Consider the following 55,485-nt stretch of genomic DNA (forward strand, 5'->3'; position numbering starts at 1 on the left):
TGTAGCGGAGCATGTCAATCCACTCTTCCGATTCAAAAAGGGGCCGTCGTCCAGTGAAGCACGACCGGACGGCGGTCAGGCATCCGCCCCCGCGGGGTCACCGCAGCGGGAGCAGCATGATGACGTCGTCGCGGTCGTCGCCCGGGGCGACCCGGATGGCTCCGGGGATCCGGCCGACCTCCTTGTAGCCGCAGGAGCCGTAGAAGCGCTCCAGGCCCAGTCCGCCGCGGCAGGACAGGCGGATCGCGTCGATGCCCTCGAAACCGCGGGCCGCGTCGGCGGCGGCCGCCAGCAGGTCGCGGCCGTAGCCCCGGCCCTGGTGGCGGGGGTGCACCATCACCGTGTAGAGCCAGACCCAGTGCCTCTGCAGCCGGTGGGTGTTGAAGGAGAAGAAGGCCGCCGCCACGACCTCGCCGGCGTCGTCCTGCCCGACGAGCAGCCGGTGGCGGCCCTCGGCCATCGCCGCGAGGTGCTTGACCAGCTCCGGCCGGACCGTCTCGCGGTCCACCGGCGCCACGAAGCCGATGGCTCCACCCGCGTTGGAGGCGTCCGTCCACAGGTCGAGAATGCCGTCGCGCAGGACCGGGCCGACGGCGGGATCGAGCGTGAAAGTAAGGGACACATCGGGATGGTAGCCCTTACGGAGAGCGCTGCGAAAGGAGTCGTGCCGCTGTTCTCAGATCCCGGACGAAGCCCCGGTAGGCGCCCTCGCGGTCGTCCGCGCGCAGGACCGCCGACGGATGGACGGTCGGCACCAGCCGCTGCGGCCGGGCCGTGGATCTCCTCCTCCGGCACCGTGCCCCGCACCTGACCGACCCGGAAGGAGGACCCGAGGAGCGCCTTCCCGGCCGTGGCCCCCAGCACCACGATCAGCTTCGGTTCGACGATCGCCTGCTCGGCTGCGAGCCACGGCCCGCAGGCGGCGGCCTCGCGAAGACCGGGCGCTTTGTGGATCCGGCGCTTGCGGGGCTCGGCCTGTGTGAACTTGAAGCGCTTGACGGCGTTGGTGACGTACGCCTCGCCGGGATCGATCCCGGCCTCCGCCAGCGCCCGGTCGAGCAGCTTGCCGGCGGGCCCGACGAACGGTTCGCCCTGCCGGTCCTCCTGGTCGCCGGGCTGTTCGCCGACGAGCATGAGTTCGGCGTCGGCCGGGCCCGCCCCGAACACGGTCTGCGTGGCGTCCCGGTGCAGCGGGCACCCCCGGCAGCGGGCCGCCGCCTCGCGCAGCGCGGTCAGCCCGCCGTGGCCGGGAACGAACGGTTCGGCGGTGTAGCGGTCCTCGGGGGCCTTCGTGACGGCCATGGGTCCTTGAGTACCCCGCCCCTCACCGGCCGAGTCGCGCGAGGGCGGCTCGGCCCGCCTTCAGACCCGCATGGGCTGCGGCGCATCACGGCGGGCCGGGTCCGGTCCGTCGTACTCGCGGATGATCTCGTAGCGCGTGTTGCGCTCCACCGGCCGGAAGCCCGCGTCGCGGATCAGGTCCAGCAGGTCCTCGCGGGTGAGCTTGTTCGGCGTGCCGTAGTTGTCGGCGTCGTGCGTGATCTTGTACTCGACGACCGAGCCGTCCATGTCGTCCGCGCCGTGCTGGAGCGCGAGCTGTGCGGTCTGGACGCCGTGCATGACCCAGAAGACCTTCACGTGCGGGACGTTGTCGAAGAGCAGACGCGAGACCGCGAAGGTCTTGAGGGCCTCGGCGCCGGTCGCCATCTGGGTGCGCGCCTGGAGCCGGTTGCGGACCTTGCCGTCCTTCATGTCCACGAAGTCGTGCTGGTAGCGCAGCGGGATGAAGACCTGGAAGCCGTTGGTCTCGTCCTGCAGCTCGCGCAGCCGCAGGACGTGGTCGACGCGGTGGCGGGGCTCCTCGATGTGGCCGTAGAGCATGGTGGCCGGGGTCTTCAGCCCCTTCTCGTGCGCCAGGCGGTGGATGCGGGACCAGTCCTCCCAGTGGGTGCGGTGGTCCACGATGTGCTGACGCACCTCCCAGTCGAAGATCTCCGCGCCGCCGCCGGTCAGCGACTCCAGGCCCGCGTCGATCAGCTCGTCCAGGATCTCCGAGGCCGTGAGCCCGCTGATGGTCTCGAAGTGGTGGATCTCCGTCGCCGTGAACGCCTTGAGCGAGACGTTCGGCAGGGCCGCCTTCAGCTCCCGCAGCGAGCGCGGGTAGTAGCGCCACGGCAGGTTGGGGTGCAGGCCGTTGACGATGTGCAGCTCGGTGAGGTTCTCGCCCTCCATCGCCTTGGCGAGCTTCACCGCCTCCTCGATGCGCATGGTGTACGCGTCCTTCTCCCCCGGCTTGCGCTGGAAGGAGCAGTACGCGCAGGACGCCGTGCACACGTTCGTCATGTTGAGGTGACGGTTGACGTTGAAGTGCACGACGTCGCCGTTCTTGCGGGTGCGCACCTCGTGCGCGAGTCCGCCCAGCCACGCCAGGTCGTCCGACTCGTACAGCGCGACGCCGTCCTCACGGGTCAGCCGCTCACCGGTCCTGACCTTCTCCTCCAGCTCGCGCTTGAGCCCGACGTCCATGCCCACACCTTTCACCGACGACCTGCCGACGGCTTCCCGACGGCTCTCCTGACCACCCGACCAACCGTACGTCCCCGCGGCTACACCTCTTCCGGCAGCTCCCCGACGCGGTTCTCCCACTTGGTGGAGAGCACGATGGTGGTCCGGGTCCGGGAGACGCCCTTGGTGCCGCTGAGCCGGCGGATGATCTTCTCCAGGCCGTCGACGTCCGTCGCCCGCACCTTGAGCATGAACGAGTCGTCGCCGGCGATGAACCAGCAGTCCTCGATCTCGCTGAGGTCCTTCAGCCGGGCCGCCACGTCCTCGTGGTCGGCGGCGTCGGAGAGGGAGATGCCGATGAGGGCGATGACGCCGAGACCGAGCTGGGCGGCGTTCACCGTGGCGCGGTAGCCGGTGATGACGCCGGCCGCCTCCAGCCGGTTGATGCGGTCGGTGACGCTGGGTCCCGACAGACCGACGAGGCGTCCCAGCTCCGCGTAGGAGGCCCGGCCGTTCTCCCTCAGGGCCTGGATGAGCTGCCTGTCCACCGCGTCCATGCGAATCGAAGCCTTCCGGTCAGAGTTCCTGAAGAGATGAGAGGTACTGCGGCGTGCGACGCGCGACGTGCGACGCGCTCTGACGGCGATCAGGTCCCCCGGGTCCCGGACGCGCCGCCCAGCTCGCCGTCCCACCGGCGGTAGAGCCCGTGCGCGACCCCCGCCGAGTCGAGAACGCGCCCGGCGACGAAGTCGACCAGGTCCTGGATGTGGGTGGCTCCCGCGTAGAACGCGGGGGACGCGGGCACGACGCTCGCCCCGGCGTCGTCCAGCGCGACCAGATGGCGCAGGGTCTGGCCGCTCAGAGGGGTCTCCCGGACTGCCACGACCAGCGGCCGCCGTTCCTTGAGGGTGACGCTCGCGGCCCGCTGGAGCAGGTCCTTCGAGAGCCCCAGGGCGACGCCGGCGACACAGGCGGTCGAGGCGGGCACGATCAGCATCCCGCGCACGGGATACGACCCCGACGACGGACCGGCGGCGAGATCCCCCGCGCCCCAGTGCCGCACCCGGTCGCCGCTGACGTCGACGTCGAACGTGCCCGGTTTGCCGTCCGCCCCGCGCCCGAGCCATTCCCGCAGGTCGTCCCGCCAGTGCGCGTCCCGGAAGGAGATCCCCGTCTCGTCGAGCAGCGTGAGCCGCGAGGCCCGGCTGACCACCAGGTCGACGCTCTCGCCCCCGGCGAGCAGGGCCCGCAGCACGGCGGCGGCATAGGGCGTACCGGACGCCCCGGACACCCCCACGATCCAAGGCACGCGCTGCGTTTCTCCTGCGTTCACACCTTGAGCGTACCGGTGGGCACGGAGGTCTTCAGGACCGGACCACGGCCTGTCCCTACACCGTGAGCCCACGCACCAGCAGGTCGACGAGCGCGCAGACGAACAGGCTGATGCCGATGAACCCGTTCGTCGAGAAGAAAGCCCTGTTCAGGCGGGACAGGTCGTGCGGGCGCACGATGGAGTGCTCGTACACGAACGCGCCCGCGACGATCAGGAGGCCCAGCCAGAAGAACGCTCCGGCGCCGGTGGCCAGCGCGTACCAGACGAGCAGCGCGGTCGTCACGGCGTGGCAGACGCGCGCGCCGCGGATCGCCGCCGGGATCCCGAACCGGGCCGGGACCGACAGGACGCCCGTCTCCCGGTCGGTGTCGACGTCCTGGCAGGCGTAGATCAGGTCGAAGCCGCCGATCCAGACGCCCACCGCGAGACCCAGTATCACCGCGTCCCAGGACCACTCGCCGGTGATCGCCAGCCAGCCGCCGATCGGGCCCATCGCCTGGGCCAGGCCCAGGATGGCCTGCGGGAAGTTCGTGAACCGCTTGCCGTAGGGGTAGACCACCATCGGGATCACCGCGACGGGGGCCAGCGCCAGGCAGAGCGGGTTGAGCAACGCCGCCGAGCCGAGGAAGACGGCGACGGCGATCAGCGCGCCGGTCCAGGCGTGCCGCACGGACATCGCGCCCGTCACCAGCTCGCGCTGCGCGGTGCGCGGGTTGCGGGCGTCGATCTCGCGGTCGATGATCCGGTTGACCGCCATGGCGAAGGTGCGCAGGCCCACCATGCAGACGGTGACCAGCAGCAGTCTGCCCCAGTGGATGTTCCCGTCCAGCTCGAACATCGCGGTCAGCGCCGCGATGTAGGCGAAGGGCAGCGCGAACACCGAGTGCTCGATCATGACCAGGCGCAGGAAGGCCTTGGTGCGTCCCGGCTGCTGCGGGAGCGCTGCGGAAGCGGAGCTCACAGCCCGTACTCCTTCCAGCGGCGGTCGACCTTCGCCGCCGTGTCGGGGTCGGACAGCACCATCTCCGGCCAGCCGCCGTCCCGCGTGTACCCCTCCTCGGGCCACTTCCGCGTCGCGTCGATGCCCGCCTTGCCGCCCCAGAACTGCTGGTAGGAGGCGTGGTCGAGGTGGTCGACGGGGCCTTCGACGATCGACAGGTCGCGGGCGTAGTCGGTGTTGCCGAGCGCCCGCCACGCGACCTCGTGCAGGTCGTGGACGTCGCAGTCGGAGTCGACGACCACGATCAGCTTGGTCAGCGACATCATGTGCGCCCCCCAGACCGCGTGCATGACCTTCTGCGCGTGCTTGGGGTACTTCTTGTCGATCGAGACGATGGCGCAGTTGTGGAAGCCGCCGGCCTCGGGCAGGTGGTAGTCCACGATGTCCGGGACGATGATCTTCAACAGCGGCAGGAAGAACCGCTCCGTGGCCCGCCCCAGGGGTCCGTCCTCCGTCGGCGGCCTGCCGACCACGATGGACTGGAGCAGCGGCCGCTTCCGCATCGTCACGCAGTCGATCGTCAGCGCGGGGAACGGTTCCTGCGGGGTGTAGAAGCCGGTGTGGTCGCCGAAGGGGCCCTCCGGGAGCATCTCGCCCGGCTCCAGCCAGCCCTCGATGACGACCTCCGCCTGCGCGGGCACCTGCAACGGCACCGTCTTGCAGTCGACCATCTCGATCCGCTTGCCCGCGAGGAACCCGGCGAACAGGTACTCGTCGATGTCGCCGGGCAGCGGCGCGGTGGAGGCGTAGGTGACGGCGGGCGGGCAGCCGAAGGCGATCGCGACGGGGAGCTTCTCGCCCTTGCGCGCGGCCACCTGGTAGTGGTTGCGGCTGTCCTTGTGGATCTGCCAGTGCATGCCGATCGTGCGCTTGTCGTGGCGCTGGAGGCGGTACAGGCCGAGGTTGCGGATGCCGCTCTCGGGGTCCTTGGTGTGGGTGAGCCCCAGGTTGAAGAAGGAGCCGCCGTCCTGGGGCCAGGTGAAGAGCGCCGGCAGGGCGTCGAGGTCGACGTCGTCGCCGTGCAGGACGACCTCCTGGACGGGGGCGTCCTGGGCCTTCACCTTCTTCGGCGGCACGTGCGTCATCGAGCCGAGCTTGCCGAACGCCTCGCGCACGCCGACGAAGCCCTGCGGCAGCTCGGGCCGCAGCAGGCCGCCGATCTTGTCGCTGATCTCCGCGTACGACGTGAGCCCGAGGGCCTTCAGCAGTCGCCGGTCGGTACCGAAGACGTTCATCGCGAGGGGCATCGACGAACCCTTCACGTTCTCGAAGAGCAACGCGGGGCCGCCGGACTTCTGGACCCGGTCGACGATCTCCCCGACCTCCAGATACGGATCGACCTCGGCCTTGACGCGCTTGAGGTCGCCGTCGCGTTCCAGTGCCCTGAGCAGGGAACGAAGATCGTCGTAAGCCATGTGTCCCAGTATCGCCGAGGGCCCGCGCTCCCCTGACGCCCGCCCCTGCCTTTCTGCCGGGGGCCGGGGTCGTCCCCCGGAACGGCACGGCGGCCACCCGCTACCCTGACCCCGTCACCGGGGCCGCCCCACGCCCCCTCGCCGCGTTCTGGGAGAGCCCGCCACCATGCTCAGGTATCTGCCGTTCCTGCTGGTCCTGGCGCTGTGGATCTACGCCTTCATCGACTGCCTGAACACCCCCGAGGAGGAGGTGCGCGGGCTGCCGAAGGTGGTCTGGGTGATCATCATCCTGCTCTTCGGCGAGGTGCTCGTCGGCCCGGTCGCCTGGCTGGTCGCCGGAAAGGTGCGGCACGCGCCCGTGGGCGGGGCGACGTCGGCCGGATCGCCGCGCGCCCGGCAGACCGAGTGGGTGGCGCCGGACGACAACCCCGAGTTCCTGAAGTCCCTGAAGGACGAGACGGCCAGGAACGAGGAGAAGCTCCTCAAGGACTGGGAGGCCGACCTGCGCCGCCGCGAGGACGAGCTGAAGCGCCGCGAGTCGGGCGAGGAGCCTACGGAAGGCTGACGGCGTCCACGAACGCGGCCCAGGCGCTTCGCGCGACCACGATCACCGGGCCGTCGGCCGCCTTGCTGTCACGGACGGGGACGACGGAGACGAATCCGGGGGCGACTTCGAGGCAGTTGCCGCCGTTGTCGCCGCTGTAGCTGCTCTTGATCCAGGTCGTCGCGGCGAGTATCCCGCCGCTCATGCCGACACGCCCTCCACGAACGCGGCCCAGGCGCTCCGCGCGACGACGATCACCGGGCCGTCGGCCACCTTGCTGTCACGGACGGGGACGACGGCGGGGCAATCGGGGCTGACTTCGATGCAATCGCCGCCGTTTGCTCCGCTGTAGCTGCTCTTGATCCAGGTGATCGCGCTCGGTTCGGGCTGGCTCATGATGCTCGTACCCTTCCATCACGTCGCTGATCAGAGCGGCGGACTCGGGGGCTGACAGTGAGTCGGCCCTGAGCACATCATAGGTCTGGCTGTGGGACAGGAAAGCGGCTGGATCATCGTTGAAGTGGCCTCGGTCCAGGGACTCGGAGTAGACCCACTCGTGTCCGTCGGGAAGCCTGATCAACGACAGCGAGGTGTCGGGCCGGTCGATCTCCGGGCGGCCCAACGGGACGACCTGAATGCGAATGTTGGCGAGGGCTCCCACTCTCAGGAGATGCGCGCACTGCTCCCGCATGACCTCACGCCCTCCCACGACGTGGCGCAGGCAGGTCTCGTCCAGCACCGCGAAGTAGTACGGTCCGCCCTCGGCGTAGAAGCGCTGCTGGCGGCTGAGCCGGGCCCGGACACGGTCCTCCACGTCGTGGGCCTGCGGAAGACGGCGTGCGAACAATGCCGCCGCGTAGTCAGGGGTTTGCAGCAGGCCCGGCATGACGTGCGTCTGATACACCCGCAGGGAGACCGCCTCCGCGTCCATCCTCGCCCTGCGCTCGAACCAATCCGGATGCTCCACCTGCGGATACCAGTCGACGCGCCCCCACAGACGGCCCAACGCCCCGCCCGTGCACAGCACTTCGTCGCACTTCTTCGCGAACGGCTCCTGGGGGACCCGTGTTCCCGCCTCCACGCGGGCCACCAGCGAGCGATCGCAGGGGATCGCCCGCGCCAGGGCCTCCTGCGTCAGCAGCGCCCCCTCGCGGAAGTGGCGCAGCAGCTCGCCGAACAGGGCGGCGTTGGTCGTCACGGTCGTCGTCCCCCTCTGTGACAGGCGGCCACTGGCACGCGCCGGACATTGATACGCACCGTGCCAGCACGCGACGCTCGACACACCCAGAGTCACGAAGTCGGTACGGAGAGGGCACGGACGGGCATGACCGAAAGCACCGAGAACCAGTTCGAAACGGGAACGGTCGTCTACGACCCGGTCTCGGACACCGTCGGCGAGTACCAGGGCCCGGCGGGGCCGTACGCGCTGCTGCGTCCGCTCGGCGGCGGCCGGGAGTGGGAGGCCCGCCCGGAGTCGCTGCGTCCCGCCACCCCCGGCGAGCGCCTCAGCGCGGCCGTCCGCGTCGCCAACTCCCGCTCGTTCCAGGGCACGCCGGAGCCCCTCTCCCCCGCGCCCGTCCGGGACTGCGCGGCCTGCGCCGATCTGGCCGCCCTGCGCGACGACGCCCGCGCCCGGCACGACGGCAGCGCAGAGACCGACGCGGACGTCCTGCTGCGACGTCACCAACGCCGCTACCACGCAGCGCTGTTGGGGCTGGCGCAGTACGCGCTCGTGCCGGACGTCTCGGCCGGGGCGGAGTACGAGACGTCGTGCACCGAGTGCCGGGCCGGGTCGGGGGCACGCCAGCGCCCGGCCGACGTGGAGGAGTGGCAGCACGCCCACACGCGGGACACCGGGCACGCCCGCTACCGCCGTACCGTCGCCGACTACGCGGTGCTCGCCGCGCGGTGACCGGGTCCGCGCGACCCCGCCCGGCGTCGGTCGCGAAAACCCGTTGGCGGACCATGGCGGCCCCTGCTAGCTTCCCGGAGGCCGTGCGAGAGAACGAGGAGGTGGTACCCGTGAACACAGCAGCGACACGGGTGCTCTCCTCCGGGGTCACGGTCGGGCGATAGGTCGTCCGGGAGCGCCGTTCCACAGCCCTCCCGAAAGGCACGATCATGCACTTCACGTCTGAACAGCGTCTCGACGACGGCGTCCTCGAACGCGAATTCACCCTCGGCGACATCCCCGGCATCCTCTGGACGCCCCCGTCCGCACCGGCATCCGCGCCCGCTTCCGCGCCGGTGCCGCTGATCCTGCTCGGCCACCCCGGCGGACTGGACCGGATGCGCCCCCGGCTGGCCGCACGGGCCCGGCACTCGGCGGCGGAGGGGTTCGCCTCGGCCACCGTCGAACTCCCCGGGAGCGGCGCCCGGCCCCGTCTCCCCGCCGTCGAGCAGGCCCGCGCCGACCTGCGGCGGGCGGTGGAGGCCGGCGAGCCGGTCTCCGACGACATCGTCGACCGGCTCGTCCTCCCGCTGGTCGACAAGGCGGTCCCGGAATGGCGGGCCGCCCTGGACGCCCTCCTGGCGCTGCCGGGGATCGACGGCCCGGTCGGCTACTCGGGAGGGGTGATCTCCGTCGGCGTCCGGCTGGCGGTGGTCGAGCCGCGCATCTCGGCCGCGGCTCTGTTCGCCGGGAGTTACGTGCCCCGGGTCATGTTCGAGGAGGCCAGGCGGGTCACCGTACCGCTGCACGTCCTGTTGCAGTGGGACGACGAGGGGAACGACCGGCAGGCCGCCCTGGACCTGTTCGACGCCTTCGGCTCCGAGGAGAAGGCGCTGAACGCCAACATGGGCGGCCACACCGGCGTCCCGCAGCACGCGGGCGAGGCGGCGGCCCGGTTCTTCACCCGGCACCTGAAGTCCTGACGTGACACCGGACCGCCTGGCGGGCAACAGACGCCAGGCGGGGCCGGCAGGGCGCCGCACCGAAGACGCCGGGACCGGTACGCCCCTGGGGCAAGGGGCCGGAGCTCTTGCGGACCGTCGGCGACGAGCCGACGGATGACCGGCGACGGCCCGGCCCAGGGGGTCATCCCGCCGTCATCCCGCCGTCATCCGTCATGCGCGCGAGCTCCTCGGCCGCGGCGACGGGGTAGCCCGCCTCCGCCAGTTCCTCCAGGCCTCCGGCCAGCGCCGCCAGCGGGCGGCACAGGTCGTCGTGGGCCGCTTCGCTCCCCCGCGAAAGGGCCAGATGCAGGGCGGTGATCCCGGTCTGCGCCCACCCCTCGCCGTGCTCCCGCAGCCAGTTTCGCGGATCCCCGACGAGGTGCCGAAAGGCGGTGGAGTACAACAGGTGGCTCTCCAGCGCGAGCCGCCAGGCGACATCCGGGTCGCCCTCCGACTCCCGCAGCTCCGCTGCCAGTCGGCCCAGGCGTCGGGCATACGGCGGGGCCGCCTCCGGGTACGGCAACCGGCCGGTCACCGAGGCGGACTCGCCGGAGGTGAGAGCACGGTGCAGGGCGTCCACGGGCTCGCCCACGGCCGCCCCGGCCTGCAGCACCGCCTCGCCGAGCGTGACCGGCGCCCCGTCGGCCAGGACGCGCTCCTCGGCCGGCACGGCGGCCGGGTCCAGGGAGGCCGCCCGGGCGAGCAGCGGCTCCGCCTCGGCCGGGCGGCCCGCGGCGCGCAGGTGCACGCCGGTGCGGGCCAGCGCGCCCGCGAGGTCGCCCCAGCCCTGCTCGGCGATGCTCAGCTTGAAGTCGTCCACGGCCAGGGCGTGGTCCCATTCGGCATGGGCGGCTTCGATCCGGGAGGCGACCTCCGCGGCCATGTCGACGGCGTACCCGAGGTGCGCGCCCGGCTCGGCGGCCAGGGTGTCGCTCGCGTCCTTGTACCGGCTCAGGGCCTGTCCGGCGCAGTACAGGGCCTGGTCCGGGTCACCGTGCTGTGCCTGAACGACCGCGACCAGGCTGAGCACCCGGGCGAAGTCCAGTGAGAGGGGCGGCCCCGCGGCCTGCAACCCGGTCCCCGCATACGCCTCCACGGCCCCGTCGGCGTCGGTGAGCGCGGAAGCCGCGTGCCCGGCGACGGAGTGGGCCACGGCCCGGCGGGCACGGACATCGCCGATCCTGGTCGCCAGAGCCGGCGGTGTGAGCCCGGATCGCTTGTAGCGGCTCTCGCTCTCATGGAGCGACGACAGGGCCTCGTCGATCAGGTCCGCGCCGGTCTGCGAGGACCCCATGGAGTACAGCAGGGACGCGAGTTGTTCGTTGAGCCGCGGTTCGTCCGGGCGGGCGTCCAGCTCCGCGCGCAGGATCGCCGCCGCCCGGCTGTGCAGGTCCAGCGACCGCAGAACGAGCCGACGGCGCTCCGCGCCTTCGGCTCCCTGGGCCTGCGCGCGGGCCTCCACGCCTTCCCTGTAGAGCTCGCCCACCCGCGACTGCCAGCTGCCGACCGACGAAGCCATCGAGTCCCCCCTTGCCGACTGCGAAGGCGACCAACCCTAGCCGAACGCCCCAACGCCCCAACGCCCGAGCGCCCGAGCGCCCGAGCGCCCGAGGAAGCTTCTCCGGCCCTCTCGTCGGCCGCGGGGGATCCCGGCGTTTCGCCGCCGCCGCGTGGGTGCAGGCGTGTCGGAAAATCACGGAAACCGTCTGGCCCGGCGGGCTACCGTGAACGGACCGGTCGGCGTGGCCGGCCTGGACACGGAGAGGCGGACACCCCTTGAGCTGGTCGATGTTCAGGTTCCGCGAGCACTGGGCACACGCGCACGACGTCCAGCAGGAGACGTTCATGGCGTTGGCCGCGATGTACGTCGAGGCGAATCCCGCGTACCGCGCGCTGCCGTGGCTGCGCGAATGGCAGGCCTTCTGGCTGAGGTCGATCGGGCGGCAGCCCAACGGTCTCTCAGACGTGTGCGCGGACGACCATCTCACCGACGACGTGCGGGTCGCGCAGTTCCGGGCGTTCCTGCGCGACTACCAGGCGTGGCTGGTCGCCTCGGAGGGGCCGTTGAACACGGCCGCGGGGCTGAGCGCCGACAAACTCCTCGGCTTCGCACAGACCGTCGATGCCGTGCTCGCGGGCGACGACACGCACCCCGCGGTTCAGCTCGCCCAGCAGTGAGGAGCCCGCCGCCGCCGTCCGGAAGGGGCCGCGCCCCGAGGCTCCGGGACGGATTTGGTCAGACGCCGATGTCCTCGTTCCAGAGCGTGGGGTTCCGCTCGATGAACTCGCGCATCATCGCGACGCACTCGGCGTCGTCCAGCAGCACGATCTCCACGCCGTGCTCGGCCAGCCAGTCGTGGCCGCCGTGGAAGGTGGCCGCCTCCCCGACGACCACCCGCGAGATCCCGAACTGACGGACCAGCCCGGAGCAGTACCAGCACGGGGAGAGCGTCGTGACCATCGTCGTGCCGCGGTACGAGCGCTGCCGGCCCGCCGCGCGGAACGCGGCCGTCTCCGCGTGCGTGGAGGGATCGCCGTCCTGCACGCGCCGGTTGTGGCCGCGGCCCAGCAGCGTGCCGTCCGCGCCGTACAGGGCCGCGCCGATCGGGATGCCGCCCTCGGCGAGACCGGCCCGCGCCTCGGCGACGGCGGTGGCCAGCCAGGTCCGTGCGGTCGCCTGATCCAGAAGGTCCATGACCTCATGCTGGTGCGGCGGGCGGCAGGGGGCAACGCGGACCACCCGATCGGGGCGTCCGCTCCCCCTGAGCCAGGCCCGAACCGCCCCGCGGCGAAGGCCACTTGAGCGATCGGTAGCCTTGCCCGGTCATCGTGGGCTCGTGGGAGGAACGTTCATGGTTGCTGCTCCGGTACTGGAGGAGCTGCGGGAGGTCTGCCAGCCGCAGGCCAAGCTGGCGAGCCGCAACGGCGAACACTGGGCGGGCCGGCTGTACATGCGGCGGATCTCCCTGCGGTTCACCCGCCAGTTGGTGCGCACCCGGGTCACCCCGGACCAGCTGACCTGGACGATGGTGGTGTGCGGGGTGCTGTCCGGGGCCGCGCTGCTGATCCCCGGCCTGGCCGGGGCCGTGCTGGCCGCCCTCCTCATGCAGCTCTTCCTGCTCTTCGACTGCGTGGACGGCGAGGTCGCCCGCTGGAAGGGCCAGAACAGCGCGTCCGGCATCTACGTCGACCGGCTCGGCGCGTATCTCGCCGACGCGGCGCTGATGACCGGCTTCGGCTTCCGCGCCGCCGAGTCGGGGCTCGGCGGCTGGGCGGGCTTCAACGGCTGGGTGTCCCTCGGGCTGGTGACCGCGCTCGGCGTCGTGCTGCTGAAGGCGTCGACCGACCTGGTGGACGTGGCCCGGGCCCGGCGCGGGCTCGCGGTCGCCGACGACGAGGCGTCCGCGCCGCGCTCGCAGGGCGTCGCCTCGGTGCGCCGGCTCGCCGCCGCGTTCAAGATCCACCGGGTGACCAACGGCATCGAGGCGTCCCTGGTCCTCCTCCTCGTCGCCTTCGCCGACGCGGCCACCGGCTCCGTCGACCCGACCCGCTGGGCGCTGGCCGCCATCGCCGTCATCACCTGGCTGATGGTCCCGGCCCACCTGCTGTCGATCCTGTCGTCGTCCCGGCTGCGCTGACGATCTCCAGGTAGGCGTGCAGACGGCCCGCTCCCGCGAGCATCGCGCGGGTGCGGGCCGTCAGCGTCTGCGCGCGCGCCGCCAGCGCGGACCGCAGCGCCGCCTCGCTGCCGCCCTCCTGACGCAACTCCGCGAGCACCGGCCGGATCTGGGCGAACAGATAGTGGCCGCGGCGCAGACTGTGCACGATCCGCGCGTCCCGCACGTCGGACGGCCCGTAGAGCCGGTAGCGCGTCCCGCGCTCGCGCGGCGGGGCGATCAGCCCGGCCGCCTCCCACACCCGCAACGCCGAGGTCCGCACGCCGAGCAGCCGGGCCACCTCCCCGATCCGCAGTCCGCGGGCCGCACGCGTCCCGTCGGCCTCGGGGGCCTGCCGGGCCAGCGCCTCCATGGCCTCCCCGGTGGCCCGCAGTGCGGTGCGCTCCCCGTGCAGCCCGGCATGGGCCTCGTCGACGAGGGCGAGCGCAGCCGGGACGTCCCCGTCGTGCACGGTCCGCATGATCCGCGCCGCCGTCACCGGCCCGTACCCCCGCACCAGCGCCCGGTACGCCAGCAGCGCATGCCGGTGCACCTCCCCGAAGACCCGGTACCCGGACTCCGTGCGCCCCGCCGCGGGCAGCACACCCGCGTCCTCGTAGTTACGGATCTGCTGCGTGGACAGCCCCACGACCCGGGCAAGATCGACGGTACGCAGGCGGCGGTCGGGCATTCGACGGGGCTCCAGGGGGCGGAGGGCTTCGCGGCACGACGGCCTCGACCGGCAGGGCCGCAGTCGGCCGGGACGTCGGCCGGGTCCCGCAGGACGGGGAGATCAGTGCCCGAGACGCCGGGTCTTCTTCGCTTCCGCCTTCGCCTGCAGCGCAAGGGCCTTCGGAGACCCGCCGTGGTACCACCACGTGTAGCAGGTGATCCCGGCGAAGAGCACGGCGAAGGGGACCGCCCACCGCACCACCCCGGCCGGTGACGCGTCCCGGCTGATCCAGTACGCGACGAGCCCCAGGAGGATCGCGGCCCCCCTGCCGGCGGACGCCCAGGTGCGCTTCACGCGGTTCGACATGGCGTGCAATGTAACGGCTGTCACCGGCATCCGCACTCCGGAAGACCCGGGCTCCCCGCACCCCGTTCGCCTGATCCACACGGCGAAGGCCGGTTTCCGGGATCCAGGTCGCTGGTCGCGGGAACCGGCCTTCGCCGTCGAGCGGGTGGTGAGGGGTGTCCGGGTCAGACGCCCGCGTACGAGTGCTTGCCGGTGACGAAGATGTTGACGCCGTAGTAGTTGAACAGCCAGCAGCCGAAGGCGATCAGGGCCAGGTAGGCGGCCTTGCGGCCCTTCCAGCCGGCCGTGGCGCGGGCGTGCAGGTAGCAGGCGTAGGCGACCCAGGTGATGAACGACCAGGTCTCCTTGGGGTCCCAGCCCCAGTAGCGGCCCCACGCGTCGCCCGCCCAGATCGCGCCCGCGATGATCGTGAACGTCCACAGCGGGAAGACGGCCGCGTTGACGCGGTAGGCGAACTTGTCGAGGGAGGCGGAGGCGGGGAGCCGGTCGAGGACGGAGTTCGCGAAGCGGCCCGGCTTGCCGCCGGTCGCGAGCTTGTTCTCGTACGCGTCCTTGAACAGGTACAGGATCGTGGCGACCGCGCCGACGTAGAACACCGCGCCGCAGAAGATGGCCGTGGAGACGTGGATGTACAGCCAGTACGAGTGCAGGGCGGGGACGAGCTGGTCGCTCGCCGTGTAGAGGACCGTCACCGCGAGGCCCAGGTCCAGCAGGACCGTGGTGATCAGGAACAGGCCGAGCCAGCGCACGTTCTTCTTCAGCGCCAGCAGCCCGAGGTAGACGCCGACGGCCACCGTGGAGAAGGTGATGTTGAACTCGTACATGTTGCCCCACGGCGCGCGCTGCACCGAGGCCGCGCGGGCGACCACGCCGGCCAGCTCGACCAGGAACGCGAGCACCGTGAGCGAGATGGCGATCCGGCCGTACATGTCGCCCTGTTCGTCGCCGCCGTGCGCGCCCGGCCCGTCGGGCACGTCGCGCGCCCCGGCCGTGGAGCGCACGACGACCTGCGGCCGCTCCAGGACGGCCGTCCCGCCGTTCTGCTTGACGGTGACGGCCGGGCCCGCGGCCCCGCCCGCGGCTTTCGCCCCGGCGGTGAGCGCGGCGGCGGTGCGGCCGACCTTGCTGCGGCTGCCGAAGAGCCATTCGGCGATGTACGCGAAGAAGGCCAGGGTGTAGACGGCCATCGCGGAGTAGATCAGCGTGTTGCTGATGCTCGCGAGGTTCTCGTTGGTGGCGGCGGCCAACTCGGTTGCGGCGGCGAGAGTCATTTCTCAGCCCCTTCGGCAGGTACGGCTTGGGGGTCGGGGGAATCCGGGGAACCGGGGCCGGTCGCCCCGGGGGCCTGGTCGTACAGGATCCCGGCGAGGTCGCCGAGCTCTTCCGGCACCTTGGCGGACTCGCTGCGGCCGAGGCCGGCCATCTCGACGACCGTCACGCCGTCGTCGCCCTTCACCGCGCGCACCCACACCCGGCGGCGCTGGATGAACAGGGAGCCGGCCAGGCCGAAGATCGCGGCGATGGCGCCGGTGAGCGCCCAGCCGCTCGCGGGCTGCTGGGTGACCTGGAAGTTCGCCCACTGCTTGGTGCCCTCGTAGGTCACCGTGCCGGCGCCGTCGGGCAGGGTCATGGTCTCGCCGGGCCTGAGGTTCTTCCTCAGCTGCGCGCCCTTGGCGTCCTCGAACCCCTTCATGTGGGTCTTGTCGAGCTGGTACACGCTCTGCGGGATGCCCGAGTCGACGCCGAGGTCGCCGTGGTAGGGCGCCAGGTTCAGCACCGGGTTGCCGAGCGCCGGGAACGACGAGGCCGTCTCCATGCCCTTGGTGTAGGTCGGCAGGAAGAACGCCGAGATGCCGAGCTGTTCGCTGACGCCCTTGGCGTTCCGGTAGCCGTCGAAGACCTTGACGACGCCGGTGGAGGTGACGTTGGAGTCGAGCGGCAGCAGCGGCACGGCGTCGCTGTAGACGATGTCGCCCTTGCCGTCGCGGACGGTGATGACGGGCGCGTAGCCGTGGGCGGTGAGGTAGACCTTCGAGTCGGCGATCTCCAGCGGGTGGTTGACCTTGACGACGGCCTTCTCGTCCTTGCCGTAGGCGCCCACGCTGTAGGTGAGGGCGGCCTGGTAGGTGCGCGGGGTGCCGGTGTTGGGGCCGGAGGTCTCGTACGTGCCGGTGAACTTGTCCAGGGTGAAGCTGAACGGGTTCAGGTCGTCGGTGCCGAAGAGGCTGCCGGACTTGAAGTCGTTGTACTGGGTGAGGGTGTTGGAGAACCCGTCGCCCTCGACGACCAGCTTGTTGCCCTCGGCCTTGAAGAGCTGGCCCCAGGCGAAGGCGACCAGCATCACGATCAGCGCGATGTGGAAGACGAGGTTGCCGACCTCACGGGCGTAACCCTTCTCGGCCGCGACGGCGTCACCGGCGAGGTGAGAGCGGAAGCGGCGCTTCTTCAGCAGGGCGAGCGCGGCCTCGCGGACCTGTTCGGGCTCGGCCTCGGTGCGCCAGGTGGTGTAGGCGGGCAGCCGGGTCAGACGCCTCGGAGCGCCCGGCGGGCGGCTGCGCAGCTGGCCGACGAACTGCCAGGTGCGGGGCACGATGCAGCCGATGAGGGAGACGAACAGCAGGATGTAGACCGCGGAGAACCACACCGAGCTGTAGACGTGGAAGAGGCCGAGCCTGTCGTAGACCGGCGCGAGCGTCCCGTGGGCCTCGCGGAAGTCGGCGACCTTGGTCTCGTCGGTGCCGGACTGCGGGATGAGCGAGCCGGGGATCGCGCCGAGCGCCAGCAGCAGCAGGAGCAGCAGCGCGACCCGCATGGAGGTGAGCTGCCGCCAGAACCAGCGGGTCCAGCCGATCACGCCCAGGCCGGGGACGTTGGCGAGGGTGTCGGTGGGGGCCGTGGACAGCTGGGAGCCGGCCGCGCCGAGTTCCTGCTCGTCGGAGGCGGCGGCCTCGGCCGGCGCACCGGGGGTGGTCTTGCTCATGGATCAGATCCCCACGTCGAAACCGGCGGACCAGGACTGCACGTCCTGCACGAGACGATCCCACGCACCGGTCAGCAGCAGGACACCGGTCAGGATCATCATGGTGCCGCCGATCCGCATCACCCAGACATAGTGCCGCTTGACCCAGCCGAAGGCGCCGAGCGCCTTGCGGAAGGCGACGGCGGCGAGCACGAACGGCACCCCGAGGCCCACGCAGTAGGCGACGGTCAGCAGGGCGCCGCGGCCGGCGCTGCCCTGCTGGGAGGAGAGGGCCAGCACGGAGGCGAGGGTGGGGCCGATGCACGGCACCCAGCCGATGCCGAACAGGGCGCCCAGCAGGGGGGCGCCGACGAGGCCGGTGACGGGCCGCTTGTGGATGCGGAACTCGCGCTGCGTCATCCAGGGCATCAGGCCCATGAAGAACGCGCCCATGGCGATCATGAGGACGCCCAGCACCCGGGACAGGACGTCCTGGTTGGCCCGGAGGGTGTCGCCGAAGTAGCCGAACAGGGCCCCGCTGGAGACGAACACGAAGGTGAAGCCGAGGACGAAGAGCGAGGCTCCGGCGACCATCCGTCCGCGGCGGGCGTCGGCCAGATCGGTGCCGGCGACGCCGGTGACGTACGAGAGGTAGCCGGGGACGAGCGGCAGGACGCACGGCGAGAAGAAGGAGACGAGACCGCCGAGCAGCGCGATGGGGAGCGCGACCAGCAACGCGCCGTTGAGCACGGTGTCGTTGTAGCCCGTGGCGGCGAGCGTGGTGAGAGCGCTCACGTCACTTCTCCGCGAGGACGGGAGCGATCATCCTGCGCAGCTTTTCCTCGCTGAGCGCGGCCAGCGAGCGGGCGGCGATCTTGCCCTTGCGGTCTATGACCAGCGTGGACGGGATGGCCTGGAGGCTGAGCGTGCCCTTCTTGAACCGCAGCAGCAGCTTGCCCTTCGGGTCGGACAGGCTGGGGTAGGTGATGCCCTGCTGCTTCTCGAAGGCGAGGGCGTTCTTGTTGCTGGTGTCGAGGGTGTTGATGCCGACGAACTGCACGCCCTGGCTCTTGAGGCCGGTGTAGACCTTCTGGAAGTTCGGCGCCTCGGCCCGGCACGGGGAGCACCAGGATCCCCACACGTTGAGGACGACGACCTTGCCCCGGAAGCTCTTGAGGTCGAGCTGCCCGCCGGCGACGGTCTTCCCGGACAGGTCGGGTACGGCGTCCCGCTTGCCCTGCTCCACGGTGGAGACGCCGTCCTTGCCCATCACGAAGTTGGTGTCACCGCCGCCTCCGGAGGCGCCTCCGGAGGCGCAGGCGGAGAGCATCAGCGCGGCGACGGCCCCGCCGGCTGCCGTGCTCAGGGCGGCACGGCGCGGGCGGACCGGGGCAGGCGAGCGCGGAAGGGCGCGGCTGGCGGCACTCATGTGAAAAGTTTCGCATGCCCGTTCTGGGGATCTTGCCCGCCCCCCTCGCGGGGCGAGAACCGCATTTCAGGCGGCGCTCGAGGAGGCGTCGGGGCCGGCGGAGCCGGTGCCTGCGGTGGCGCCGGAGGTGGTGCCCGCGGTGGCGGGGCTCGCGGCCAGGAACGTCTTCCAGCCGCCGGCCGGCTGCTGTCCGACCTCGAGGGTGCGCAGCTTGTCGAGGATCTCCGGCTTCTGGACGTCGATCCAGTCGACGAACTGCCGGAAGGAGACCAGCCGCACGTCCGCGCCCTTCTCCTTCTCGCGCGCGATGTGCTTGAAGGCTTCCTCGACGGCGTCCATGTAGATGCCGCCGTTCCACTGCTCGAAGTGGTTGCCTATGAAGAAGGGAGCGCGGTTCGTCTCGTATGCCCGCTTGAATCCCTGTATGTACGCTTCGGCGGCCTGCTTCCGCCAGCCCGGGTAGTTGTGGGCGGGGGCCTTGGTCGAGTTGACCGACTGGTTGGCGAGGATGTTGTAGTCCATGGACAGCACCTGGAAGCTGTGACCGGGGAACGGTATGGACTGCAGCGGCAGGTCCCATATGCCCTGCTTCTTCTTGGGCCAGACCTGGTTGCCGCCCGGCGAGGAGGCGTCGTAGCGCCAGCCGAGTTCGCGGGCGGTGGGCAGCAGGCTGCCCTGGCCGAGGAGGCAGGGCGTGCGGGCGCCGACGAGTTCCTTGTCGTAGTCGAAGGGCAGCGAGGGCAGGTCGGTCCAGCCGGTGTTGGTCCGCCACTCCTTGACGAACTTCTTCGCCTGCTCTATCTCGTTGCGCCACTGCGCGGGCGTCCACTTGCCGACCGAGCCGTGGCCCTCGCCGCAGAAGTGCCCGTTGAAGTGGGTGCCTATCTCGTGGCCTTCGAGCCAGGCCCGGCGGACGTTGGTGAGCGTCGCCTTCACGTGGTCGTCGGAGAGGTAGCCGATGTCGGAGGCGCCGCGCGGGTTGTTCGGGGGGTCGTAGAGCCGCTTCTTCGACTCGGGCAGCAGGTACAGCCCGGAGAGGAAGAAGGTCATGCCCGCGCCGTGGTCCTTGGCGAGGTCGAGGAAGCGCGGGAAGAGCCCGTTGCCGACCTCGCCCGCGCCGTCCCAGGAGAAGACGACGAACTGCGGCGGCTCCTGACCGGCCTCCAGCGGTACGGGCTTGGCCGGCTGATGGGGCTGCTTGCCGGTGAAGGACGTCGAACCGTCACCGATGGGCCGGGCGGACGGCTTCGGCTTCGGGCTGCCGGAGGAGTCCTTCCCGTCGCCGGAACCGCCCTTGGGGGAGGGCTTGTCCGAACCCGTGAGGCTGCCGCAGCCCACGAGTCCGGCGGCGGCAGCGGCACCGGCGCCGAGTCCGAGTGCTCCCCTTCGGGTGATGGCGCGCATGGCAAACCCCGTTCGTCACGTTCTCTGGTGGGCACGTCACCCATTCAGAGGACATGACGAACGAGGGGGTTCCGCCAATACGTCCGGATTCAGTAACAGGCCGGTCGATTTCAGCCACCGCTCGGTCATCCGGTTTCGGTCATGACTGGGTGACCGGAGCCTACGCCCCGAACGCCTTGCCGTTGCCCTGGCCCTGACCCTTCGTCGGCCTGGCGCCGGCGCGGAGGTGCACGGGCACCAGGTCGATGGCGGGCTCCGCGTAGCCGACGGACACGATCCGGTCGCCCCGGTAGGTGAAGGTCGTCAGCGACGCGAGCGTGCACTGCCGCTTGCGCGGGTCGTGCCACAGCCGCCGCCGTTCGACGTAGGACCGGACGATCCAGATCGGCAGCTGGTGGCTGACGAGCACCGCCTCGTGCCCGCGGGCCGCGTCCTTGGCCGCGTCCAGCGCGCCCTTCATCCGCACGACCTGGTCGACGTAGGGCTCGCCCCAGGACGGCCTGAACGGGTTGACGAGATGCTTCCAGTTCTCGGGCCGGCGCAGCGCGCCGTCCCCCACTCCGAACGTCTTGCCCTGGAAGACGTTCTCCGCCTCGAGGAGCCGGGCGTCCGTGCCCAGATCGAGGCCGTGCGCCTTGGCGATCGGGGTGGCCGTCTCCTGCGCCCGCTCCAGCGGGGAGGCGACGACCTGCGTGACGTCGCGGGTGGCGAGGTGCTCCGCGACCCGGTCGGCCATCCGCCGGCCCAGCTCGGAGAGGTGGTAGCCGTCGAGACGGCCGTAGAGGACCCCGTCGGGGTTGTGGACCTCGCCGTGCCGCATGAGGTGGACGACGGTGATGTCCTGGCCGGAGCCGTTCTGGTCGAAGGTGCTCATTCCGCCGTGGCCTCCGCAGCAGCTCGGGCCGCCGCCGGGAGGGCGTCGGCGATTCTCTGGACGGCCGCGTCGTCGTGGGCCGTGGACACGAACCAGGACTCGAAGGACGACGGCGGGAGATAGACGCCGTCGGCCAGCAGCGAGTGGAAGAACGCGGTGAAGCGGAACGACTCCTGCGCCCTGGCGTCGTCGTAGTCCCGCACGGGCCGGTCCGTGAAGAAGACGGAGAACATGTTGGAAGCGCTCTGCACCGTGTGCGCGACGCCCCCCTTGGTCAGCGCGGCGGAGACCAGCGCCTGGATCTGCCCGGACACGGCGTCGACCCTGGCGTAGGCGTCGTCGTCGAGGAGCCGGAGCTGGGCGAGCCCGGCGGCGGTGGCGACCGGGTTCCCGGAGAGCGTGCCGGCCTGGTAGACGGGCCCGGCGGGCGCGAGGTGCGCCATCACGTCGGCGCGCCCGCCGAACGCGGCGGCGGGGAAGCCGCCGCCCATGACCTTGCCGAAGGTCATCAGGTCGGGCCGCACCCCGTCGATCCCGAACCAGCCCGCCCGTGAGGTCCGGAACCCGGTCATGACCTCGTCGGAGATGAACAGCGCGCCGTTGTTGGCGCAGGCGTCCTTGAGGCCCTGGTTGAACCCGGGCAGCGGCGGCACGACGCCCATGTTCCCCGGCGAGGCCTCGGTGATCACACAGGCGATCTCGCCGGGATGCCGGTGGAAGGCCTCCTGCACGGCCTCCAGGTCGTTGTACGGCAGGACGATGGTGTCGCCGGCCTGGGCGCCCGTGACACCGGGCGTGTCGGGCAGCGCGAAGGTGGCGACGCCGGACCCGGCGGCGGCCAGCAGCGAGTCGACGTGCCCGTGGTAGCACCCGGCGAACTTGATCACCTTGGAGCGCCGGGTGAAGCCGCGGGCGAGCCGGATGGCGGACATGGTCGCCTCGGTCCCGCTGGACACCAGCCGCACCTGCTCCACGGGGTCCACCCGCGCCACGATCTCCTCGGCGAGCGCGACCTCGCCCTCACCGGGCGTGCCGAAGGAGGTGCCGCGCGAGACGGCGTCCTGCACGGCCGCGATGACCTCGGGGTGGGAGTGGCCGAGGATCATGGGACCCCAGGAACAGACGAGGTCGACGTACTCCCGCCCGTCGGCGTCCGTCAGATAGGGCCCGGCGCCGGACACCATGAACCGGGGCGTTCCGCCCACGGCGCGAAAGGCGCGCACCGGCGAGTTCACCCCGCCCGGCGTGACGACGGACGCGCGGTCGAACAACGCCTGCGAGAGCGGCGCATCGTATGAATAGGGCAGTTCGCTCATGACCTGCGACTTCTCCGACCTTTTCCGACTTGCTGGACTCCGGTTGCCAGTGACCTCCCAGGGTAGGCCAGCGACTCGAACGACCCGCGGGGGCCGTGCGGGGCGTCCCGCGCCTACTGACCGGACGGCCAGTCCCTTCCGCCCTCCGGCCTCGCGTCCGCTCCCCCGTCCGACGCGCGTCCGCTCCCCCGCCCGCTCCCCCGTCCGCGCCGCCGACCGCTTCACCATCTGCGAAACTGAGTCGTAACGACCCTGACAGACGTAGCTCTCACCGACCGTGTGTCGAGGGCTGCGAAGATCCTGCGGACAGGTGTTTCACCGCACGTTTCGGCGAGCGGCCGTGGGGGAGGTCACTGACACGATGATCGGGTTGCGCGGCGGGGGCCACGCGTCCTAGAAAAGCAGTCGGGTGGAGATATGCATCGCGGTGGCGGACTGGGCGAGGGGACTGACGACCTGGGTCCTCGACGTGCCCGGCGGGGAAAACACCGGCGCGACGCGGAGGAAGCGAACGAAGCACGGCAGACGCAGGCACAGGGTGTACCGAGTGAACCCGAGCGGGTCGACCGGCGAGTCGACCAGCGGGTCGACCGCCTCCGGGCGGGGAGCGGGAACGGTGGTCGGGTGGGGGTGACGTACAAGTACTTCGGCGCGCCCGACGGTGCTACGGCGGCCCGAGTCCCGATCTCGATGCGCCCCGAGGAACTCGGCGGCGACGAGCTCGGCATGAACGGCATGTTCACGAAGATCAAGCCGGAGACGATGGCCGCGATGGTGCTGACCGGCATCCAAGGCGTCCCCCTCCACAAGGTGCCCCCGCTGGAACTGGTCGTCCTCCACCCCGACTACGCCGTCGTGAAGCTGCCCATGACCGTCGTCGACCCCCTCCGCGACATCGGCGAGGAAGCGGTCGGCGCGGCGGCGTTCATCTGGTCCACGGTGCCCGACCGGGGAGGCCCCCGGGACGCCTTCAACGTGTACCAACTCCTGCACGAATGGCAGGACTTCAGCCATCGGTTGCATGAGGCGGGGCATCAGCCTTATTGCCTGGTTTGGCCCTGATCGCCTCTGAGCTGGGGTTTCTTGCGGATCGGGCGAGGTCTTCGGACCTCGCCCTTCTCGGTGCCGGGGGCGTCGGGCGGCCAGGAGCGAGCCGCCTGTCACCGCTGAGGCCCCGGGGCGTCGCCGTCGCGCGGAACGCCGAGAACGCCGAGATCGCGCAGGACGCCGAGACCGCGGAGCCGAGCAGGCTCCCCGGCGGGAACCGGCGGGCGGCGGCTCGGGAGGAACCCGCGCCGGGGTCCGCGCCGGTCCCTCCCAGGACGCGAACGGGCGGATAGCCTCGTCCCGAAATGCGGGGATACGGGGGGATCGCCTGCCGAGTCGACGAGCCGAGGAGGTCCCATCGCCGGGACGAAGCCGGAGGCGACCGCCGCGTCCGCGCCGCGGAGCCAGCCGCCGGAGGCCGACCTGCTGCGCACGATGCTGCGGCGGCCCGAGTACCTCAAGGCACTGGTCTTCTGCGGTCTGATCGGTGTTCCGGTGGCGTTGATCGCCTTCTGGTTCCTCGTGACGCTCAACCAGCTGGAACGGCTGATCTGGACGGACTGGCCCAAGGACCTGGGCTGGAAGCAGGCTCCGTGGTGGTGGGGGTTCCCCCTGCTCCTGGTGGCCGGCGTGGTCGTGGGGCTGACGGTCTCCCGGCTGCCCGGGCGGGGCGGACACGTCCCCGTCAGCGGTCTGCACGCGGGCGGGATCACCAAGGAGGCGCTGCCCGGTGTCCTCGTCGCCGCGCTCGTGGGCCTGCCGCTCGGCGTCGTGCTCGGACCCGAGGCGCCGCTGATCGCCCTGGGCGGCGGACTGGCCCTGCTCTTCGCGAGCTTCGCGCGGGCCCCGCAGACGGAGGCGAGCACCGCGCTGCTCGGGGCGGCCGGCGCCGCCGCGGCCGTCTCGGCGCTCTTCGGCAATCCTCTGGTGGGCGCGGTGCTGCTGATGGAGGTGGCCGGGGTCGGCGGTCCGCAGCTCTTCTCGGTGATGCTGCCGGTGCTGCTGGCCAGCGGGGTCGGGGACCTGGTCTTCACCGGGTTCGTCCACTGGACGGGCCTGCGGACCGGGAGCCTGGACATCGGCCTGCCCAAGCCGCCGCCGCTGGACTGGGCGGACGTCCTGTGGGTGCCGCTGATGGCGCCCGCTCTGGCGTTCCTGATCCACTGGATCTTCGTGGGAGGGAGGTACGCCGCCGGCTTCGTCACGTCCTGGACGGTGCGCAACACCACGCTTTGCGCGCTCGGCGTGGCCGGCTGCACCGCCCTCTACGCCGTTTCCACGGGCCGCTCCCCCGCCGAGGCCGCGCTGTCCGGGGAGAGCGCCCTGGCCGGGCTGGCGAAGGACGCGTCCGCATGGTCCGTGGGCGCGCTCGTGGCGGTGCTGGCGTTCAAGGGGCTCGCCTACGCGCTCTGTCTGGGCAGCCTGCGCGGCGGCCCGGTCTTCCCCGCGCTGTTCCTCGGCGGGGCGGCCGGCGCCCTGCTGGCGCCGCTGCCCGGCTTCGGTCTGGTGCCGGCGATGGCGGCCGGGATGGCGGCGTCCGTGACGGCGGCCCTGCGGCTGCCCGTCAGCGGTGCGGTGCTGGTCGTCCTGCTGCTGGGCAACGTGGAGACGGTGGCGCTCGTGGTGCTCGCGGCGGTGGTGTCCTTCGCCGTGACCCAGCTGCTGCCGCAGGGGCCTGCCGTTCCGGCGTTCAGAAGCCGGACGCCCGGCAGGACGTCCCGCCGGGAAGCGCCGGGCCCCTGAGGGCGGCGGCAGCGTGAACGACCGGGGCCTTCGGCCGGGCCCGATGCCCACCCGCCGCCCGGCCGTCGCGCCGCCCAGCCACCCCGCCGTCGCGCCGCCCCGGCGTCCGGCGTCGTCTCACGCCGACTCGGCGCGCACTCGTCCCGCGCGGACGGCGTCGAGGAGCGCCCGGTGGTCCTTCTCGTTCTGGTCCGCGTACAGCTCGGCGAAGGTCGCCAGGGCTCGGTCGAAGACGTCGCCGCCGCCCAGGTATCCGGCGATCGCGATGCGGTCGCCGGAGCGGGCGTGGGCGCGGGCCAGGGTGGCGCCGCAGAGCCACGCGAACATGGACATCCGTTTCGGCGACATGTTCTCGGTGGCGGCGATGCCCTTCATGTCCCTGAGCTGGCGGACGTAGAAGTCGCGGCGGCGGCCGTCGATGCCCGTGGTGCGCTCCCAGCCGAGGAAGATGTCGCTGGTCGCCTGCATCAGCCGCTGGCCGGCCACGACCCGTTCGCCCTGGGTGCGGTACCCGCCCGCGCCCGCGTAGGGGGCCAGCACGGACTCGTCGGCCTCCTTAGCCTGGAGGAACAGCGGGTCCTCGTCGTCCTTGCCGAGCAGCAGCACGATCCAGCAGCGGGTGCCGACGCTTCCCACGCCGACGACCTTGCGGGCGATGTCGGCGACACGATAGGTCTCCAGCAGGAACCGGCGGTCGGACTGCAGGGACTGGCCGTACCGCTCGACGAGGCGGCTGATCTCGGTCTCCAGCATGCCGCTCTCGGCCTTCGGCATCAGGCTCTCCAGGCGGACCAGGAGCGGCGGGTCGTCGGCGATCCTGCGCCGTCCGCCGACCACGTGGGTGAGCTTGTCGAAGACCTGGAGCGTGTCGTGCGAGCGGGCCTTCTCCCGGGTCGCGTCCCAGCGTTCGAGGGTGTCCGCGTCGAGGCGGGGGGCGAACGCCTTCTGCAGTTCGTCCGCCTCGAAACGGGTGTACCAGACCGCGAGATTGCCCATGCCGGCGTACTCCCGCATCCGCTCGCGGTACGACCGCACGGCGGTCCGCACCACGGACTTGCGCTCCTTGACGCTGAAGCCGTTGGCGCGGCCCGCGATGACCAGGCTGGCCGCGAGCCGCTTGACGTCCCACTCCCAGGGGCCGGGCAGGGTCTCGTCGAAGTCGTTGATGTCGAACATCAGCCGGCGTTCCGGGGAGGCCAGCAGCCGGAAGTTGAGCAGGTGCGCGTCGCCGCAGCACTGGACCCGGATGCCGGTGCGGGGCGTCTCGGCGAGGTCCGCGGCCATGATGGCGGCAGCGCCCCGGTAGAAGCGGAACGGCGACTCGCTCATCCGTCCGTAGCGGATCGGCACGAGTTCGGGGACCCGCTTCGCCGACTGCGCGTCGATGAGGTCCACCGGGTCGGTGCGCTTGCGCGGTGGCGTGAACTCGGCGTGCGCGGACCTCGGCACGGTGGACCGAAAGGACTTGCCGCGTTCGGCGCGTTCCCTCGGGGTGTGGTGGCGCAGTTCGTGGCCGGTGGGGTTGTTGTCGCTCATGGCGGACACTCCACGATCTGGTCGCCGAGGCCCGGGGGCCCTGGGGACACGGGGGCGCTGGGGGGCGCTGGGGGGCGGAAGGGTCGCTGGGGGGGAGCGGAAGGGTCGCTGGGGGCGGACGGCCGCTGCGCCGTGTCGCGGCGGGACGGACCGGACGGCGGGTCCCGCCCGGTCGGCGGATCCAGACGCAGCCGACACCGTCATGCACGGTCGCGACGGCGTCCGGTAGGTGAGGTCACGCGCCCGGGGCGGCCGAGGGCGGGCCGACCGCCACGCGTTCCTCCAACGTATCGCCGGTGGAGGAACGCGGCACGCCGACAGCATGCGACACCGGGTGCGAGGGCCTCTGCCGGGTGATGCAATGGCAGTCAGGGGGCCGCCGCACGAGCACCAGAGGTGAAGCCGTGAGCGAGCAGAGCGAACTGAAGCAGCAGACGCGGCAGTCCGCACCCGGCGGACAGGACGAGCCGATCGACGAGATGGGACCCGTCGACTACGTGGTGGTGGAGTTCCCCGGCAACCGCATGACGGGTGAGGGCTTCCCGCTGCTGGTCGATCTGGTGGACCGCGGCCTCATCCGGATCCTGGATCTGACGTTCGTCAGGAAAGGCGAGGACGGCTCGGTGACCGCCCTGGAGATCGCCGATCTCACCGGCGACGGCGGGCTCGACCTCGCCGTCTTCGAGGGCGCGCAGTCCGGTCTGCTCGGCCAGGACGACCTGGAGGAGGCCGCCGCGGCCGTCGAACCCGGCAACTCCGCCGCACTGTTGGTCTACGAGAACCGGTGGGCCGCGCCCTTCGCCGCGGCCCTGCGCCGCGGAGGGGCCCAACTGGTCGCCTCCGGACGGCTGCCCGTGCAGGCGCTCCTCGCCGCGCTGGAGGCGACCGAAGCCGCCTCGTGAACCCCGGCCGCCTCGTGAACGCCGTGTGACCCGTACGAAGCGCTCGGGCCGGCCCCGCGTCACATCTCGGGCCGGCCCGTCGCCGCGCCCTGGCCGTGTCGCGCACGGCCGGTCCGCCACACCTGGGCCCTTAGCCGGTGCGCCGTGCCCCTTGGTTCGCCCGCCGGTCCCCCCTGGCACAGGCGCGGCTCAGGCGCCTCCGCCGACGACGGAGTAGCTCAGCCACGGGGACTGGCCGGGCGTGAACGGGACGGACATCTGCGTCCCCAGATAGAAGCTCTCTCCGCCGGTGCGGCCGCTCTGGTCGTCGCCGGCCTTCGTCAGCACGCAGTCCTCGCCGACGTAGAGCCGGATGTCGTCGACGGTGTAGTTGCGCACGCTGTGGGCGCCGCCCGGCAGACGGTGGCATCCGTCGTCGTCCGGGCTCTGGATCTTCACGACCCGTCCCGTGGGGGTCGTGTACTGGAGGGTGCCGAGGGCGGAACCACTGCTACAACCGGCGACGGCAAGCAGGAGGAAGACGGCTCCTGCCCGTCGGCGGGCGCGACTGCGACAGATCATGGCGACGGGTCCTCGTCTGTGTGGGAGGCCGGCGAGGAGCCGGAGCCTCTTGGCACAAGGCTGCCGGGCCCCGCGGCCGTCGGCATCCGGAGCGGGACCGGTCGACTGACCGCGGACGTCCGCCCGGCGTACGCCCCCGACGGCCGGCCGTGACGTCGGCCGCTCCACGGACGCCGGACGCCGCCGACGCGGGAGGCTCTGCGGCGTCGGCGCGGGAAAACCCGCTGACGCGGTGACGCCTGCCGAAGCGGGAATTCCGGCGAAGCGGGAATGCCCGCGATCGCGGAACCGCCTTACGCGGAAAGGGAACAGCGCCGGCCTCGGAGGAAGGGGATGAAGCAGCTCTCCGGTGGTCCTGCCGCACGGTTCCGGCCGCCACCCGGCACGGGGTCCGGCCGCCACCCGAGGGATGACGGCCGGAGCCGGACGGCGCGGTGCCCGCGGGAGAGAGATGTGGTCAGATCGCACGTTCCCTTTGCGGGCCGACGCAGAGGGCCCAGATCACGAATCCGTCGATGACCATCAGCGTGATGGCCCAGAACGGATACCAGGGCAGCCAGACGAAGTTGGCGATCAGGTTCAGACCCGCCGCGGCGATACCGACGACGCGGGCCCACATCGCCCCGGTGAACAGGGCCATACCCGCCAGCACCACCAGGATGCCGAGGGAGAAGTGCAGCCAGCCCCAGCTGGTCAGGCTCCACTGAAAGGTGAAATTGCGCGTGGTGACGAACACGTCGTCCTTCGAGACGGCGGATATTCCCTCGAATATCGCCAGGACGCCGCCGAAAATCATCATGATCGCGGCGAAGATCGTCCATCCGGAGACTTCAGCCATTTCCCGGGAGGTGGTCCGGTGCATTCCAGTGCTTTGTGTGGCCATTTTGCGGGCTCCTTCAACTGGGCCTCGACGCCGGGACGACCGCCCGGTCGTGGACACAAGTCCAGACTGCCACCAGTCGGCGTATTCGGCAGATCGGGCCAGAAATCGCGGCACACCGCGCAAGGTGGTCCAATGGAACGGACTATGGACGAAAGGGGATGGGCCATGCCGGGTCTTCTTCGCGGAGTCGCCCGCACCGCCGTCGTGGCGGGTACGGCGACCGCCGTCTCCAACCGTGTGTCGCGCCGTCAGCAGGGACGCTGGGCGGCCCAGGAGGGTCAGGAGGGTTACGCGGAACCCTCGCCGCAGTCCTCGCCTCAGCCCGCCGGGCAGCCGCAGGCGGCACCGCAGGCCGCGCCCCAGCAGGCCGACGACTTCGGCGACAGGATCGAGCACCTCAGGCAGCTCGGCGAGCTCAAGGAACAGGGGGTGCTCACCGAGGCCGAGTTCGAGGAACAGAAGCGCCGGCTCCTGGGCTGAGCCGGCGCCGGGCAACTGCCCTGGACCGGGCGGCGGTTGGATAGGTGAGGGCGTGTCAGGATGATGCTCCGACAGTCACCCCTCCCGGTTCATCCGGCGGCAGGACACCAGGTCCAGGGCGGAGCCAGGCAGTATGACCTCACCTCACGGCGGCGAGGCCGCCGACGGCGTCGGCACGTCACCGGCGATCGACACGAGCAAGCCCCACCCCGCACGGATGTACGACTACCTCCTGGGCGGCAAGGACAACTACGAGGTCGATCAGGAGGCCGCCGAGAGGTTCATCCGGACGGCTCCGGAGGCCCGGGCGGCCGTCCGGGCCAACCGGAGGTTCATGCACCGCGCCGTGCGGCACGTCGTCGGCGAGGGCGGCGTCCGGCAGATCCTCGACATCGGCACGGGCCTGCCGACCGAGCCCAACGTGCACCAGGTGGCGCGCGCCATCGCCCCCGGGACCCGCGTGGCCTACGTCGACAACGACCCGATCGTCAGCGCCCACTCGCGGAGCCTGCTGGACGACGACGACGACCGCACTTCCGTCGTCCTGGCCGACCTGCGCGAGCCGCGCACCGTCCTCGACCACCCCGACGTGCGGCGGGTCATCGACTTCGACGAGCCGGTGGCGCTCCTGCTGGTGGCCGTCCTGCACTTCCTCACCGAGGAGGACGACCCGGACGCCGTCGTCGCCACGCTGCTCGACGCGCTGCCGGCCGGGTCCCACCTCGTGCTGTCCCACGCGACGCTCGACGTCCACGAGCAGGCCCGCGCGGAGGCCGTGAACGTCTACAGGAGCGCCACCGCTTCCATGAACCCCCGCGGCCACGACCGTGTCCTGGGCTTCTTCGGCGACCTCGCCCTCGCCGAGCCGGGCCTGGTCCTCGTCCCGGACTGGCGCCCCGACGAGCCCCCGCGGCCCGACGTCCCGCCGATCGGCATCTACGGCGGTGTGGCCCGCAAGGGCGGCTGACCGGGCCGGGCGGGGAGCCGCGGGCCCGTGCGGATCGTCCGGAGCCGTTCGCCGACCAGGCGCGGGCGGGCGCCGATCGGGCCGTCGCCCGGTCCGGCGTCGGCCATGGGCTCAGAGCCACGAGCCGTCCGGCGGCCCGTCGACGGTCTGCTCCGCCCAGATGGTCTTGCCCTTGGCGCCGGGACGGGTGCCCCAGCGCCGGCTCAGCTGGGCGACCAGCAGCAGACCCCGGCCGCCCTCGTCGTAGGTGCGGGCCCGGCGCATGTGGGGGGCGGTGCCGCCGCCGTCGGAGACCTCGCAGATGAGCGTCCGGTCATGGATGAGGCGCAGCTGGACGGGCGGTTCGCCGTGCCGGATCGCGTTGGTGACCAGCTCGCTGACGATCAGCTCGGTGACGAAGGCGGCGTCGGTCAGCCCCCAGGCCTCCAGCCGGTCGACCGCGCGCTTGCGGGCCTCGGCGACCGCGGCGGGGTCCGAGGCCACGTCCCAGGTGGCGACGCGGGAGGCGTCGAGCCCCCGGGTGCGGGCGACCAGGAGCGCCACGTCGTCGGAGGGCCGGGGAAGCAGGTCGGCGAGGACCGTGTCGCACACCGCGTCCAGCGAGGCGGCGGGCGCGGCCAGGGCCCGGCACAGCCGGGCGGCGCCGTCGTCGGCGTCGCCGCCGCGGGAGCGGGAGTCGATCAGGCCGTCGGTGTAGAGGGCGAGCAGGCTGCCTTCGGGCAGGTCGATCTCCAGCGACTCGAAGGGCAGTCCGCCCAGACCGAGCGGCGGCCCGGCCGGCAGGGCCAGCAGGTCCACCTCGCCGTCCGGAGTGACCACGGCGGGCAGCGGATGGCCGGCCCTCGCCAGGGTGCAGCGCCGGGCGAGCGGGTCGTACACGGCGTACAGACAGGTCGCCCCGACGTCGCCTGCCGTCTCCGGGTCGCCCAGCGCGTCGGTCTCGGCGGCCAGCAGGCCCACGAGGTCGTCGAGGTGGGTGAGGAGTTCGTCGGGAGGCAGGTCGATGTCGGCGAGGGTGCGCACGGCCGTGCGCAGCCGCCCCATGGTCGCCGAGGCGTGGATGCCGTGTCCCACGACGTCGCCGACGACCAGCGCCACCCTCGCCCCGGACAGCGGGATGACGTCGAACCAGTCGCCGCCCACACCGGCCCGCAGGTCCGCCGGGAGATAGCGGGAGGCCACCTCCACCGCGGACTGCTCGGGCAGCCGCTGCGGCAGCAGGCTGCGCTGCAGGGCGACGGACGTCACCCGCTCGCGGGTGTAGCGCCGGGCGTTGTCGACGCAGACCGCCGCCCTGGCCGCCAGCTCCTCGGCGAGGACCGCGTCGTCCTCCTGGAAGGGGTCCGGGCGACGGTGGCGCGCGAAGACGACGACGCCCAGCGTGGTGCCGCGCGCCGACAGGGGCACGGTCATCAGCGAATGGATGCCGTGGTCACGGATGCGGGCGGTGCGCAGCGGGTCCCCGACGACCCACTCGGGCAGTGCGGCCCGGTCGATGCGGGCCCGCACGGAACGCCCCGAGCGCAGACTCTCCACCGGCGGGGAGCCCTCCGGGTACGCGTCCACGCCACCGGGGGCCAGGACGGCCTCGGGGGCGCCCGGCAGCACCGACCGGTGGGCGACGCGCCGCAGCCGCGGCGGACCGCCGGTCAGGGGGTCCTCCCGCCCCTGCTCGAACGAGGTCAGCAGATCCACGCTGACAAAGTCGGCGAGGCCCGGCACCGCCACGTCCGCCAGCTCCTGCGCCGTGCGCGTCACGTCGAGCGTGCTGCCGATCCGGGCGCTGGCCTCCGCGATCAGCTGGAGGCGCTCGCGGGCCCGGTGCTGCTCCGTCATGTCGTGCCCGGTGGCGGCCACGCCCAGCACCCGGCCGTCCGGGTCCTCGACCCGGTAGAGGTGGACCGACCAGGCGTGCTCACGGGACTCGCCCGGGGCCTGCGCGTGGTCCTCCACGCACTGCGGCTCACCGGTCTCCAGGACCTGCAGCATCCGCCGCTCGACCTCCCGCGACAGCGGCGTGGGGACCACGTCCGTCATCCGCAGCCCGCGCAGCTCCTCGTCGCTCAGGCCCAGCGCGGCCTGCGCGGTCCGGTTGGAACGGCGGTGGCGCAGGTCGGTGTCGAACACGGAGGTCGCGCAGGACGGCGACTGCAGGAAGCCCCAGCGCATGAGCACGTCGTCCTCGGGCCGGACCGGCCGGAGCGGGGCGCTGACCAGGAGCCAGTCGCGGCCCCCGTCGTCCCGCGTCCGGCGGTGCGCGAGGACCCTGGCCTCCAGGCGGCTGCCGTCCCGGCGGCGCAGGGTGAGCGTGCCGTGCCATCGGGACCGTCGCGCCGCCTCGTGAAGGTCCGCCGGGGCGGACTCTCCGGCGAGCAGCGTCCCCGCCGGCCGGCCGAGGATCTCGCGCGGTGTGTATCCCAGCAACCGCGCGGCCCCGGCGCTCCAGCCGGTCACGACGCCCTGTTCGTCGACGGTGACGCGCGCGGTGAGCGGCTCGCCGACGACGTCCGATACCTCACTCACACACTCATCTCACTCTCGCGCACAACTCGCATTACGTATCATTCCCCCCACCTCTCGCCTCAAGCCCACCGCCCCCGCACCGCCCTCCCACAGCCGGCGACAAGGCGAAAAGGGGGCCTCGGGACCGCAGCGGCCGCAGGGGCCGCAGGCCGCGTCAGTCGCGGTACTCGCGGGGGTGGCCGTCGTCGTGTGTGCGGTCCGGGAGGCTGCCGCCCGCCGTGAAGCCGATCACCGTGCCGCCGCCCGCGCGGCGGAAGGCGAACGGCGCTCCCCCGTGGGCCAGGGCCACCTCGCGGACGATCGACAGGCCGAGGCCGGAGCCCGGCAGGGAGCGCGCGTCCGCGGCCCGGTAGAAGCGGTCGAAGACGCGGGTCAGATCGGCCTCGGCGATGCCTGGCCCCCGGTCGCAGACCTCGACGCGGACGACCCCCGGCCGGGCGGGCCCGGTGACGGCGATCTCGACGGGCGCGCGGCCGTCACGGTCGAACTTGGTCGCGTTCTCCACCAGGTTGGACACGGCCCTCTGCAGCATCCCCGGCCGCCCGTGGACGGTCGTCTCACCGCTCGCCCGGAGCAGGACCTGCCGCCCGGTGCGGCGCCGGGCCAGGCCCGCGACCTCCTCCGCGACGTCGGCGAGGTCCAGTCTGCGCGGCGGCTCGGCGTCGGACTGGCCGGCCGCGAGGTCGACGAGCTCGTTGACCAGGTCGGTCAGCTCGCGGGCCTCCTGGGTGAGGTCCGCGACCAGTTCGTCGCGGGTGTCCGGCGGCAGCTCGTCGATACGGCGCAGCAGGGAGATGTTCGTCCGCAGCGACGTCAGCGGTGTGCGCAGCTCGTGGCCCGCGTCCTGGACGAGCCGGCGCTGGTCCTCCTCCGACTGCGCCAGCCGGCCCAGCATGCGGTCGAAGGCCCGGCCGAGACGGCCCACCTCGTCGTGCCCGGTGACCGGCACCTGGACGCCCAGCCGGCGGGTGCGGGCGACGTCCTCGGCGGCGGTGGTGAGGATGACCAGCCGGTGGGTGATGCGCCGGGCCAGCCACCAGCCGAACAGCCCGGCGGCCGTCACGACGGCGATCATCAGGATCAGGGTGCGCTGCTGGAGCGCCCGCAGCAGGTCCTCGGTGTCGCTGAACTCCTGCGCCACCTGCACCGCGCCCCGGCCGCCGCCCAGAGAGACGGTCGCGATGCGGTAGACGTCGCTGCCGACGTCAACGTCCTTGTGGACGGCCATCCTCCCGGCCGCCGGGGCGGCCGCGGCCGTGCGGTCCGCGGCCACGACCGGCAGTCCGGGGCTGCCGCTGTCCACGACCGAGCCGTCCGCCCCGAGGACCTGCACGTCCGTGCGGGCCGGCCGCACGATGTCATGGCCGGGCGCGGCGGAGGAGAAGTCCTCCGGCGCCATCCGGTGGCCGCGCACCTCGTCCCTCAGGTCCTGCACGACCTCGTCGAACACCGACTCCTGGTCGACCCGCACCAGACGGGCGGCCGCCGAGTACGACAGGACGCCGACGAGGACGGTGACGGCCGCGGTCACGGCCGCGAAGGACACCGCGAACGTGGTGCGCAGCGACACCAGCTTCGGCCGCGGCCGGGACAGCAGCCGGCTCAGCCGGCGCGGACGGCTCACGCCCGCTCCCCTCAGTCCTCCCGCAGCACGTAACCCACGCCGCGCACGGTGTGGATCAGCTGCGGGGCTCCCGGCTGGTCGAGCTTGCGGCGCAGATAGCCGACGTAGACGGCGAGGTTCTTGGAACCGGGGCCGAAGTCGTAGCCCCAGATGCGGTCGTAGATCGTGCCGTGGTCCAGCACGATCCCGGCGTTGCGCACCAGCAGTTCGAGCAGCTCGAACTCGGTCCGGGTCAGCTCCAGCTCCCGCTCGCCCCGCCACACCCGCCGCGCCTGCGGGTCCATCCGGAGTCCGGCCGCCTCCACGAACCGTCCGGGCGACTGCCGGGGAGGCTCCGGCTGCGCGGGCGGCGCGGCCTCGGCGCCGGTCCGGCGCAGCAGCGCCCGCAGCCGGGCGAAGACCTCCTCGACGTCGAACGGCTTGAGGACGTAGTCGTCGGCGCCCGCGTCCAGCCCCGCGATCCGGTCGGCGGTCTCCACCAGCGCGGTCAGCATCAGGATGGGCGTGCGGTCGCCCTCGGCGCGCAGCACCCGGCAGACCTGAAGGCCGTCTATCCCGGGCATCATCACGTCGAGGACGAGCACGTCCGGCGGGTTCTTGTGGGCCTGCGCCAGCGCCTCGACCCCGTCGGCGACCGCGGTGACCCGGTAGCCCTCCAGGGCCAGGGCGCGCTCCAGGGCGTGGCGGATGGCACGGTCGTCTTCGGCGAGCAGAACGGTGGGAGGCACCCGCCCAGTCTGCCAAGGCCTCCGGTGGTTCCGCGGCGGGGGCGGTTCCGCGATCACCCTTCTTACCCGGATCTCACCGTCCGGTCGGGCCTTCCCCCGGGACGGGCCGGACGGGCCGGACGGGCCGGACGGGCCGGACACGTTCGCCCGCCCGGCGCTCGGCGACCAACCGGTCACCGGTCAGCGGCCACCGGTCACCGGGCGGCCAGGGCCGCCAGCTGTTCGGCGAAGGGCACCACCGTGAACCCGCCCGCCTCGCGCTTTCCGGCCTCTCCGTGCCGGCCGTCCCTGCCGTCCTGCCCGTCCGTCTCGTGAGGCCCGTCCGTCTCGTGCTGCCCGGCCGCGTGCTGCCCGGCCGTCTCGTGCTGCCCGTCCGTCTCGGAGCTCGTCGGGCCGGACCGCGTGGACAGGCCCGTCATCAGCGCCGCCAGCTCCCCCGCCGCCCGCTCGATCCGCTCGGGCAGGCCCTGCGCGCCCCAGTCCTCCGAGGCCGCGTAGACCGCGGTCGGGACGACGACGGCCCGCAGGTAGGAGAAGAGCGGCCGCAGAGCGTGCTCCAGCACCAGCGAGTGACGGGCGCTGCCGCCGGTCGCGGCGATCAGCACCGGCTTGCCCGCCAGCGCCTCCTGGTCCAGCACGTCGAAGAACGACTTGAACAGACCGCTGTAGGAGGCGGAGAACACCGGTGTGACAACGACCAGTCCGTCCGCGCCCGTGACCGCCTCCTGGGCGGCGGCGAGCTTCCCGCCGGGAAAGCCGTTGGTGAGCTGGTGGGCGATCTCGACGGCGAGGTCGCGCAGCTCCACGACCTGGACGTCGACGGACGCCCGCCCCTGCACCGCCCGGGCCAGCCGGTCGGCCAGCAACCGGGTCGACGACGGAACGCTCAGCCCCGCCGAGACGACGACGAGCTTCATGCCACGACCTCCTCGGTCTTCTTCCGGGCGAGCAGCGACGCGTGGGTGGGCGCGTCCGGCACGTCGGCCGGCCGTCCGACGGCGAACTCCTTGCGCAGCACCGGCACGACCTCCTCGCCGAGCAGGTCGAGCTGCTCCAGCACGGTCTTCAGCGGCAGCCCCGCGTGGTCCAGGAGGAACAGCTGGCGCTGGTAGTCGCCCGCGTACTCGCGGAACTTCAGCGTCTTCTCGATGACCTGCTCGGGCGTGCCGACGGTCAGCGGGGTCTGCTCGGTGAAGTCCTCCAGGGACGGCCCGTGCCCGTAGACCGGCGCGTTGTCGAAGTACGGCCGGAACTCACGGACGGCGTCCTGCGAGTTCCTGCGCATGAACACCTGGCCGCCGAGTCCGACGATGGCCTGCTCGGGCGTGCCGTGCCCGTAGTGCGCGTACCTGGCCCGGTACAGCTCGACCATCCGCTTGGTGTGGTCGGCGGGCCAGAAGATGTTGTTGTGGAAGAACCCGTCGCCGTAGAAGGCGGCCTGCTCGGCGATCTCGGGCGAGCGGATGGAGCCGTGCCAGACGAACGGCGGCACGTCGTCCAGCGGGCGGGGCGTGGAGGTGAAGCCCTGCAGCGCGGTGCGGAACTTCCCCTCCCAGTCGACGACGTCCTCGCGCCACAGCCTGCGCAGCAGGGCGTAGTTCTCGATGGCGAGGTTGATGCCCTCGCGGATGTCCTGCCCGAACCAGGGGTAGACCGGGCCGGTGTTGCCGCGGCCCATCATGAGGTCCACGCGCCCGTCGGCCAGGTGCTGGAGCATCGCGAAGTCCTCCGCGATCTTCACCGGGTCGTTGGTGGTGATGAGGGTGGTGGAGGTGGAGAGGATCAGCTTCTGCGTCTGCGCGGCTATGTAGCCGAGCATCGTCGTCGGGGACGAGGGCACGAACGGCGGGTTGTGGTGCTCGCCGGTCGCGAAGACGTCGAGGCCGACCTCCTCGGCCTTCAGCGCGATGGCGACCATGGCCTTGATCCGCTCGCGCTCGGTCGGCGTACGGCCCGTCGTCGGGTCCGGCGTGACATCGCCCACCGTGAAGATCCCGAACTGCATGGTCGCTCACCCTCCAAAGTTGTTGACGGTTCAACTATACCCCTGCAACGAGCCTCCCGCGGTTTCTATTCCGACCTCCCGCGACTCCCCGACGCCCTCCCCCGCCGGCCCCTTCCACCGGCCTTTCCTGCCGACTTCCCCCGCCCGCCTCGCCTCTTCCGCCCCCGCGGTCAGCCGAGCGGCACGGCGTCCATATAGGCGTTCGACGGTTTGCCCACCTTCGTCACGTTCCGTGCGTCCACCGCCACGGCGGCCGACGACGTCCCCAGCGCCCCGCCCGGATGCCAGGTCCCGTCCACCGTCACCCAGGTGTCGGCCTTCGGCGCCGCCGTCCCGTACACCCGCACCTTCAGCGTGGTCGAATCCGCCGCACAGCAGCTGATGACGATCCGGGTGAGGTACCAGCCGTCCCCGTCGGCGGACGTCACGAAGCCGGTCATCCGGACCGTGCGCCCCTCGATCGCCCGCGAACGGTCCTGCTGCACGCGCTGGGTGAACTCGGTGAGCGTGATCGGGAGCGGCGAGGCCGCCGGCAGCGGATCGAAGTCGTCCTCCTGCACCGCGACGACCTTGGCGGGCTCCCGGGACGCGGTGTACGAGCCGAGGGCGGGCGGGGCGTAGAAGAGCAGGCTCAGCACGGGCAGGAACAGCAGCCAGGCGACCCGCGGCACCCGGGAGTGGTCGTGTCCGTGCCCGCCGTCCTGATCGCCCTGGCCGCCGTCGCCGTCGCCGTCGCTGCGGCCGTGGCCGTGGCCGTCGGCGTGGCCGTCGGCGTGGCCGTCTCGGTGGCCGCGGACCTGGACGGGATCGTCGCCGTGCACGGGATCGTCGCCGTCGTCGCCCCGGCGGACGGGCCAGGCCTCCGCCGCTCCCAGCCCGACGAGCAGCACCCCCGAGGCGATCAGCAGCGGCCGCATCCCCTCCTTCACGAACCGGAGGTACTCGTCCGTGAAGAGCGAGGTGTGCAGCAGCCCCAGCCCCGCGAGCACCAACAGCCCCACCTGCGCGAACCGCTTCACAGCAGCACCCCTCCGATCGCCGCGCTGCACACCACCGCGACCACCGCCGTGGCCGCCGAGAACCGCACCGCGAAGGCCCGCCCGAACGTCCCCGCCTGAAGGGCGATCAGCTTCAGGTCGACCATCGGGCCCACGACCATGAACGCCAGCCGCGCCACCGGCGAGAACCCGCTGAGCGACGCCGCCACGAACGCGTCGGCCTCGCTGCACACCGCCAGCACGATCGCCAGCGCCGCCAGGAACAGCACCGACAGCCACGGCGAACCGGAGAAGGCGTCCAGCACCGACCGCGGCACCGCCACGTTGAAGGTCGCCGCCGCCATCGCCCCGACCACCAGGAAGCCCCCGGCGTGCAGGAAGTCGTGCTGGAAACCGCGCCGGAACTCCGTCCAGCGGCTGTGCCCCGGCCGGTGCCCGGAGTGCCGCGCCACCGGGCGCAGCCACTCCTCCCGGCCCAGCCACAGCCACAGCCAGCCCATCGCCGCCGCCGTCACCAGCGACGCCGCGAGCCGGGCCAGCACCATCTCCGGGCTGCCGGGAAACGCCACCGCCGTCGCCGTCAGCACCACCGGGTTCACGGCGGGCGCGGAGAGCAGGAACGCGAACGCCGCGGCAGGGGTCACCCCGCGCCCGATCAGGCTGCTCGCCACCGGCACCGACGCGCACTCGCACCCCGGCAGCACCACCCCCGCCACCCCGGCCACCGGCACCGCCAGCGCCGCCCGCCTGGGCAGCAGCCGGCTGAAGACGCTCGCCGGCACGAACGCGTTGATCGCCCCCGACAGGGCCGTGCCCAGCAGCAGGAACGGCAGCGCCTGCACGGTCACCGCCAGACACACCGTCCGCCACGCCTGTACCGCGGGCTCCTCCAGCGTCCGCCCGACCAGCACCAGCGCCAGGCCCGGCGCCACCGCCGCGCCCAGCAGCATCAGCGGCCAGTGCCGCGGCAGCCCGCGCCCCGCGCCGGCGCCCCGCCCTCCTTCGGCCGCCGCCGCGGCCGGCCGTATCTCCGTGTCCTGCATCCGCCCCTAGACCCGGCCTTCCCTCAACCGCACTGCCTGTTCCGCGCCGAACTCCACCGTCCGCCGCATGTGCCGGACGATCACCGCGAGTTCGGCGTCCGCGAGATCCTCGAAGAGCGGCATCCAGTCGCCGCCCAGCCGCTCCCACATCCGCGTGAACTGCGCGGTCCGCTCCGGCACCGTCGCCACCAGCACCCGCCGCCGGTCCGCGTCGTCCCGCTCACGGACCACATAGCCCGCCTTCTCCAGCCGGTCCACCAGCCGGGTCGCCGACCCGGTGGTCAGCCCCGTCAGCTCCGCCACCCGGCCCGTCGTCACCGGCTCACGCTCCAGCACCAGCAGGTTCAGACACTGCAGATCCGTGGGATGCAGCCCGAGACGGTCGGCGAGGGCCTGGTTGAACAGAGCGTAGGCGGCCATGTACCGACGGGAGACCACGGACAGCTCGTCCAGCAGCCGCGACCGCACGTTCCCGGACATCGCACCCCTTCGTCGGCGCCTCCGTCGGCGTCGTCCGCGCATCGTACGACGCACCGGCCGGCGCGACCGTCAGAAGAAGTACGCGTCCCCGGTGTCCAGCACCAGCACCTGCCGCCGGTCGTTGGCCCGGTTGCGGTCCACCGCCCCGCCGCCCCACACCGTGTCCACGTCCATGGTCACCTCGGCCGGCCGGCCCCGCAGCCACACCCGCAGCGCGATCCGCTCCCCCGGCCCGTCCGCGGCCAGCGCCCCCGTCCGGCACACCACCTCCTGCCGCCCCGTTCGCGCACACCCCGCCGGCAGCAGCGGCTCCCTCGCCGCCGACGGCGCCGACCAGCGCAGCCGTACGGTCGCGTCGGGGACGTCCCCCGGCCCGTGATTGCGCGGGGCCAGCAGCACGTCGACCCGGCCGCCCGCCAGCACGGCGGACCCGTGATACGACAGGTCGGCCTCGGGCTCCTCCCCCGCGGCCCGCGCCGGCGAGACCGCCGCCACCACCGCCAGCAGCACGGCACCGCACACCGCGAGACCCCGCACTCCGCCCATGCCATCACTCCTCGATCAGAAACCGTCCCGCACCCGTGCAGGGGATGTATCCCACGGCCGCCGCCCCGTGAGCGCCCTCCAACAGGTGACACCGCCGAGGGAGCCCCCGCCCCACGCACCCCCGCCCCACGCGCCCCCGGCTCACGCGTCCGCAGGGCGGGACCGCCGGTCGGCCCGTCGCCCCGCCCGCCTATCCTGGCGGCATCGACCGCCCCGCCCGAGGAGCAGCACATGGCCACCGCCGCACCGTCCGCCGCCTCCCGCATCGCCGTCGTCACCGGTGCGAGCAGCGGAATCGGCGCCGCCACCGCCCGGCAGCTCGCCGCGGCCGGCTACCGGGTCGTCCTCACCGCCCGCCGCAAGGACCGCATCGAGGCCCTCGCCGAGGAGATCACGCAGGCGGGCGGCTCGGCGGCCGCGTACCAGCTGGACGTGACGGACCGTGCCGCCGTCGACGAGTTCGCGACGGCCTTCAAGACGATCGGCGTGCTGGTCAACAACGCGGGCGGCGCGCTCGGCGCCGACCCCGTCGCCACCGGCGACCCCGACCACTGGCGCGCCATGTACGAGACGAACGTCCTCGGCACCCTCAACGTCACCCAGGCCCTGCTGCCCAAGCTCGACGCGAGCGGCGACGGCACCGTGGTCGTCGTCTCCTCCACCGCCGGCCACGGCACCTACGAGGGCGGCGCGGGCTACGTCGCCGCCAAGCACGGCGCGCACGTCCTGGCCGAGACGCTCCGTCTGGAGATCGTCGGCCGCCCGGTCCGCGTCATCGAGATCGCCCCGGGCATGGTCAAGACCGACGAGTTCGCCCTGACCCGCTTCGGCGGCGACGAGGACCGGGCGGCCAAGGTCTACGAAGGCGTCGCCGAACCCCTCACCGCCTCCGACGTGGCCGAGACCATCGCCTGGGCCGTCACGCGCCCCAGCCACGTCAACGTCGACCTCCTCGTCCTGCGCCCCCGCGCCCAGGCGTCGAACACCAAGGTCCACCGGGAGCGCTGAGGGACCCCCGGCCACGGCCGGCCCGGCTTCCTCCCCGCCACCGGGGCGGCGGCCTCCCCCGCTCCCCTAAGGTCCTGCCCGTGGACAGACACATACCGTTCGAGGCCCTGCACAACTTCCGCGACCTGGGCGGATACGCGACCGGAACCGGCCACCGGGTCCGCCCGGGTCTGTTGTTCCGCGCGGACTCCCTCGGCAGACTGAGGCCGGGCACCCCCGACTGGGACCGCTTCCTCGCCCTCGGCATCGGCACGGTCGTGGACCTGCGCCACCCCTGGGAGACGGAGTCCGCGGGCCGCGTCCCGGAGCACGACTCGTTCGCCTACCACAACCTCAGCATCGAGCACCGCCCCTACGACCAGGCCGCCGCGACGCCCGACGTGGAGCCCGGCCCCTACCTCTGCGCCCGCTACCTGGAGGTGGCCGAGGACGGCGTCGAGGAGATCGCGGCCGCGCTGCGCCTGGTGGCCGAGGCGCGCGAGGGCCTGGTGTTCCACTGCGCCTCAGGCAAGGACCGCACCGGCCAGCTCGCCGCCCTGATCCTCGCCCTCCTCGGCGTCCCGGACGAGACGATCATCGAGGACTTCACCCTGACCGAGCTGGCGAGCCGGGCCCTGCTGGACGACTGGCGGGCCCGCAACGACGGCCGCACCCCGGTCTGGCCGGCCTTCGGCCGCGCCCCCGAGGCGGCGATGCGTCTGTTCCTGCGCGCCCTGCGCGCCCGCCACGGCTCGGTCGAGGGGTACGTGACACATGCCCTGGGCCCGGGCGCGGAGGATCTGTCCGCCGCCCTCCGCGCCCGGCTCCTGGAACCCCTCCCCACCGCCTGGCCCGAGCCGGTCCACCGCAGAGCCGTGCCCGAGGACGCCCCGCTCCTGGTCCGGCTGCGCGACACGGCCGCCCTGTGGCAGCTGGCCCGGGGCATCGAACAGTGGCTGCCCGGCGAGAAGGACGAGGCCCACTTCGTGGAGCGGATGCGCGAGGGAGAGGTCTGGCTGGCGTTCTCGGACTCGCATCCGGCCGGCGCGTTCGAGCTCTGGTGGGACGACCCGGCGGCCTGGGGCCCCCGCCCGCCGGACGCCGGGTACATCCACCGCCTGATGACGACCCCGCACACCGCCCCGCCCGGCACGGGCCGCAGGATGCTGGCACACGCCGAGTCCCGCATCGCCGCGACCGGCCGCCCCTACGCCCGCCTGGACTGCCTCTCCGCCAACCCCCGCCTGCGCGCCTACTACGAGTCGGCGGGCTACGCGGTCGTCGGCGAACAACGAGCCAAGCAGGGCGGCCCGGGCAGCCCCTACGCGGTGACCCTGCTGGAGAAACGCCTCGGGTGAACTCCCGGGAGGGCCCCGGTCGGCAGAAGCCGACGGGCCCTCCCGTCAGCCCTTCACGCAGATGAACTGCTTCAGCTTCGCCACGACCTGCACGAGGTCCCGCTGCTGGTCCATCACCTGGTCGATGTTCTTGTAGGCGCCGGGGATCTCGTCCACCACGCCGGAGTCCTTGCGGCACTCCACGCCCCGCGTCTGGTCCGCCAGGTCCTTCGTCGAGAAGCGACGCTTGGCAGCACTGCGGCTCATGCGCCGACCCGCGCCGTGCGAGGCCGAGTTGAAGGCCTTCTCGTTGCCGAGGCCCTTCACGATGTAGGTGGCGGTGCCCATGGAACCGGGGATGATTCCGAGGTCACCGGAACCCGCCCGGATCGCGCCCTTACGGGTGACCAGGAGGTCCATCCCTTCGTAGCGTTCCTCCGCCACGTAGTTGTGATGACAGCTGACCTCCTCCTCGAAGGCCGGCTTCGCCTTCTTGAACTCCTTGCGGACCACGTCCTTCAGGAGCGCCATCATGATCGTGCGGTTGTACTTCGCGTACTGCTGCGCCCAGTAGAGGTCGTGCCGGTAGGCGGCCATCTGCGGGGTGTCCGAGACGAACACCGCGAGGTCGCGGTCGACCACACCCCGATTGTGCGGAAGGCTCTGGGCGACACCGATGTGGTGTTCCGCCAGTTCCTTGCCGATGTTCCGGGAACCGGAATGCAGCGTGAGCCACACGGAACCCGCGGTGTCGAGCGAGAGCTCGCAGTAGTGATTGCCGGATCCGAGCGTCCCCATCTGCCTGCCCGCCCGTTCGCGGCGGAACCTCACCGACTCCGCGACGCCGTCGAACCGCCCCCAGAAGTCGTCCCAGCCGCCGGTGGCCAGCCCGTGGAAACGGCCCGGTTCGACCGGGGCGTCGTGCATGCCCCGCCCCACCGGGATCGCCTGCTCGATCTTCGAGCGCAGCCGGGACAGGTCGCCCGGCAGGTCGTTCGCGGTCAGCGACGTCTTCACCGCCGACATCCCGCACCCGATGTCGACCCCCACCGCCGCGGGACACACCGCCCCCTGCATCGCGATGACCGAGCCGACCGTCGCGCCCTTGCCGTAGTGGACGTCCGGCATGACCGCGAGGCCCCTGATCCACGGCAGGGTCGCGACGTTGCGCAGCTGCTGCAGCGCACCCTCCTCGACCGACCCGGGATCGGCCCACATCCGGATGGGCACCCTCGCGCCCGGCATCTCCACGTACGACATGACGTCCTCAATCCCCCGGAAACAACGCAGAAGTGTCAAGCCGCAAAACCGGTGCCGAGGCATCCGAAAAGGGACGGTGGACCGGCATCCACGGTGTCGCGTGCGATACACATTGTCTGCGGGGGCCACCCCCGTCCGGCAAGCGAATAACCAGCGCGGACACCGGCCCGAAGATCCTGAAGCGACCCTCGAGAGGAGCCGACCGTGCAGCGGAAGGCGTACGTACCCGGCCTCGCGGCGCTCCTCGCGGCGTTGCTGGCCGGCTGCACCGGCGGTTCGGACGACGGCGGTTCGACGGACGACTCCAATCACGGCCAGGCGGGCACGGCCTCCGCGGCCGCGCAGCCCGGCCGGTACACCACGCTGCCGGAGGCGTGCGGCGTGGTGAGCCGGTCCACGCTCGACTCGCTCCTCCCCGGCGTCAGGCAGCTTCCCGACGAGACGCAGCGCGAGTCGGCCTACGCGGGCGAGGCGACGCTGACGTACGACACGGACCGCAAGGTGGGCTGCCGTTGGAAGGTGCAGTCCGCGGACGCCACCGACCATCTCGTCGTCGACCTCGAGCGGGTCGTCTCCTACGACAACGCGGTGAGCGACGACTCCGAGGCCGAGGCGCTGTTCGCCAAGAAGGTGACGGCGGCCGACCTGCCGGCGCCGCCCGCCTCGCCGACGGCGGGCGTCTCCTCGTCCACGGGCCCGAGTTCCGCGCCCTCGCCGTCCGGCTCCGCCTCCGCCGCCTCCTCCGCCCCGGCCTCGTCCTCCCCTTCGGCCCCGGCGGCTTCGGGCCCGGCCTCGGCCTCGTCCACCGCGACCCCGGCCGATCTGCAGCCCCGGCTGCTGGACGACCTGGGCGACGAGGCGTTCGTCGACGACGCGCTCGGCAGCTCCGGTTCGACGGCCAAGCAGCGGACGGTGACTGTGGCGTTCCGCACGTCCAACGTCATCGTGACCATCGAGTACGAGGAGCAGGCGGCGACCGTCGGCGTGACGCCGGACAGCGAGGAAATGCAGGACAAGGCCCGGAAACTGGCCGCGCAGCTGGTCGACTCCCTGGCCGCCTGAGGTCACTTCGGCCTCCTCCGCGCCCGGTCCGCGAAGGTCACGAACCGGAACCGCACAGCTTCTTCACCGCGTACCGTGGCCCCTCGGACCCGATCCGACCGCAGGAACCACGAGCGTCATGAGTGAAGGAACCATGCAGCGACGAGCCCAGCGAGACGGCCAGTTTGACCAGCGTGAGCAGCGTGACGAGCGAGCGAGGCGTGCCGGAGGTCTGAACCGCCTCCTCGCCGCGACGGTTGCCGTCCCGGTGATGCTGATCGCCGCAGGCTGCTCCTCGGACTCGGGCTCGGACTCGGGCTCCGGTTCCGGAGACCCGACGCAGGGCGCCGCCGCGGCCGGCAGCACGGACTCGGCGTCGAGCGCCGCGCCGACCGTGCAGGCGGCGGCGTACAAGACGCTGCCGGAGGCCTGTGCGGTGGTGTCGAAGAAGACGCTGACCGAACTGGTGCCGAAGGGCGCGAACGCCGGCAAGAAGGGCACGTCGGGCGACACGGGCGAGCGGGCGAGCTGCTCGTGGTCGAGCCTCGCCAACAACGGCGTGAAAGGGTCGCAGTTCCGCTGGCTGAACGTGTCGTTGCTGCGTTTCGAGTCGGACCCGACCACCGGCGACGGCGAGTCGCAGGCAAAGACGTACTACGCGAAGCAGGTCAAGGACGCGCAGGCGGTGGCCGGCGCGAAGAACACGAAGGCGACGCCCGCCGCGGGGACGGGCGACGAGGCGACACTCGTCCGGTACGACCTGAAGAAGGCGGAAGGCGCTTTCAGGCAGCAGACGGTCGTGGCGCGGGTGGAGAACGTCGTCGTCACGCTGGACTACAACGGCGCCGGCCTGGCGGGCGACAAAACGCCCACGGCGGACACTCTGACGAAGGCCGCGGAGAAGGCGGCCAAGGAAGCGGTGGCCACCGTCCGGTCGGCCAACGGCGCTGGCGGAGGCGGGAGTTCGGACTCGGGCTCCGACCCGGCCCCCTCGGCCTCCCCCTCCTCACCGGCGAAGACGAAGCCTTCCGCCTCGTCGTCGGCGGCCCCCTCGACGGCGCCGTCCGCGTCGGCGTCCGAGGCGGCCGCGGCGGCTCCGAAGGCGTCCGCGTCCGCGAAGAGCTGACGATCCGGCACCGCGTTCGCCGCACACATGTGCCACCCTGTTGCGCGCAAGAACACGCAAGGGGAGGGGAGTACGGGTGTCCGCGCCAATACAGCTGACCCGGACGCACCGCGTTCTCATCGGCGTGGTCGTGACCGGCGCCGTGATCATCGCCGGCATCGGCTTCGCCGGTTCGTACGCGGCCGTCCGGGAACTGGCCCTCGAGAAGGGCTTCGGGAACTTCTCCTATGTGTTCCCGATCGGCATCGACGCGGGCATCTGCGTCCTGCTGGCCCTGGATCTGCTGCTGACCTGGATCCGCATCCCGTTCCCGCTGCTGCGGCAGACGGCCTGGCTGCTGACGGCGGCGACGATCGCCTTCAACGGCGCGGCGGCCTGGCCGGACCCGCTGGGCACGGGCATGCACGCGGTGATCCCGATCCTGTTCGTGGTGTCCGTCGAGGCGGCCCGGCACGCGATCGGCCGGATCGCGGACATCACGGCGGACAAGCACATGGAGGGCGTGCGCCTCACGCGCTGGCTGCTCTCCCCGCTGCCCACCTTCCTGCTCTGGCGCCGGATGAAGCTGTGGGAGCTGCGCTCCTACGAACAGGTGATCAAGCTGGAGCAGGAACGTCTCGTCTACCAGGCGAGGCTGCGCTCCCGCTTCGGCCGGGCGTGGCGTCGCAAGGCTCCGGTGGAGTCGCTGATGCCGCTGCGGCTGGCCCGTTACGGCGTCCCGCTCGCCGAGACGGCCCCGGCGGGACTGGCGGCGGCGGGCATAGAGCCGGCCGTGCTCCCCCCGGCGCCGGTCCCGGCGGCCGCGCCCCAGCAGGAGCTGACGGCGGCCGCCCCGGTCGACGCGGGCGTCCGGGCCGTCGAGGCCGCCGCCGCGTCCCGGCAGGCCGAGCGGACACCGCAGGGCCAGCAGGGCCAGCAGGGCCAGCAGGACCGGCAGGCACAGCAGGTCGGCTACGCGCCCGCCCCCGCGCCCACGGAGGAGGAGCAGAGCCCGTGGTTCCAGGCGCCGCACGAGGTGGCGTACCAGGGGGGCTACGACCCCACCTACGACCCCTCGGAGCAGTACGCCCAGTGGTACGAGGAGCAGCAGCAGGCCGAGCAGTACCAGGACCAGTACCAGGAGGAGCCTCCGGCGCAGGAGCCCTCTCCTGAGGAGACCGGTTCGTTCCCCATCCCGGTGGGCCCGGGCCGCAGCCGCGAGCTCGGTGAGGGCGGCGGTACGCCGGTCCCCGAACCGGACGAGGAGTCGTACTACCAGATCTTCAAGCAGTCGTCGATGAGCGGCAGCGGCTACCCGACGCCGAGCCAGTTCAGCTACGACGTGGAGGCGACGTACGGCACCCCCATCCCGGACTCCGAGGCGAAGCGCATGGTCATGCGCTTCCAGAACCGCCACGCAGCGGAACTGGAAGAGGACCACATCGCCTGATGCGCGGGTGGACGACAAGGGGGGCGCCCGGTGTCAGCACCGGGCGCCCCCCTTGTCGTGGTGGCGCCGCCTACTCCCCGAGCAGGGTCCGCACCCGGTCCTGGCCCACCGCAAGCAGCAGCGTGGGCAGGCGCGGGCCGGTGTCGCGGCCGACGAGCAGGTGGTAGAGCAGCGCGAAGAACGTCCGCTGGGCGGTCTTGATCTCCGGCGGCAGCTCCTTGGGCGTGGCGTCGGCGGGGAATCCCGCCTGCACCTTGGGAACGCCGTAGACCAGGTGCGTCAGCCCGTCGAGCGACCAGTTCTCGGCGAGTCCGTCGAGCAGCAGCCGCAGGGACTGCCGGGAGGCCTCGTCGAGGGACTTCAGCAGTTCGGCGTCCGGCTCCTCGCGCACGACGGTGCGCTGGTCGGCCGGGACGTGGTGGTTGATCCAGGCCTCTGCCCTGTCGTACCGGGGCCGGGCCTCGTCCAGCGTCGTGATCGGGTTCTCCGGGTCGAGCTCGCCGAGGATCCGCAGCGCCTGGTCCTCGTGGCCGGCGGTGATGTCGGCGACGGAGGCCAGCGTGCGGTACGGCAGGGGCCGCGGCGTGCGCGGCAGCTCACCGCCGGCCGTGCCCACCGCACGGGAGTGCGCGGCGACGTCGGCCGGGAGCGCCGACCCCTCGGCGACCTTGGCGTCCAGCTTGTCCCACTCGTCGTAGAGCCGCTGGATCTCCTGGTCGAAGGCGATCTTGAAGGACTGGTTCGGGCGGCGGCGGGCGTACAGCCAGCGCAGGAGCTGCGGCTCCATGATCTTCAGCGCGTCGCCGGGGGTGGGCACCCCGCCCTTGGACGAGGACATCTTCGCCATGCCGCTGATGCCGACGAAGGCGTACATCGGCCCGATGGGCTGCTTGCCGCCGAAGATGCCGACGATCTGTCCGCCGACCTGGAAGCTGGAACCCGGCGACGAGTGGTCGACGCCGGACGGCTCGAAGACGACGCCCTCGTACGCCCAGCGCATCGGCCAGTCGACCTTCCAGACCAGCTTGCCGCGGTTGAACTCGTTCAGCCGGACGGTCTCGGCGAAGCCGCAGGCGGTGCAGGTGTACGACAGCTCGGTGGTGTCGTCGACGTACGAGGTGACCGTGGTGAGGTCCTTCTCGCAGTTGCCGCAGTAGGGCTTGTACGGGAAGTAGCCGGCGGTGCCGGACGAGCCGTCGTCCTCGGCGGCCGCGCCCGAGCCCTCGGCGGCCTCCAGCTCGGCCTCGTCGAGGGGCTTCTGCGGCTTCTTCGCCGGGGCCTTCTTGGTGCGGTACTGGTCGAGGATCGCGTCGATCTCGCCGCGGTGCCTGATCGCGTGCAGGATCTGCTCGCGGTAGACGCCGGAGGTGTACTGCGCGGTCTGGCTGATGCCGTCGAACTCCACGCCGAGCCCGGCCAGTGCCTCGGTCATGGCGGCCTTGAAGTGCTCGGACCAGTTCGGGTGCGCCGAGCCCCGCGGGGCCGGGACGGACGTCAGCGGCTTGCCGATGTGCTCGGCCCAGGACCCGTCCACCCCGTCGATGCCCTGCGGCACCTTGCGGAAGCGGTCGTAGTCGTCCCAGGAGATCAGGTGGCGGACCCGGCGGCCGCGGCGGCGGATCTCGTCGGCGACCAGGTGCGGGGTCATGACCTCGCGGAGGTTGCCCAGGTGGATGGGACCGGAGGGGGAGAGTCCGGACGCGACGACGACCGGTTTACCCGGGGCCCGACGCTCCGACTCCTCGATGACCTCGTCCGCGAAACGGGAGACCCAGTCGGTGGTCTCGGTGCTCTGAGCCACGATCGGCACGTCCTCTTGGTTCTGGAGCCTTTGATGGGAGCCTCCATCCTTCCAGACCGCCCCGCGCCGGAGAAAACCGCTTTACCCCCCATGGGATACTGGGCGTGCCCATCCCGCCCACGAGGAGAACGGCACCCATTCCTATGGCCCCGGTCACGTCCCTCAGTCACTCCGTCGAGCAGCACCTGACGTCCGCCCTCTCGGCCACCCTGCCGGAGGCCGGCGGCGCGGACCCGCTGCTGCGCCGAAGCGACCGGGCCGACTTCCAGGCCAACGGCATCCTCGCGCTGGCCAAGAAGGCGAAGGCGAATCCGCGGGAGCTGGCGACGAAGGTCGTGGCGAACGTGGTGACGGGTGACGTCATCAAGGAGATCGAGGTCTCGGGCCCCGGCTTCCTGAACGTCACGATCACCGACAGGGCGATCACCGAGAACCTGGCGGCCCGGTACGCGGACGCGGACCGCCTCGGCGTGCCCCACGCCCCGCAGCCGGGCACGACGGTCATCGACTACGCCCAGCCGAACGTGGCGAAGGAGATGCACGTCGGTCACCTCCGGTCCGCGGTCATCGGCGACGCGACGATGCGGATGCTGGAGTTCACCGGCGAGAGCGTGGTCCGCCGGCACCACATCGGCGACTGGGGCACCCAGTTCGGCATGCTCATCCAGTACCTGGACGAGCACCCGCACGAGCTGGACCACAAGGACGCCCAGGTCAGCGGCGAGGAGGCGATGTCCAACCTCGACCGCCTCTACAAGGCCGCGCGCAGGCTGTTCGACGCGGACGAGGAGTTCAAGACCCGGGCCCGGCGCAGGGTGGTCGACCTCCAGGCGGGCGAGCCGCACACCCTCGCGATCTGGCAGAAGTTCGTCGACGAGTCGAAGATCTACTTCTTCTCCGTCTTCGAGAAGCTGGACATGGAGATCCGGGACGCGGACATCGTCGGCGAGTCGGGCTACAACGACATGCTGGCGGAGACCTGCCGGCTGCTGGAGGAGTCGGGCGTGGCGGTCCGCTCGGAGGGCGCGCTGTGCGTGTTCTTCGACGACGTCAAGGGCCCGGACGGCAACCCGGTCCCGCTGATCGTCCAGAAGTCCGACGGCGGCTACGGCTACGCGGCGACGGACCTCTCGGCGATCCGCGACCGTGTCTTCGACATCAAGGCGAGCACGCTCCTCTACGTCGTCGACGCCCGGCAGTCGCTGCACTTCAAGATGGTCTTCGAGACGGCGCGGCGGGCCGGCTGGCTGAACGACGAGGTGAAGGCGCACCAGCTGGCCTTCGGCACGGTCCTCGGCAAGGACGGCAAGCCGTTCAAGACGCGTGAGGGCGAGACCGTCAAACTGGTCGACCTCCTCGACGAGGCGGTGGACCGGGCGACGGCCGTGGTCCGGGACAAGGCGGAGAAGGTCGGCCTGTCCGAGCGGGAGATCGAGGAGAACGGCAGGTACGTGGGCGTCGGCGCGGTGAAGTACGCCGACCTGTCCACGTCCGCGGTCCGGGACTACAAGTTCGACCTGGACCAGATGGTGTCGCTGAACGGCGACACGTCCGTCTACCTGCAGTACGCGTACGCCCGTATCCAGTCGATCCTGCGCAAGGCCGGCGAGGCCCGTCCGTCCGCTCGCCCGGAGCTGGAACTGGCGCCGGCGGAGCGGGCCCTGGGCCTGCACCTGGACCAGTTCGGCGAGACGGTGGCGGAGGCGGCGGCGGAGTACGCCCCGCACAAGCTGGCGGCCTACCTGTACCAGCTGGCCTCGCACCTGACGACGTTCTACGACCAGTGCCACGTGCTGTCGCCCGACAACGCACCCAAGGTCGTGGAGAACCGGCTGTTCCTGGTCGACCTCACGGCCCGCACCCTCCAGCGGGGCATGGCGCTGCTGGGCATCAGGACGCCCGAGCGGCTCTGAGCCCAGGCTCGAGCGCTGCGGCCCGTCCTCCCCGAGGGGAGGACGGGCCGCAGCGCTCTCCCGGCTCAGCAGTCCCGCCGTCGCCCCGCCCGCGCGCCGGGAGACCGGCCGGGCCGCCGCCTCGGACGGGACCGGTGGGAGCGGCGGGACCGCAGAGACCGGCGCCGCAGGGACCGGCCAAGTCCGGGCGGCCTGCGGGATCTTGACGTCGGCCTCGATGTCAGTGCCCACCCGTACAGTCACCGGCATGGCGACTCTTCCCAACCCGCTGCCCAAGCTCGCGTCGGACCCGAGCGGGCGTTCCCTCGGGCTCCAGCTCCCGCCCGGAAGGCTGATCGACACGACCGACGAGGGCCCGTGGCACGAGCCGTTGCTGTGGCACGCGGAGCGGTCGGCCTCGCCGGGCAACTGGAACGCGCTCGGGGGGCCTTCGGCGCGGGCCGGGCTCCTTGCGGTGCTCGTCGACCTGGGCGGCGCTCAAGGCGGGCCCGGGAAATGGGAGTTGATGCCGGCGCAGATGTCGTACCCGGGCGATCACGACGCCGAGGACGTGCTCGTGGAGTACTGGGAGGAGTGCGCGGCGACCGGTGAGGAGTGGCCCGGTCTGGCCGACGGGCTCACCCTCGCCTCCGACCCGGACGCGCGCGCCGCGCAGGTCGCCGACTCCCTGGCGGACGAGGCGCGTTCCTGGTTCACCGCTCCCCACCTCGCCCTGGTCCCGGCGCGCCGCAGCGCGGACGTCCCCGCGGCCGTCGGCTGGACGGGGCCGGCACAGCACGAGACCGACACCGCTCGGCTGTGCGCGGTCCTGCGTTCCTGGGAGGACCGCTTCGGCATACGGGTCGTCGGACTCGGCTTCGACGTGCTCGTGCTCTCCGTCGCCGCCCCGCCCGCCACGCTCGCCGAGGCGACGGCCGTGGCCGCCGAGCACTTCGCGTTCTGCCCGGACAACGTCCTGCGCGGCCCGGGAGACCTGGCGGCCTACGCCGAGCAGCTCATCGGAGAGCACGCCTGGTCCTTCTGGTGGGACTGACGAGGCCCCGGGGCCTCATGTCCTCGACCACTTCCTGATCACGCCTGTGCCCCCGGTCCGGGCCCGCCGGCCGGAGCCGTCGCCGTTGCCGTGGCCTGCTCGGGCTTCGCCGGCGCTGGGCGAAACGGGTCAAGATCGAAATGCGAAGGGCGTCGTACGCCTCGACGATGGCGACGTAAGGGCGGAGCGCCCTGGCCTGAGCGCCGGGTACTCCGCCGAGTCGTGTGCCAACGAAAGAGGAGAACATGACGGCAACGACGGAGACCCCCACGCAGGAGAAGGCCGGCGTCGGCTCGGAAGAGGCGGGGGAGGAATCCGCCATCGGTCCCCTCCTGCTGGCGGCCATGCTGGCCCGTCGTGAGGAGCACGGAGAAGAACCGATCATCGAGCACCCGCTGCTGCTCGCCGCGCTCATGCGCCGCGGCCGCGAGGAGCGCGGGGAAGAGTCCATCATCCAGCACCCGCTCCTCCTGGCCGCGCTCATGCGCCGCCGCCGCGAGGACCGCGGGGAGGAGTCCATCATCGAGCACCCGCTGCTGCTCGCCGCGCTGATGCGCCGTGGCCGCGAGGAGCGCGGGGAGGAGTCCATGATCCAGCACCCGCTGCTGCTCGCCGCCCTGATGCGCCGCGGCCGCGAGGAGCGCGGGGAAGAGTCCATCATCCAGCACCCGCTCCTCCTGGCCGCGCTCATGCGCCGCCGCCGCGAGGACCGCGGTCAGGACTCCTTCATCGAGCACCCGCTGCTCCTGGCCGCGCTGATGCGCCGCTAGGACGTGGCTGTCCCTGCCCTCCGGACCCGCGATCGTCGTGATCGCCCCACCGGAGGGCAGGTCCCGTAAGAAAATCGATGACGTTAAGGAACCACAATGGCAGCTGAGTCCGGCGGAGAATCGGAACGGGATCCTCTGGAGGCCTTCATCGACGAGGTCTTCGAGGAAATGGTGCGCGAGGCCGGAGTTCCGCACGGCGGCACCAGTGGCAGGCTCGGAAAGGACCCGCTGGCGGCAGCGCTGGTGGAGGCGGCCATGGCGTCGCTGTCGAACCCGCAGCCCTCCCCGTCCTCGGATCTGGAACGCGTGCTGTTCGCGCAGACTCTCGCGACGGCGTTGGCCGAGTCCCTGGCCCCCGCCCTGGCCGAGGCGCTGGCCTCGGAGATCATGAAGGTTCTGACCCATCACGCCGACGCCAAGAGCGGCGGCGAGAACCGGACCGTCGGCGCCTCCGGCCGTGAGCGCCGCGGTTCCGGCGAGCGGAAGTCCTGAGCCGATCGCAGCAACGCGTCCGGAGGACTCGACCACACCGGCCGGTCCTTCGGATCGCGGCCGAGCCTCGCGCCCGGAGAACTGCCGCCCGCGGAGAGACGGGGGGCGTGCAGACCGGCCGCCCTCTCGGCCCGGGGACCGCCTCCCCCGACGGCTCACGGAGCGCTCGGGCGTCCCACATCGTTTCCCAGGCAGGCGCCGTCTGCGCAGGTCGGAGGCCATGGGACAGGGCGGGCGTCCCGACTTGCGCGGTGGGTGTGGAAGGCCACCGGCCGAACGGCACAGGCTTGCCTCATGTCCACACGCCCCACTCCCCCCACCCGCCGCCGCGCCGTGACCACCGCCCGGCACGGCGTCCGGCACACCGCCCGGCACGGCGTCCGGCGTCGGGGCCGGCTGCTCGCCGCGGTGCTGACCGTCGCGGCGGCGCTCGCCCTCACCGGGTGCCACGACGGCCAGGGACTGCGCGACGAGGGCCCGTCGGGCTCCAGCACGGTGACCGGCTCCGGCACGCCGAGGGGCTCGGCACGCTGACTCGCTCCGGCGCACCGACGGGCTTCGACGCGAACGCCGTGGACTCCTACGGCGCCGAAGACGCTCCCGCCCGCTCCCACGCGGAACCCCCGAACGGGAACTCGTAGCGGGGCCGCCCGTTCTCACCGCTCGTCCGGAACGGATCGCCCTCGTCGTCGATCCGCAGCGTGCCGTGCCGTGAACCGCTGGACCAGGACAGCTCCAGGTACCAGCGCACGTCGTAGGCGGAGGCGTCGGCGCTGACGTAGTAGACCTCCGGGTCGGACTCGCTCACCGTGAACGGGAAGTCCTCCTCCCCGGCCTCGGGCACCAGCGCCGGGCGCATCGCGTCGAGAGCCACGGAGAAGGTGCGCTTCGGCAGGCCACCGCCGCAGCCGACGCCGGGGTAGCCCATGGCGTAGTCGTTCCAGGCGAGGGGCGCGGCCTTGGAGACCGTCCGGACCGTCAGGCTGTCCACCACGACGGTCTCCTCGCCGGTCCCCTGCACGGTGAGCTGCAGGAACTGCTCCCCGGCGGACACCGCCCGGTGCCGGGCCACCCATGCGGGCGCGTCCGGCTCGCCGGGCGGCGGCCCGACCTGTTCCGGCCCCCGGTCGATCAGATAGTGCTGGCTGCAGGGATCCACCCAGGCATACGGACGGGCGCGGACCCTCAGCGGAACGGCGTCGTCGTCCCCCGGCCGCGCGCCGCCTCCGGTGACGGACGTTCCGGCGGCGTCCGACGGAGAGGCCGACGGAGAGCCCGACGGGGAGGCCGACGGGGAGGCCGGCAGCGTCGCGGACGCGGTGGGCGAGGACGTGTTCTCCGCTCCCCGCCCGCGCACGGACGCCGGGGCTCCTGCCGCACGGCCGCCCTTTCCCTCGCCCGATCCGCCCGATCCGCCCGATCCGCCGGAGCCGCCGGAGCCACCGGGCGACAGGGTCAGCGCGAGCGCCAGGGACACAGAGCCCAGGGCGGCCACGACACCGGCCCCGGCGAGGACCGCGGCGCGGCGGCCACGACGGACGGGACCCGCATGCGAGGTCCGCTCCGCCCCCGCCCCGCCGCCTTCCCCGGCCCCGGCGCCCCTCGTCCTCCCCTCCCCGGAACCGGGATCGGGATCGGCATCGGCATCGGCATCGGCATCGGCATCGGCATCGGCATCGGCATCAACGGCCCTCTCCCCGAGGGCGGTTACCGGTACCGTTTCCGCGCTCGTTTCCCCGCCCGTGTGCCCGCCCGCCGCGTCCGAATCCGCCGTGCGCGCGGCGGTCCCGTCGGCGGGGGCGTCCGCGGCAGCCTCCGCGACGACGTCCACCGCGGTCTCCACCGGGGCTGCCCTCCTCCC

At 72.2% G+C, this 55,485-nt stretch carries 56 protein-coding genes and 1 pseudogene (2 of these 57 running past the window's edge); 20 read left to right on the forward strand and 37 right to left on the reverse strand.

All coding sequences use genetic code 11. The features are described 5' to 3' along the window. From IE239_RS29145 to IE239_RS29180, 8 genes and pseudogenes are all read right to left on the reverse strand, one after another. On the reverse strand, positions 1-13 hold the 5' end (the start) of the coding sequence (locus IE239_RS29145; protein ID WP_190152400.1) for a DUF4229 domain-containing protein. It extends 296 nt beyond the left edge of the window; only the first 13 of its 309 coding nucleotides appear in the window; the start codon lies at positions 11-13; its stop codon lies off the left edge, out of view. 84 nt (positions 14-97) lie between these two features. Further along, complete coding sequence (locus IE239_RS29150; RefSeq protein ID WP_190152401.1) at positions 98-622, reverse strand: GNAT family N-acetyltransferase; 525 nt, start codon at positions 620-622, stop codon at positions 98-100. Between the two features lie 16 nt (positions 623-638). Further along, positions 639-1,302 (reverse strand): annotated as a pseudogene (locus IE239_RS29155) (UdgX family uracil-DNA binding protein). A gap of 60 nt (positions 1,303-1,362) precedes the next feature. Then, on the reverse strand, positions 1,363-2,526 hold the full coding sequence (gene mqnE / locus IE239_RS29160) for an aminofutalosine synthase MqnE (RefSeq protein WP_190152402.1): 1,164 nt from the start codon (positions 2,524-2,526) through the stop codon (positions 1,363-1,365). Positions 2,527-2,606: 80 nt separating this feature from the next. Next, entirely contained in the window at positions 2,607-3,062 is a 456-nt protein-coding gene (locus IE239_RS29165) for an Lrp/AsnC family transcriptional regulator (protein WP_057583651.1), read from the reverse strand. A gap of 89 nt (positions 3,063-3,151) precedes the next feature. Then, positions 3,152-3,814 (reverse strand): UbiX family flavin prenyltransferase, encoded by a 663-nt coding sequence (locus IE239_RS29170; protein ID WP_190152478.1) that lies wholly within the window; start codon positions 3,812-3,814, stop codon positions 3,152-3,154. A gap of 79 nt (positions 3,815-3,893) precedes the next feature. After that, positions 3,894-4,799, reverse strand: coding sequence for a menaquinone biosynthesis prenyltransferase MqnP (gene mqnP / locus IE239_RS29175; protein ID WP_190152403.1), 906 nt, complete (start codon positions 4,797-4,799; stop codon positions 3,894-3,896). Then, positions 4,796-6,253: a menaquinone biosynthesis decarboxylase gene (locus IE239_RS29180; RefSeq protein WP_190152404.1), complete on the reverse strand. Its 1,458-nt coding sequence runs from the start codon at positions 6,251-6,253 to the stop codon at positions 4,796-4,798. Before IE239_RS29180 ends, mqnP begins: the two co-directional genes overlap by 4 nt. Before the next feature lie 166 nt (positions 6,254-6,419). Here IE239_RS29180 and IE239_RS29185 point away from each other — a divergent pair, with 166 nt between their 5' ends. Further along, complete coding sequence (locus tag IE239_RS29185) at positions 6,420-6,818, forward strand: PLD nuclease N-terminal domain-containing protein (RefSeq protein ID WP_190152405.1); 399 nt, start codon at positions 6,420-6,422, stop codon at positions 6,816-6,818. On the opposite strand, the gene IE239_RS29190 is transcribed toward IE239_RS29185, so the two are convergent. Genes IE239_RS29190 through IE239_RS29195 form a run of 3 tightly spaced genes read right to left on the reverse strand, consistent with a single transcriptional unit; the run spans position 6,805 to position 7,995 of the window. Then, entirely contained in the window at positions 6,805-7,002 is a 198-nt protein-coding gene (locus IE239_RS29190; RefSeq protein WP_190152406.1) for a DUF397 domain-containing protein, read from the reverse strand. The two genes, IE239_RS29185 and IE239_RS29190, sit on opposite strands and share 14 nt — an antisense overlap. Beyond that, on the reverse strand, positions 6,999-7,121 hold the full coding sequence (locus IE239_RS42445) for a DUF397 domain-containing protein (protein ID WP_229878383.1): 123 nt from the start codon (positions 7,119-7,121) through the stop codon (positions 6,999-7,001). The genes IE239_RS29190 and IE239_RS42445 overlap by 4 nt, the downstream gene beginning before the upstream one ends. Further along, positions 7,078-7,995, reverse strand: coding sequence for a helix-turn-helix domain-containing protein (locus tag IE239_RS29195; protein ID WP_229878379.1), 918 nt, complete (start codon positions 7,993-7,995; stop codon positions 7,078-7,080). The genes IE239_RS42445 and IE239_RS29195 overlap by 44 nt, the downstream gene beginning before the upstream one ends. 126 nt (positions 7,996-8,121) lie before the next feature. On the opposite strand from IE239_RS29195, the gene IE239_RS43135 reads away from it, so the two are divergent. Beyond that, positions 8,122-8,709 carry a DUF7848 domain-containing protein gene (locus IE239_RS43135; RefSeq protein ID WP_190152407.1) on the forward strand — a complete coding sequence of 196 codons (588 nt, stop codon included), beginning with the start codon at positions 8,122-8,124 and terminating at the stop codon, positions 8,707-8,709. A gap of 209 nt (positions 8,710-8,918) precedes the next feature. After that, positions 8,919-9,671, forward strand: coding sequence for a dienelactone hydrolase family protein (locus IE239_RS29205; protein ID WP_190152408.1), 753 nt, complete (start codon positions 8,919-8,921; stop codon positions 9,669-9,671). A gap of 163 nt (positions 9,672-9,834) precedes the next feature. Here the strand turns inward: IE239_RS29205 and IE239_RS29210 are convergent, their stop codons facing one another. After that, a complete protein-coding gene (locus IE239_RS29210) occupies positions 9,835-11,211 on the reverse strand; it encodes a hypothetical protein (protein WP_190152409.1) in 1,377 nt (458 codons plus the stop codon). 257 nt (positions 11,212-11,468) lie between these two features. Between IE239_RS29210 and IE239_RS29215 the strand changes: the two genes are divergently transcribed. Then, complete coding sequence (locus IE239_RS29215; protein WP_190152410.1) at positions 11,469-11,870, forward strand: hypothetical protein; 402 nt, start codon at positions 11,469-11,471, stop codon at positions 11,868-11,870. Between the two features lie 58 nt (positions 11,871-11,928). On the opposite strand, the gene IE239_RS29220 is transcribed toward IE239_RS29215, so the two are convergent. After that, positions 11,929-12,387, reverse strand: a complete 459-nt coding sequence (locus tag IE239_RS29220) for a nucleoside deaminase (RefSeq protein WP_190152411.1) — start codon at positions 12,385-12,387, stop codon at positions 11,929-11,931. A gap of 157 nt (positions 12,388-12,544) precedes the next feature. On the opposite strand from IE239_RS29220, the gene IE239_RS29225 reads away from it, so the two are divergent. Next, positions 12,545-13,330 carry a CDP-alcohol phosphatidyltransferase family protein gene (locus tag IE239_RS29225; RefSeq protein WP_190152412.1) on the forward strand — a complete coding sequence of 262 codons (786 nt, stop codon included), beginning with the start codon at positions 12,545-12,547 and terminating at the stop codon, positions 13,328-13,330. Here IE239_RS29225 and IE239_RS29230 read toward each other — a convergent pair. The 9 genes from IE239_RS29230 to hemL all read right to left on the reverse strand — a co-directional run bounded on the left by IE239_RS29230 (position 13,269) and on the right by hemL (position 22,369). Continuing rightward, complete coding sequence (locus tag IE239_RS29230; protein WP_190152413.1) at positions 13,269-14,039, reverse strand: MerR family transcriptional regulator; 771 nt, start codon at positions 14,037-14,039, stop codon at positions 13,269-13,271. The two genes, IE239_RS29225 and IE239_RS29230, sit on opposite strands and share 62 nt — an antisense overlap. Before the next feature lie 102 nt (positions 14,040-14,141). Continuing rightward, positions 14,142-14,387: a hypothetical protein gene (locus IE239_RS29235; protein ID WP_190152414.1), complete on the reverse strand. Its 246-nt coding sequence runs from the start codon at positions 14,385-14,387 to the stop codon at positions 14,142-14,144. Positions 14,388-14,551: 164 nt separating this feature from the next. After that, complete coding sequence (gene ccsB, locus IE239_RS29240; protein ID WP_190152415.1) at positions 14,552-15,658, reverse strand: c-type cytochrome biogenesis protein CcsB; 1,107 nt, start codon at positions 15,656-15,658, stop codon at positions 14,552-14,554. Further along, positions 15,655-17,367: a cytochrome c biogenesis protein ResB gene (gene resB, locus IE239_RS29245; protein WP_190152416.1), complete on the reverse strand. Its 1,713-nt coding sequence runs from the start codon at positions 17,365-17,367 to the stop codon at positions 15,655-15,657. The genes ccsB and resB overlap by 4 nt, the downstream gene beginning before the upstream one ends. 3 nt (positions 17,368-17,370) lie before the next feature. Further along, positions 17,371-18,141, reverse strand: coding sequence for a cytochrome c biogenesis CcdA family protein (locus IE239_RS29250; protein ID WP_190152417.1), 771 nt, complete (start codon positions 18,139-18,141; stop codon positions 17,371-17,373). A gap of 1 nt (position 18,142) precedes the next feature. Next, positions 18,143-18,775: a TlpA family protein disulfide reductase gene (locus IE239_RS29255; protein WP_190152418.1), complete on the reverse strand. Its 633-nt coding sequence runs from the start codon at positions 18,773-18,775 to the stop codon at positions 18,143-18,145. A 66-nt stretch (positions 18,776-18,841) separates the two neighbouring features. Next, positions 18,842-20,179: a polysaccharide deacetylase family protein gene (locus IE239_RS29260; RefSeq protein WP_190152419.1), complete on the reverse strand. Its 1,338-nt coding sequence runs from the start codon at positions 20,177-20,179 to the stop codon at positions 18,842-18,844. Positions 20,180-20,339: 160 nt separating this feature from the next. Next, positions 20,340-21,053, reverse strand: a complete 714-nt coding sequence (locus tag IE239_RS29265) for a histidine phosphatase family protein (protein WP_190152420.1) — start codon at positions 21,051-21,053, stop codon at positions 20,340-20,342. Continuing rightward, a complete protein-coding gene (gene hemL / locus IE239_RS29270) occupies positions 21,050-22,369 on the reverse strand; it encodes a glutamate-1-semialdehyde 2,1-aminomutase (protein ID WP_190152421.1) in 1,320 nt (439 codons plus the stop codon). The genes IE239_RS29265 and hemL overlap by 4 nt, the downstream gene beginning before the upstream one ends. Positions 22,370-22,993: 624 nt before the next feature. Between hemL and IE239_RS29275 the strand changes: the two genes are divergently transcribed. Together IE239_RS29275 and IE239_RS29280 are read left to right on the forward strand one after the other, a co-directional pair. After that, the gene (locus tag IE239_RS29275) at positions 22,994-23,431 is read left to right on the forward strand and encodes a hypothetical protein (protein WP_190152422.1); all 438 of its coding nucleotides are present in this window, start codon (positions 22,994-22,996) and stop codon (positions 23,429-23,431) included. Between the two features lie 420 nt (positions 23,432-23,851). After that, positions 23,852-25,159: a chloride channel protein gene (locus IE239_RS29280; protein WP_190152423.1), complete on the forward strand. Its 1,308-nt coding sequence runs from the start codon at positions 23,852-23,854 to the stop codon at positions 25,157-25,159. A 117-nt stretch (positions 25,160-25,276) separates the two neighbouring features. Here the strand turns inward: IE239_RS29280 and IE239_RS29285 are convergent, their stop codons facing one another. Next, the gene (locus tag IE239_RS29285; protein WP_190152424.1) at positions 25,277-26,695 is read right to left on the reverse strand and encodes a DUF2252 domain-containing protein; all 1,419 of its coding nucleotides are present in this window, start codon (positions 26,693-26,695) and stop codon (positions 25,277-25,279) included. A gap of 479 nt (positions 26,696-27,174) precedes the next feature. Between IE239_RS29285 and IE239_RS29290 the strand changes: the two genes are divergently transcribed. Next, entirely contained in the window at positions 27,175-27,597 is a 423-nt protein-coding gene (locus tag IE239_RS29290) for a DUF6325 family protein (protein WP_190152480.1), read from the forward strand. 189 nt (positions 27,598-27,786) lie between these two features. On the opposite strand, the gene IE239_RS29295 is transcribed toward IE239_RS29290, so the two are convergent. Both IE239_RS29295 and IE239_RS29300 read right to left on the reverse strand, forming a co-directional pair. Further along, positions 27,787-28,158: a hypothetical protein gene (locus tag IE239_RS29295; RefSeq protein WP_190152425.1), complete on the reverse strand. Its 372-nt coding sequence runs from the start codon at positions 28,156-28,158 to the stop codon at positions 27,787-27,789. A 457-nt stretch (positions 28,159-28,615) separates the two neighbouring features. Next, on the reverse strand, positions 28,616-29,041 hold the full coding sequence (locus tag IE239_RS29300; protein ID WP_190152426.1) for a DUF7144 family membrane protein: 426 nt from the start codon (positions 29,039-29,041) through the stop codon (positions 28,616-28,618). 165 nt (positions 29,042-29,206) lie between these two features. Between IE239_RS29300 and IE239_RS29305 the strand changes: the two genes are divergently transcribed. Together IE239_RS29305 and IE239_RS29310 are read left to right on the forward strand one after the other, a co-directional pair. Beyond that, entirely contained in the window at positions 29,207-29,521 is a 315-nt protein-coding gene (locus IE239_RS29305; protein ID WP_190152427.1) for an SHOCT domain-containing protein, read from the forward strand. A gap of 133 nt (positions 29,522-29,654) precedes the next feature. After that, on the forward strand, positions 29,655-30,488 hold the full coding sequence (locus IE239_RS29310) for an SAM-dependent methyltransferase (RefSeq protein WP_190152428.1): 834 nt from the start codon (positions 29,655-29,657) through the stop codon (positions 30,486-30,488). Positions 30,489-30,599: 111 nt separating this feature from the next. Here the strand turns inward: IE239_RS29310 and IE239_RS29315 are convergent, their stop codons facing one another. The 9 genes from IE239_RS29315 to IE239_RS29355 all read right to left on the reverse strand — a co-directional run bounded on the left by IE239_RS29315 (position 30,600) and on the right by IE239_RS29355 (position 40,435). Beyond that, on the reverse strand, positions 30,600-33,011 hold the full coding sequence (locus IE239_RS29315; protein WP_190152429.1) for a SpoIIE family protein phosphatase: 2,412 nt from the start codon (positions 33,009-33,011) through the stop codon (positions 30,600-30,602). Between the two features lie 154 nt (positions 33,012-33,165). After that, a complete protein-coding gene (locus IE239_RS29320; protein WP_229878380.1) occupies positions 33,166-34,635 on the reverse strand; it encodes a sensor histidine kinase in 1,470 nt (489 codons plus the stop codon). Between the two features lie 11 nt (positions 34,636-34,646). After that, positions 34,647-35,363, reverse strand: coding sequence for a response regulator transcription factor (locus IE239_RS29325; RefSeq protein WP_190152430.1), 717 nt, complete (start codon positions 35,361-35,363; stop codon positions 34,647-34,649). A gap of 194 nt (positions 35,364-35,557) precedes the next feature. After that, on the reverse strand, positions 35,558-36,280 hold the full coding sequence (locus IE239_RS29330; protein WP_190152431.1) for an FMN reductase: 723 nt from the start codon (positions 36,278-36,280) through the stop codon (positions 35,558-35,560). Continuing rightward, entirely contained in the window at positions 36,277-37,368 is a 1,092-nt protein-coding gene (locus IE239_RS29335) for an LLM class flavin-dependent oxidoreductase (RefSeq protein ID WP_190152432.1), read from the reverse strand. Before IE239_RS29335 ends, IE239_RS29330 begins: the two co-directional genes overlap by 4 nt. Positions 37,369-37,538: 170 nt before the next feature. Continuing rightward, complete coding sequence (locus IE239_RS29340; RefSeq protein ID WP_190152433.1) at positions 37,539-38,387, reverse strand: TIGR03943 family putative permease subunit; 849 nt, start codon at positions 38,385-38,387, stop codon at positions 37,539-37,541. Continuing rightward, complete coding sequence (locus tag IE239_RS29345; RefSeq protein WP_190152434.1) at positions 38,384-39,409, reverse strand: permease; 1,026 nt, start codon at positions 39,407-39,409, stop codon at positions 38,384-38,386. The genes IE239_RS29340 and IE239_RS29345 overlap by 4 nt, the downstream gene beginning before the upstream one ends. 6 nt (positions 39,410-39,415) lie before the next feature. After that, positions 39,416-39,889 carry a MarR family winged helix-turn-helix transcriptional regulator gene (locus IE239_RS29350; RefSeq protein WP_190152435.1) on the reverse strand — a complete coding sequence of 158 codons (474 nt, stop codon included), beginning with the start codon at positions 39,887-39,889 and terminating at the stop codon, positions 39,416-39,418. 69 nt (positions 39,890-39,958) lie between these two features. Further along, on the reverse strand, positions 39,959-40,435 hold the full coding sequence (locus IE239_RS29355; RefSeq protein WP_190152436.1) for a hypothetical protein: 477 nt from the start codon (positions 40,433-40,435) through the stop codon (positions 39,959-39,961). Positions 40,436-40,666: 231 nt separating this feature from the next. On the opposite strand from IE239_RS29355, the gene IE239_RS29360 reads away from it, so the two are divergent. Beyond that, positions 40,667-41,443 (forward strand): SDR family NAD(P)-dependent oxidoreductase, encoded by a 777-nt coding sequence (locus tag IE239_RS29360; RefSeq protein ID WP_190152437.1) that lies wholly within the window; start codon positions 40,667-40,669, stop codon positions 41,441-41,443. Positions 41,444-41,523: 80 nt separating this feature from the next. Beyond that, the gene (locus IE239_RS29365; RefSeq protein ID WP_190152438.1) at positions 41,524-42,780 is read left to right on the forward strand and encodes a tyrosine-protein phosphatase; all 1,257 of its coding nucleotides are present in this window, start codon (positions 41,524-41,526) and stop codon (positions 42,778-42,780) included. A 45-nt stretch (positions 42,781-42,825) separates the two neighbouring features. Here the strand turns inward: IE239_RS29365 and IE239_RS29370 are convergent, their stop codons facing one another. After that, on the reverse strand, positions 42,826-44,019 hold the full coding sequence (locus IE239_RS29370) for an RtcB family protein (protein WP_190152439.1): 1,194 nt from the start codon (positions 44,017-44,019) through the stop codon (positions 42,826-42,828). A gap of 204 nt (positions 44,020-44,223) precedes the next feature. Here IE239_RS29370 and IE239_RS29375 point away from each other — a divergent pair, with 204 nt between their 5' ends. From IE239_RS29375 to IE239_RS29385, 3 genes are all read left to right on the forward strand, one after another. After that, positions 44,224-45,081, forward strand: a complete 858-nt coding sequence (locus IE239_RS29375) for a DUF3558 domain-containing protein (RefSeq protein ID WP_190152440.1) — start codon at positions 44,224-44,226, stop codon at positions 45,079-45,081. 118 nt (positions 45,082-45,199) lie between these two features. Continuing rightward, positions 45,200-46,186: a DUF3558 domain-containing protein gene (locus IE239_RS29380; RefSeq protein ID WP_190152441.1), complete on the forward strand. Its 987-nt coding sequence runs from the start codon at positions 45,200-45,202 to the stop codon at positions 46,184-46,186. A 76-nt stretch (positions 46,187-46,262) separates the two neighbouring features. Then, a complete protein-coding gene (locus IE239_RS29385; protein WP_190152442.1) occupies positions 46,263-47,615 on the forward strand; it encodes a DUF2637 domain-containing protein in 1,353 nt (450 codons plus the stop codon). Positions 47,616-47,685: 70 nt separating this feature from the next. Here IE239_RS29385 and lysS read toward each other — a convergent pair whose 3' ends face one another. Then, positions 47,686-49,425, reverse strand: coding sequence for a lysine--tRNA ligase (gene lysS / locus IE239_RS29390; RefSeq protein WP_190152443.1), 1,740 nt, complete (start codon positions 49,423-49,425; stop codon positions 47,686-47,688). A gap of 134 nt (positions 49,426-49,559) precedes the next feature. On the opposite strand from lysS, the gene argS reads away from it, so the two are divergent. The 5 genes from argS (at position 49,560) to IE239_RS29415 (ending at position 54,158) form a co-directional block, all read left to right on the forward strand. Beyond that, on the forward strand, positions 49,560-51,329 hold the full coding sequence (argS, locus tag IE239_RS29395) for an arginine--tRNA ligase (RefSeq protein WP_190152444.1): 1,770 nt from the start codon (positions 49,560-49,562) through the stop codon (positions 51,327-51,329). Positions 51,330-51,576: 247 nt separating this feature from the next. Next, complete coding sequence (locus IE239_RS29400) at positions 51,577-52,362, forward strand: DUF4253 domain-containing protein (RefSeq protein WP_190152445.1); 786 nt, start codon at positions 51,577-51,579, stop codon at positions 52,360-52,362. A gap of 245 nt (positions 52,363-52,607) precedes the next feature. Next, positions 52,608-53,132, forward strand: a complete 525-nt coding sequence (locus IE239_RS29405) for a hypothetical protein (RefSeq protein ID WP_190152446.1) — start codon at positions 52,608-52,610, stop codon at positions 53,130-53,132. 96 nt (positions 53,133-53,228) lie between these two features. Continuing rightward, a complete protein-coding gene (locus IE239_RS29410; protein WP_190152447.1) occupies positions 53,229-53,624 on the forward strand; it encodes a hypothetical protein in 396 nt (131 codons plus the stop codon). A gap of 294 nt (positions 53,625-53,918) precedes the next feature. Then, complete coding sequence (locus IE239_RS29415; protein ID WP_229878381.1) at positions 53,919-54,158, forward strand: hypothetical protein; 240 nt, start codon at positions 53,919-53,921, stop codon at positions 54,156-54,158. Between the two features lie 46 nt (positions 54,159-54,204). Here the strand turns inward: IE239_RS29415 and IE239_RS29420 are convergent, their stop codons facing one another. Beyond that, positions 54,205-55,485, reverse strand: the 3' portion of a protein-coding gene (locus IE239_RS29420) for a helix-turn-helix domain-containing protein (protein ID WP_190152448.1). The gene runs 237 nt beyond the window's last position; the window shows 1,281 of its 1,518 coding nt (coding positions 238-1,518); its start codon lies beyond the right edge, outside the window; its stop codon occupies positions 54,205-54,207.

Source organism: Streptomyces humidus, from assembly GCF_014649655.1.
In the GTDB taxonomy this organism is placed as follows: domain Bacteria; phylum Actinomycetota; class Actinomycetes; order Streptomycetales; family Streptomycetaceae; genus Streptomyces; species Streptomyces humidus.

What these genes read in the sequence shown, in the direction of transcription:
- mqnE (WP_190152402.1), bottom strand. Translation starts at nt 2,526, where the DNA reads ATGGACGTCGGGCTCAAGCGCGAGCTGGAGGAGAAGGTCAGGACCGGT.
- IE239_RS29165 (WP_057583651.1), bottom strand. Translation starts at nt 3,062, where the DNA reads ATGGACGCGGTGGACAGGCAGCTCATCCAGGCCCTGAGGGAGAACGGC.
- IE239_RS29180 (WP_190152404.1), bottom strand. Translation starts at nt 6,253, where the DNA reads ATGGCTTACGACGATCTTCGTTCCCTGCTCAGGGCACTGGAACGCGAC.
- IE239_RS29185 (WP_190152405.1), top strand. Translation starts at nt 6,420, where the DNA reads ATGCTCAGGTATCTGCCGTTCCTGCTGGTCCTGGCGCTGTGGATCTAC.
- IE239_RS29190 (WP_190152406.1), bottom strand. Translation starts at nt 7,002, where the DNA reads ATGAGCGGCGGGATACTCGCCGCGACGACCTGGATCAAGAGCAGCTAC.
- IE239_RS43135 (WP_190152407.1), top strand. Translation starts at nt 8,122, where the DNA reads ATGACCGAAAGCACCGAGAACCAGTTCGAAACGGGAACGGTCGTCTAC.
- IE239_RS29205 (WP_190152408.1), top strand. Translation starts at nt 8,919, where the DNA reads ATGCACTTCACGTCTGAACAGCGTCTCGACGACGGCGTCCTCGAACGC.
- IE239_RS29210 (WP_190152409.1), bottom strand. Translation starts at nt 11,211, where the DNA reads ATGGCTTCGTCGGTCGGCAGCTGGCAGTCGCGGGTGGGCGAGCTCTAC.
- IE239_RS29220 (WP_190152411.1), bottom strand. Translation starts at nt 12,387, where the DNA reads ATGGACCTTCTGGATCAGGCGACCGCACGGACCTGGCTGGCCACCGCC.
- IE239_RS29225 (WP_190152412.1), top strand. Translation starts at nt 12,545, where the DNA reads ATGGTTGCTGCTCCGGTACTGGAGGAGCTGCGGGAGGTCTGCCAGCCG.
- IE239_RS29230 (WP_190152413.1), bottom strand. Translation starts at nt 14,039, where the DNA reads ATGCCCGACCGCCGCCTGCGTACCGTCGATCTTGCCCGGGTCGTGGGG.
- IE239_RS29235 (WP_190152414.1), bottom strand. Translation starts at nt 14,387, where the DNA reads ATGTCGAACCGCGTGAAGCGCACCTGGGCGTCCGCCGGCAGGGGGGCC.
- ccsB (WP_190152415.1), bottom strand. Translation starts at nt 15,658, where the DNA reads ATGACTCTCGCCGCCGCAACCGAGTTGGCCGCCGCCACCAACGAGAAC.
- resB (WP_190152416.1), bottom strand. Translation starts at nt 17,367, where the DNA reads ATGAGCAAGACCACCCCCGGTGCGCCGGCCGAGGCCGCCGCCTCCGAC.
- IE239_RS29255 (WP_190152418.1), bottom strand. Translation starts at nt 18,775, where the DNA reads ATGAGTGCCGCCAGCCGCGCCCTTCCGCGCTCGCCTGCCCCGGTCCGC.
- IE239_RS29260 (WP_190152419.1), bottom strand. Translation starts at nt 20,179, where the DNA reads ATGCGCGCCATCACCCGAAGGGGAGCACTCGGACTCGGCGCCGGTGCC.
- IE239_RS29265 (WP_190152420.1), bottom strand. Translation starts at nt 21,053, where the DNA reads ATGAGCACCTTCGACCAGAACGGCTCCGGCCAGGACATCACCGTCGTC.
- hemL (WP_190152421.1), bottom strand. Translation starts at nt 22,369, where the DNA reads ATGAGCGAACTGCCCTATTCATACGATGCGCCGCTCTCGCAGGCGTTG.
- IE239_RS29280 (WP_190152423.1), top strand. Translation starts at nt 23,852, where the DNA reads ATGCTGCGGCGGCCCGAGTACCTCAAGGCACTGGTCTTCTGCGGTCTG.
- IE239_RS29285 (WP_190152424.1), bottom strand. Translation starts at nt 26,695, where the DNA reads ATGAGCGACAACAACCCCACCGGCCACGAACTGCGCCACCACACCCCG.
- IE239_RS29290 (WP_190152480.1), top strand. Translation starts at nt 27,175, where the DNA reads ATGGGACCCGTCGACTACGTGGTGGTGGAGTTCCCCGGCAACCGCATG.
- IE239_RS29295 (WP_190152425.1), bottom strand. Translation starts at nt 28,158, where the DNA reads ATGATCTGTCGCAGTCGCGCCCGCCGACGGGCAGGAGCCGTCTTCCTC.
- IE239_RS29300 (WP_190152426.1), bottom strand. Translation starts at nt 29,041, where the DNA reads ATGGCCACACAAAGCACTGGAATGCACCGGACCACCTCCCGGGAAATG.
- IE239_RS29305 (WP_190152427.1), top strand. Translation starts at nt 29,207, where the DNA reads ATGCCGGGTCTTCTTCGCGGAGTCGCCCGCACCGCCGTCGTGGCGGGT.
- IE239_RS29310 (WP_190152428.1), top strand. Translation starts at nt 29,655, where the DNA reads ATGACCTCACCTCACGGCGGCGAGGCCGCCGACGGCGTCGGCACGTCA.
- IE239_RS29330 (WP_190152431.1), bottom strand. Translation starts at nt 36,280, where the DNA reads ATGAAGCTCGTCGTCGTCTCGGCGGGGCTGAGCGTTCCGTCGTCGACC.
- IE239_RS29335 (WP_190152432.1), bottom strand. Translation starts at nt 37,368, where the DNA reads ATGCAGTTCGGGATCTTCACGGTGGGCGATGTCACGCCGGACCCGACG.
- IE239_RS29345 (WP_190152434.1), bottom strand. Translation starts at nt 39,409, where the DNA reads ATGCAGGACACGGAGATACGGCCGGCCGCGGCGGCGGCCGAAGGAGGG.
- IE239_RS29350 (WP_190152435.1), bottom strand. Translation starts at nt 39,889, where the DNA reads ATGTCCGGGAACGTGCGGTCGCGGCTGCTGGACGAGCTGTCCGTGGTC.
- IE239_RS29355 (WP_190152436.1), bottom strand. Translation starts at nt 40,435, where the DNA reads ATGGGCGGAGTGCGGGGTCTCGCGGTGTGCGGTGCCGTGCTGCTGGCG.
- IE239_RS29360 (WP_190152437.1), top strand. Translation starts at nt 40,667, where the DNA reads ATGGCCACCGCCGCACCGTCCGCCGCCTCCCGCATCGCCGTCGTCACC.
- IE239_RS29370 (WP_190152439.1), bottom strand. Translation starts at nt 44,019, where the DNA reads ATGTCGTACGTGGAGATGCCGGGCGCGAGGGTGCCCATCCGGATGTGG.
- IE239_RS29380 (WP_190152441.1), top strand. Translation starts at nt 45,200, where the DNA reads ATGAGTGAAGGAACCATGCAGCGACGAGCCCAGCGAGACGGCCAGTTT.
- argS (WP_190152444.1), top strand. Translation starts at nt 49,560, where the DNA reads ATGGCCCCGGTCACGTCCCTCAGTCACTCCGTCGAGCAGCACCTGACG.
- IE239_RS29400 (WP_190152445.1), top strand. Translation starts at nt 51,577, where the DNA reads ATGGCGACTCTTCCCAACCCGCTGCCCAAGCTCGCGTCGGACCCGAGC.
- IE239_RS29405 (WP_190152446.1), top strand. Translation starts at nt 52,608, where the DNA reads ATGACGGCAACGACGGAGACCCCCACGCAGGAGAAGGCCGGCGTCGGC.
- IE239_RS29410 (WP_190152447.1), top strand. Translation starts at nt 53,229, where the DNA reads ATGGCAGCTGAGTCCGGCGGAGAATCGGAACGGGATCCTCTGGAGGCC.
- IE239_RS29415 (WP_229878381.1), top strand. Translation starts at nt 53,919, where the DNA reads ATGTCCACACGCCCCACTCCCCCCACCCGCCGCCGCGCCGTGACCACC.